A 56453-nucleotide genomic window follows, 5' to 3' on the forward strand; every position below is an offset into this window, starting at 1 on the left:
GGCGCGCTGCGGGAGCTGCGGGCGGCCGGCGCGGGCAGTGAGCACCAGCTGGCGTGGGCGCGCTTCTTCGCCTCGACGGCCACGGCCGAGCCGGACCTCGCGCTGCTGAGGGAGCTGCTGGACGGCACGGCGACGATCGAGGGCCTGGAGGTGGACCAGGAGCTGCGCTGGGCGTTCCTGGAGCCGCTGGCCGCGCACGGGGCGGCCGACGAGTCGGTGCTCGCCGCCGAGCTGGCCCGGGACGACACCGCGTCCGGCAAGCGCCACCAGGTCCGGTGTCTCGCGGCCCGTCCGTCGGCGGCGGTCAAGGCGCAGGCGTGGGCGCAGGTGGTGGAGTCCGACACGCTCTCCAACGCACTGGTCGAGGCCACGATCGCGGGCTTCGACCAGCCCTCCCAGCGGGAGCTGACGGCGCCGTACGCGGAGAAGTACTTCGCGGTCATCGACCGCCTGTGGCAGGAGCGTTCGATCCAGATCGGCATGGACATCGTCAGCGGGCTGTTCCCCGCCCTCCAGGACCGGCCCGAGACGCTGGAGGCGACGGACGCGTGGCTGGCGGCGCACCAGGACGCGGCGCCCGCGCTGCGGCGCCTGGTGCTGGAGGCGCGGGACGACCTCGCGCGGGCGCTCCGGGGGCAGGAGTGCGACGCGCGGGCGCGGTGATCCCCGGCCTGAGCCTGGGCGGTCGGTGACCGTCACGGGGTGCGCGCCCTGACGGCCGTGGCCCCTGGTCCGCACCCGGTGGACCAGGGGTTTCCGGTGTCCTTTCGGCGTCCGAACACCTGGCCTTTAGTACTACCTTGTCCGCATTTCTCGACGACCGTGTAACAGCGGTTAAAGGGGGGACCAAGGGTGGGCATGCGAGGGGCATGACGCACAACACCCCCCTTTCCCCCCGCCCCCTCGGCCACCTCGGCCGCCTGGCCGAGGCCCACCAGCGGGTCCTGACCACGGCCCAGCTGCGTGCCCACGGGGTGACCGCGGCCGAGCTGTCCGCACGGTGCCGCGCGGGCGGGCCGTGGACCCGACTGCTGCCGCACGTCTATCTGCTGCACCCAGGACCCCCGACGGACGAGGAGCGGCTGCACGGCGCCCTGCGGTACGCGGCCCGTGAGCCGGCGTCCGGTGTGCCGGTCCAGCCGACGGGGCGGCACGCGTACCGCCCGCCCTACCCGGGCGCGGTGCTCACCGGCCTCGCGGCGCTCGCCCTGCACGGCTTCGCCTCGACACCGCCGCTGCCGGACCTGGAGCACGTCGACGTCCTGGTGCCCCGGCAGCGCCGGCTGCGCTCCACCGGCTACGTCCGCGTCCTGCGCACCCCCGACCTCCCCACCCCCCGCACGGTGACGGGGTTGCCGGTGGCACCGGTGGCGCGGGCGCTGGCGGACGCGGTGGCGGAGCTGCGGGACGCGGAGGCGGTACGGCGGCTGCTGACCGAGGCGGTGCGCGCGGGACACTGCGAACCGGCATCCGTCGTACGTGAGCTGACCCGGGCGAAGCTGCTCGGCCTGGCGCATGTGGTGGACGCGGTCGACTCGCTGGTGGCGGAGGGCCGCGCCATCGCGGAGCACCGGCTGTACCGGATGGTCCGCGAGTACGGCCTCCCGGACCCGCTGTGGAACGTCGACCTGCGGCTGCCCGGCGGCCCCCACCTCGGCGCCCTGGACGCGTACTGGCCGGACCAGGCGGTCGCGGTCGAGCTGGACACCCGCGCGCTCCACCGGCAGTCGACGGGCGCGGTCGACCCGGCCGACCCGGCCGACGCCTTCGACGCGGACGCCGAGTGGTCGGAGTACGCCCGCAGGCGGGAGCACCTGGAGCGGCTCGGGATCACGGTCGTCCACCTGACCCCGAGGAAGCTGCGGGACGCGATGGAGCAGCAGGCCGCGGTGGTCCGTACGGCCCTGATGGCGGCGGACGAGCGCGAGCCCGCCGCCCCCGTGGTGGTCCTGCCCCGGTAGCGGGTCAGGGGCCCTCCTGGCTTTCCGGGGCCTCGTGGTGGACGTGCAGGTCGCCGTTCATCACGGTGAAGACGGTGCCGTGGCCCTCGGCCGTGTTGTTCTGGGTCGGACCGGCGGCCTCCGGGTCGGCGCCGGGGCCGTCCTGGTGGACCTCGACGCGGTTGCCGTTCCCGGCGACGACCGGGCCGGAGGCGTCGCCTCCGATGCGGATGGAGTGGCGGGACACGGGGCCTCCCTGGGGCGTGGGGTCACTGTTCGCGGGTCAGGAAGAGCGTTCCGCAGCTGAAGCACTGCACGCCCTCCTGGTAGGTCTTGGTCATGGTCGTGCTGACCTTGGCGGAGTCGTTCCCGATGAGGGTGATCGTCGTGGTGGCCTCACCGATGAGGTCGGTGCAGGAGCCGCTGCTCGTGTCGTAGATGGGCCGCTCGGCACTGAAGGTGTCGCCGCTGCCGGTGAACTCGGTGCTCGCGTCCTGGCCGCACGCGTCGCGCCCCCGGGAGACGTATCCGCCGCCCGACGCGTCGAACTGGTACGTGGCACCGTCGCTGCCCCTCCAGCGGCCGGCGAGCCCGGTCTCCGAGGAGCTCGACGAACTGGACGAACTGGACGAGCCGGAACGGCTCTCCGCGAACGAGTGCACCGCCTGACTGATGACGACCCTGCCGACGACGACGGCGACGATCACGGCGACGATCTTGAGGACGACGGAGGCCCCCGCCGCGGAGGCCCCGGCCGCGCCCGCTCCCGCGGCACCCGCGCCCACCGCCCCCGTTCCCGCCGCGCCGGTGGCCGCCGAGGCCCCCGCGTGCGCGGCACCGGCGGACTGCGCGGCGGCCCCGGCCTTGGCGGCGCCCGCCTTGGCGGCGCCCGCCTTGGCCGCACCCGCTTTGGCGGCGCCCGCCTTCGCCGCGCCCGCGGAATGCGCACCGGCGGCGTGGGGAGCGGCCGCATGGGGCGCCGCCGCGTGCGGGGCGGCCGCGGAATGCTGGGCCGCCGCCTGGTGCGCCCCCGCGTGCGGTGCCGCGGTCGTGTGCTGCGCCGCCGTGGTGTGCGCCGCCGTACCGGGATCCACCGAGGTGGCGGGCGTGTGGGCCGCCGTGCCGTGGGCGCCCGCCGCGTGGGCGGACGACGGGTCGGGGCCCGTCGGGCCGGAGGACGCGAGGTTCGAGGCGCCCCCGTCCGGCTGGGGCAGCGTGCCCGGCGCGTTCGCGGCGTGCGGGGGAACGTACTGGTGGGCGCCCGCGGCCGCGTCGGCGCCGTGGAGGTCGCCGAGCTGGCGCCACAGCACGGCCGCCTCGCCGAGCAGGACGGCCGCCATGACCCGGCGGCCGGTGAGCAGGCTGCGGATGCCCTGCTCGTGGGTGAAGTACGCGACGGCCTGCCGGTCGCCGGCCAGCCGGGCGGCGGGCAGTCCGCGCTCCAGCAGCCTGCCCCACACGCCGAACCGCAGCGAGCGGGCCAGCGCCGGGGACGCGGCGCGCACGATCCGTACCGCCAGCTCGGGGCGTCCGTCCCGCTCGGCCAGTTCGGCCACCACCTCCAGGGCACGGGCGTGTTGCTCGACCTGCGCGGCGGTGGTGGCGGAACGGCCGATCCAGCCGGCGAAGTGGTCGCACAGCTGCTCGACGGAGAAGGGCTCGGGGTCGCGCTCGCGCAGCACCGGTACGACGTCGGGCACGGCGCGGTAGCCGCGCTGCGTCTGCTCGGCGAGGCCGAGGTCCACCAGGCGGCCGCAGAGCACGGCGGTGTCGGACGCGCCGCAGAGGGCCTCGATGTGGCCGACGTCCAGGTCGGCGTCGTCGAGCGTGGTCAGCAGCCGCAGGACGCGCAGCGGTTCGGCGTCCAGCCGGGCGAGCAGCAGCGGCAGCAGGTCGCCGACCTCGCCGGGACGGGGCAGCGCGGCGGCGTCGGACGGCTCCAGGCGGGTGAGGGCGGCCGCGCGCAGCAGCAGCAGGGGCCGCCCGGACGACGTCTCCCACAGGTCGCCCGCCGTCTCTCCCTCCGGGCCCGCGGCCACGGGTCGGCCCAGTTCGCGCGCGAGGAGTTCCAGCGCGGGGGCGCGGCCGATGCCGTCCAGGCGCAGGGCGGTGCCGTCGCCGAGCAGCGATCTGTCCCGTCCGGCGACGACGAAGGTGGCGTCGGGGGCCGCGTCCATGAGGGTGCGCAGGCCCTCCGGGGAGAAGTCGGCGTTGTCGACGTAGACGGTGACGCGCACACCGGTCATCAGGCGGCGCAGTTCGGGGCCGGAGGGGGCGTAGCCGCGGGTCTCGTAGCAGGCCTCGAACATGTCCTGGGCGAGGTCCTCGGGTTCGCGCCGGGCCGCGTCGAGGAAGAGCACGCCGTCGCGTTCCGGGGTGAGGGTGCGGGCCGCGTGCCGCAGCAGGGTGCTCTTGCCGACGCCGGGCGCGCCCCACAGCTGGACCGGACCGCCGTCGCGGACGGCGGTCGCGAGTCGTGCCAGGTCGCCGTCCCGGCCGAGCGGGGCCGCCTGCCGCCGGGGCAGCAGGGACACCCGGTCGCGGCGCACCGGCCGGGGCCGCTGTCCCTCCATGAGGAGGGTGACCGTCGAGCCGTGCTGGGCGTCGATGACCACGTTGTGGTCACCGGCGACGACCGGGCCGCCCGCGTCGCCCGCGATGTCGATCCGCCGCGCGGACCCCTCGCCCGCGGACCTCGCGCGTTCCGGCGTTTCGCGTTCCGGCCGTGCCCCGCCGGCCCCCGTGGGCCCGTTCGCGTCCGTGTTCGCCATGACAACCCCCGATGTGCCGTGCACCGTGCCGGCGGCGCCGGAACCCTGTCGCGCCGGCGCCCTGTCGCCACGCTAGCCACCGGCGGGCGCCGGGCTGCCGTCAAAGTACGGGTTTCCCCGATGATTCCGAGCGGCTTCGGAATGCCCGACACCACCTCTGCACAAGCGAGTTCAGGATTCCGGGTAGGCGATCTCGGCGAGCAGCGCGAGGTTCTCGACGCGCACGGTGCGGTAGCCGGTGGTGACGGCGCCCGAACGGCGCAGCCGCCGCAGCGCCTTGTGGACGCTGGGCTCAGCCGCGCCCGCGAGGGTGGCCAGTTCGGTCTGGGTGATCGGCCAGTGGATCACCGCGCCGGCGCCCGCGCGCTCCCCATATGTCATCGCCAGGTGGTGCAGCACCCGGGCCAGCCGGGTGCCGACGTCGCAGCCGGTGAAGTTGATCCGGTGGGCGTTGGCGAGGCGCAGCTTGGCCACGATGGCGCGGTTCACGGCGTCCGCGATCCGCGCGTCCCGGCGCAGGCAGTCCAGGAAGGCCGCCCGGGTCATCATGCGGGCGCCGACGGGTCCGCAGGTGGTGACCGTGGCCGAGCGGGGCTTGCCGTCGACGGCGGCCAGTTCGCCCACCAGGTCGCCGCCCATGCGCACGGCGAGCAGCGCGTCGCGCCCGTCCTGGGTGCGTCCGGTGGCCTTCACCACGCCGTCGAGCAGGACGAGCACGAAGTCGGTGCGGTCCGCCTCCCGCATCAGGATCCGGTCCGCGTCGTAGCGCACCCGCGTCCCCAGCGCCAGCAGCCGGGCGCGCGCGTCCGCGCCGAGGCCGCCGAGCAGGCTGGGCGCCGGCCAGTCCCACTCCTCGCGCGGCCGCCGTCCGGCGCGCGCGACGGACCGTGTGCCGTCCACCATGGCCCCAGTATCCCCGCCCGACCCCGTATTCCTACGAGTTGTGCGCACCCGGTTGCGGGAAGACTGGAGTACGTCCCCTCCCGCCGAGCCGAAGCAGGTCCCATGAACGCCGAGTTGGAGTACCGGGCCGTGCTGGCCGTGGACGTCGAACGGTCCGCCGGGCGCGGGGACCGGGCGCTGTTCGAGATCCGGGCGCGGCTCACGGAGATGGTCGAGGAGGCGTTCGCCGCGAGCGGTGTCGACTGGGCCGCGTGTCTGCGCCACGACCTGGGCGACGGGCTGCGCGTGACGGCCCCGGCGGGCACCCGCAAGGCGGCGCTCGTCCATCCGCTGGTGCCCGAACTCGCGCTGCGGCTGCGGACGTACAACCGCGGGGCCTCGCCGCTGACCCGGATCCGGGTGCGGATCGCCCTGCACGCGGGCGACGTCCGGGTGTCGCCGGACGGGGACGTCGCCGGGAGCCCGCTGGAGGTCCTCGCCCGCCTGCTGGACGCGCCGCCCGCGCGGGCCGCGCTGGCCGGGGCGCCGGAGACGGTGCCCGCCTCGCTGCTGCTGTCCGGGCACTTCTACGACGAGACGGTGCGGCACGGCCATCTCGGTCTGTTCCCCGAGGACTTCCGCAAGGTCGGCTTCACGGTGAAGGAGCACACCGCGGACGCCTGGCTCCAGCTGCCCGGCTGGCGGCTGCCTCCGCAACCGGCGCGACCCGCGGGGCCGGGAGGCGTCCGGGAGGCCCCCGCCGGCCCGATGTCCGATGCCGGGTCGGGCCCCGAGGCCGACCCGGAGACCGACCCGGAGGCAGGTTCGAAGGCCGGTTCGAAGGCCGGTTCGAAGATGGTCAACAAGGCATCCGGCCACGGTGTCGTCTACGCCACCCAGCACGGCACCCAGCACATCCGGATCGAGAACCGGATCGAGAAGAAGCAGTGAGGAAGGCCGCCATGAACGACGAACTGACCGTGCTCGCCGAGGCCGGGGCCGCCGCCGTGGTCACCGCGATGGCCACCGACCTGTGGCAGGAGACCCGCAGCGCCGTCGTCGCCCTGTTCCGCCCGGACCGCCGCCGCCGGGCCGCCCTGGAGACCCAGCTCGACGGCAACGCGACGCTCGTACGGGAGGCGGCGGACCCGGACGCCGTACGCCAGGCGCTGTTCGCCTACTGGACCCTGGAGCTGACCTCACTGCTGCACCGCGACCCGGCGGTCCGCACCGCGCTGGAACGGCTCGCGGCCGCCGTGGGACCGGGCCTCGGGGGCGGGGCGCCGGGGCGGGAGCTGCGGCAGACGAACACGGCACGGGACTCCGGGACCGTGTTCGCCGTACAGCAGGGGAACCAGAACGCCTACGGCGCGAAGGCGGGCCCGGCGGAGCAGTCGCAGCGCTAGTCGCCGCAGTACTCGGCCTCCAGCACCGCGTCCGTCCCGCCCGCCCAGTCCCCGTTGAAGTTCGCGGCCAGCGTGTGGCGGCCGTCGGGTGTCGCCGCCGCGACCGAGGTGGAGCCCTGGATGTCACCGGTGTGCGTCCAGACGTGGACGCCGCAGGACAGCCGCCGGTCCATGAGACCGAGGCCGTAGCGGACGTCCGGGTCCTCCTCGACCTCCACGGTGGTCTCCATCTCGGCCAGCTGCCGTGCGGGCAGCAGCCGTCCGCCGAGCAGGGCGGCGTAGAAGCGGTCCATGTCGGCCGAGTCGGAGATCATCGCGCCCGAGGCGGCGGCGAGGGAGGGGTCGAGTTCCGTGACGTCGTACGGCGCTCCCGCCGGGTCGCCCAGTTTCGAGTAGGCCCGGCTGCTGGGCCGCGGAAGGGTGACCGCCGCCCCGGGCACGGACGTCGCCGTCAGACGCAGCGGATCGATGACCCGCCGGGTGATCTCGGTGGCGTACGAGTGTCCCGTCGCCCTCTCGATGACCAGCCCGGCGAGCACGTAGTTGGTGTTGGAGTAGCGCCAGGAGGTGCCCGGCGCGAAGTCGGGGGCGTGGCGCATGGCGAGGGCGACCAGCCGGCGCGGGGTGAGCCTGTCGTAGCGGTGTTCCCGGAAGCCGTCCTCGGTGAAGTACCGGGCTCGGAAGTCCTGGTCGGCGGTGTAGCTGTGGACACCGCTGGTGTGGCTGAGGAGCTGGCGCAGGGTGATGCGGCGGCCGTCGTTGCCGTGACCGTCGACCAGGCCCGGCAGCCAGGTGTCCACCGTGTCGTCCAGGGACAGCCTGCCCTCCGCCTCCAGCTGGAGCAGGACGGTGGCGACGAACGTCTTGGTCAGACTGCCGATGCGGTAGCGGTCGTCCGCCGACCGGGACCTGCCCGTGCGGAGGTCGCCGGCGCCTGCGGTGGCGGACCAGGTCCCGCGGCGATCACGGACGGTGACGGTCACCCCCGGAACGCCGGACCTCACCGCCGCGTCGACGGCACCGAGGGTCGCGGCGTGGGCGGGGGCGGCCGGGGTCGTGAACGCGGTCGCGAGGGCCGTCGCGAGGAGCAGGGTGGCGCCCGTCAGGACGGTGCGAGCCGGCATGTCTTCCCCCAGCCTGTGTGGTGCGGTGGCCGGAGGAAGATACCCGGTCAGCCCTTCGGGAGCACGAGTTCGGTGTTGCGGTCGGCCGAGGTGCCCGCCAGGTTCGTCTTCGCGCCGGGAGCGTTGAAGGCCAACTCCCGGTAGAGGGAGGCCAGTCCGGTCTGGGAGAGGTCGGTGAAGTCGGTGCGGGCCGGGGCGGCGGACTCGATCAGCGTGGTGAACAGGGAGATCGTGCCGTCCTTGTTGTCGACCAGCTCGATGATGCGCGCGAGGTGCGGGTGGTCGATGTGGGAGGCGGTGGAGATCTCCCAGAAGGGGTGGCCCGCGCCGCTCTTGTGCGGGGTGATCTCGTTCTCGTGCTTGTGCCCGTTGACCCAGGCCAGCACGTTGGCGTGCCGGGACAGCAGGGCGACCAGCTCGGCGCCGGTGTGCCGCATCTCGCCGGGCCGGGCCGGGTCGGGGCGGGTGTTGGTCATCGAGTCGCTGGTGTGGTGGCTGAAGACGACGGCGTAGGAGTCCTTGTTGTCCCGCAACGTCCGGTCCAGCCACCTCAGTTGGGCGGTGCCGACGGAGCCCTGGTAGTGGCCGCCCGCGTCGGTGGTGTCGAGGCTGACGCCGATGACGTCCTCGGAGATCCGGAAGGCGTAGTACTGGGTGCCCGCGTCGAGGTTCGCCGAGGAGTAGCCGTGCCCCGCCGGGCCGTGGCCCTGGTAGGCGGGGTCCAGGTGGGCCTTGAGGTACTCGGCCTGGGTGTACAGGGCACGCGACTCGTCCGGCGTCACCGAGCGGGTGCCGCTCGCATGGGCCTTGAGGAACTCCCGGTAGCCGACGCCCTTGGGGTCCTCGCCGCTCCAGATGGAGTCCTGGAGCTTCCCGGCGTCGGCGGCGCTCACGCTGAACAGCTTCCTGCCGCCGACCGCGGCCTCGGCGAGGTAGGGGTCGCCGTGGGCGCCGTACAGGCCGCGCGGGAGGGCGTCGTGGTTGCCGACCGTGGAGTACCAGGGCAGGTTGAGCCCGGGGCTGCGCACCTCCCGGACGGCGGCGGCGAGGAAGCCCTCCAGGTGCGGGAAGCCGAGCGCCTTGTCGCCGTCGCCCGCGGCGGACTCGGGCTGCCAGTACAGCGACAGCCCGCTGTTCTGCACGCCCTCGTAGTGCCTCGGATCACCGGTGTTGGGGGTGATCCGGCCGCCGCTCATCACCTTCATGAACCACTCCAGCTCGCAGCGGGCGTTGTTGTCGGTGTTGTCGCCGGTGGTCATGACGAAGTGCAGCGGGGCGCCGGTGACGGGCGCGCCGCGCAGCGCGTTCACCCGTTCCACCAGCGAGACGGCGCCGGGCACGGTGAGCGCCTCGTGCGGGCGCCAGACGTCCTGGTGGGCGGCGCGCAGGTACTCCAGGCGCAGCGGGTGCTGCACGTCCTGGAGGTGCAGGTCGGTGAACTGCACGAACGCCGCGAGGGGTGCCCGGCGCCGGTCCCGGCCCACCTTGGGGCCGGCCAGCTCGGTGCGTACCACGCGCTGCCAGCCGGGGCCGTCGGCCAGGCGCCGGTAACCGGAGCCGTGCGGGGTGGAGACGGTGGCCAGGGTGGTGCCCGTGCGGTAGGGGGCGAGCGGGGTGGCGGCGGCCGGCCCCGACTGGGCGGCCGGCGTCTGGTCGGTGGCGGCGCTGGTGGCGGCTTCGCTGTCGGTGGGGCGCAGGGCGTAGCCCACGCCCGCGCAGAGCGAGAGCGCTCCGGCGGCGGCGAGGACGGTACGGCGGTCGACCCCCGCGGTGGCGGCGGCGACAGAGCGTAGGCGCGACATGATGCGATCTCCCCGAGTGCGAACGCGTCGGCAGTGGCCGCGGGCCGTCACGGACGCGAACGCCCCGCTTCCCTAGGACCCTTGGCAACGGGGATGGCATGTATGCGAACGCCACGGCAACACGCGGCGCCGATCACCCGTACGTGGACCTCCGGTACTGGCGCGGTCATGGACTCGTCCGCGTGTCGCCGGAGGACGGTCGCCTTCTGTTCAACTACCGGGGTAGGGAGCCGCCCCGGCCCCCGGACAGGCCGTCCGCCCGGACCCGGGCCGGACCGCCTCGATCCGGGCGCGCTCGGCGGCCACGGCGGCGTCGCCGACGGTCCACCGGGTCGCGTCCCGGCCGCCGCGGCCGATCTCCACCAGCACGTGCTGGCCCGGACGCGGATCCGGTCGCGCGTCCCCGCCGAGCAGGAAGCCGACCCGCGTCGGCCCGTGGGCGGGCCGGTACGACCGCTCGACGGCCACCGTGACCCGGCTCCGGGAGCCCTGCGGCGCGACCTCCACCACGGTCCCCTCCACGATCACCTCGGCACAGGCCGGCGCCTCCCGGGGACCGGTCGGCCGCCCCGCCTTGCCCCCGGGTGCGGCCCCGTCCGACGAGACGCCACCGCCGCCCGGGTGGGCGCCGAGCCAGCCGATCCCGGCGAGCAGGCCGAGGACGGCGGCCGCGGCGAGAGAGGCCGAGACGACGCGGAAGGGGCGGCGCACCCGGTTCCCGACCGGACGCGCGGTGCGGACGGGGCGTGCGGGCACCGGAGGGTCCAGCTCCGCCGCCAGTCTCCCCAGCCCCGCCCTCAGCACCGCGACGTCGGCCTCCGCCGCGCGGTGCTCGGCCAGGAACGCCGGGTCCCGGCGGGCCTCCTCCGGCACCGGTTCCCCCGTGATCGCGGCCATCAGCGCGTCCAGGCCGCCGTACGGGTGCTCTCCGCGCTCCTCCTGCTCCTCGTGCTCATCGTGCTCCTCGCTGACCCCGTGTTCCTCGTGCTCCTCGCTGACCCCGTGCTCCTCGTACTCCTCGCTGTCCCCGTGCTCCTCGTGCTCCTCCTGGTCCTCGCGGTCCCCGTACCGGCCGTGCTCCCCGTGCCGGCCGTGCTCCCCGTTCCCGGCGGTCATGTCACACCACCCCGTCCTCGTGCAGCCGGGCGCGCAGGGCGCGGACCGCCGTGTGCAGCCTGCTCTTGACCGTGCCCTCGGGGATGCCCAGGGCCTCGGCGATGTCCCGTACGGGCAGATCGGCGTAGAAGCGCAGCACGAGCACCTGGCGCTGCGCGGCCGGGAGTTCCTCCAGACCCCGGGCCATGGCGAGGGACAGCACGCTGGACTCCTCGCCAAGGGCGCACGCCGGAGCGCGCAGCGCGGCCAGCCGCTCCCCCAGCCGTTCCTGGCGCCGCCGGGCCCGGTGCCAGTCCATCGCGAGCCGGGAGGCGACCACCGCGGCCCACGCCGACACGTCCCGCGGCGCCTCCTGTCCGCTCGCCGTCCGCTCCAGCAGGCGCAGCCGCACCTGCTGCACCCCGTCCGCCAGGTCCGACTGCGGCACCCCGCCGAGTGCGAGCACCGCCCGGACCCGCCGCTCCTGGGCGGCGTCCAGCGGATCGTCGCCGGTGCCGCCGTGCGCGTGCGCCGCCCGGCCGCCGTCCGCGCCGTGCGCGCCGTCCGACGTACGCGCCGTACCGCCGCCGTCCCGGCGCGCCCCTCCCCAGAGCACGAGCCACCCCCTTCCCCGTCCGCCCCTACGACGCGGCGCCGGGCGGAAACGTTCACGCCGTCTGCGGGGGCGGGCGGAGGCGTACGTCACACCGTCGTATGACCGTGAACCGCACGGGCAGGGGAACGCCGCGGAACCGGAACCGTCCGCGCGGTCGACCGTGTCCCACTCCTCGGGCACATGTCGCAAAGAATTGGACAGGTGGACCGGGGTCGGCCGCATCATGGAAACGCCCCGGTCATCCCGGGACGGGGCAGGAATCGGACAGAGGGAGTCGTCGTGAGGGTCGGAATCGTCGGAGCCACCGGTCAGGTCGGCACGGTCATGCGCAGGATCCTCGCGGAGCGGAACTTCCCGGTCACGCAGCTGCGCCTGTTCGCCTCGGCCCGCTCGGCCGGCACGGTGCTGGACGGTGTGACGGTGGAGGACGCGGCGACCGCCGACTACACCGGCCTCGACATCGTGCTCTTCTCCGCCGGCGGCGCGACCTCCAAGGCGCTGGCCGAAAAGGTCGCCTCGCAGGGCGCCGTCGTGATCGACAACTCCTCGGCGTGGCGCCGGGACCCCGAGGTACCGCTGGTCGTCGCCGAGGTGAACCCGCACGCGATCGCCGACCGCCCCAAGGGCATCATCGCCAACCCGAACTGCACCACCATGGCCGCGATGCCCGTCCTCAAGCCGCTGCACGAGGAGGCCGGCCTGGAGGCCCTGATCGTCGCGACGTACCAGGCGGTGTCCGGTTCCGGCCTCGCGGGCGTGGCCGAGCTGCACGGCCAGGTGCAGAAGGTCGCCGCCGAGGCCGACAAGCTGACCCACGACGGCGCGGCGGTCGACTTCCCCGAGCCGCAGGTCTACCAGCGCACCATCGCCTTCAACGTGCTCCCGCTGGCCGGCTCGATCGTGGACGACGGTCTGAACGAGACCGACGAGGAGCAGAAGCTGCGCAACGAGTCCCGCAAGATCCTGGAGATCCCCGGGCTGAAGGTCTCCGGCACCTGCGTGCGCGTACCGGTCTTCTCCGGCCACTCCCTCCAGATCAACGCCCGGTTCGCCCGCCCGATCTCCCCCGAGCGCGCGACCGAGCTGCTGGCGAAGGCCCCGGGCGTCGCCCTCTCCGACATCCCGACCCCGCTCCAGGCGGCCGGCCAGGACCCCTCGTACGTCGGCCGCATCCGCCGCGACGAGACGACGGACAACGGCCTCGCCCTGTTCGTCTCCAACGACAACCTCCGCAAGGGCGCCGCGCTGAACGCGGTGCAGCTCGCGGAGCTGGTGGCGGCCGAGCTGTCCGCCTGACCAGAGCGTGCGAAGGGGCGCCCGGCGGCTCGCCGGGCGCCCCTTTTCCGTGCCTACGCGGCGGCGCGGTCCGCGGCCTGGGCCTTCAGCGCGCGCTCGACGCCCGCGCGGGACTCGGAGACCAGGCGGCGCAGGGCCGCACCGGGCTCGGCCGACGCCAGCCAGGCGTCCGTCCGTTCGAGGGTCTCGGTGGAGATCTGCAGGGACGGGTACAGGCCGATGGCGATCTGCTGGGCGATCTCGTGCGAACGGGAGTCCCAGGCGTCCTTGACGATCTCGAAGTACCGCTCGGCGTACGGCGCCAGCAGCTCGCGCTGGTCCGTCTGGACGAAGCCGCCGATCACGGCCTCCTGCACCGCGTTGGGCAGCTTGTCGGAGTCGACCACCGAGGACCAGGCCTCCGCCTTCGCCTCCTCGGTCGGGCGGGCCGCGCGGGCGGTGGCCGCGTGCCGCTCACCGGCGGCGGTCCTGTCCCGCTCGTACTCGGCGGCGATCTCCGCCTCGTCGTAGCGGCCGACCGCGGCGAGGCGCTCCACGAACGCCCAGCGCAGCTCGGTGTCCACGACCAGGCCCTCGACCGTCTGCGAGCCGTCCAGGAGGGCCTCCAGCAGGTCCAGCTGCTCGGGCGTGCGCGCGGTCGCCGCGAAGGCCCGCGCCCAGGCCAGCTGGTGGTCGCTGCCCGCCTCGGCCGCCCGCAGGTGCGCGAGCGTGGCGTCGGTCCAGCGGGTGAGCAGGGGCTCACGGGCGGCCGGGTCGGCGTACAGGTCGACGGCCAGCTTCACCTGGCGGTGCAGCGACTGCACGACGCCGATGTCGGACTCCTTGCCGATGCCGGACAGCACCAGGGACAGGTAGTCGCGGGTGGCCAGCTCGGCGTCCCGCGTCATGTCCCAGGCCGAGGCCCAGCACAGGGCGCGCGGCAGGGACGCCTCGAAGTCGCCGAGGTGCTCGGTGACGACCGCGAGGGACTGCTCGTCCAGGCGGACCTTGGCGTACGACAGGTCGTCGTCGTTGAGCAGGACCACGGCCGGGCGGGGCTTGCCGGTCAGCTGCGGTACGGCGGTCAGCTCGCCGTCCACGTCCAGCTCGATCCGCTCGGTGCGCACCAGCTTGCCGACCGCGTCGAGGTCGTACAGGCCGATCGCGATGCGGTGCGGGCGCAGGGTCGGCTCGCCCTTGGCGCCGGCGGGCAGCGCGGGGGCCTCCTGGCGCACGGCGAAGGAGGTGATGACCCCGTCGGCGTCCGTCGCGATCTCGGGCCGCAGGATGTTGATCCCGGCGGTCTCCAGCCACTTCTTCGACCAGGTCCTCAGGTCGCGCCCGGAGGTCTCCTCCAGCGCGCCCAGCAGGTCGGACAGGCGCGTGTTGCCGAACGCGTGCCGCTTGAAGTACGCCTGGACGCCCTTGAAGAACTCGTCCTCGCCGACGTACGCCACCAGCTGCTTGAGGACGGAGGCGCCCTTGGCGTAGGTGATGCCGTCGAAGTTGACGAGGACGTCGTCCAGGTCGCTGATGTCCGCCATGATCGGGTGCGTCGAGGGCAGCTGGTCCTGCCGGTACGCCCAGGTCTTCATGGAGTTGGCGAACGTGGTCCACGAGTGCGGCCAGCGGGAGCCGGGGGCGGCGGCCTGGCAGGCGATGGAGGTGTAGGTGGCGAACGACTCGTTCAGCCACAGGTCGTTCCACCACTCCATGGTGACCAGGTCGCCGAACCACATGTGGGCCAGCTCGTGCAGCAGCGTCTCCGCGCGCAGCTCGTACGCCGCGTCCGTCACCTTCGACCGGAAGACGTACTGGTCGCGGACGGTGACCGCGCCGGCGTTCTCCATGGCGCCCGCGTTGAACTCGGGCACGAACAGCTGGTCGTACTTCTCGAAGGGGTACGCGTAGTCGAACTTCTCCTGGAACCAGTCGAAGCCCTGCCGGGTGACCTCGAAGATCGCGTCCGAGTCGAGGAACTCGGCGAGCGAGGGCCGGCAGTAGATGCCGAGCGGGACGCTCTGGCCGTCCTTCTCGTAGGAGCTGTGCACGGAGTGGTACGGGCCGACGATGAGCGCGGTGATGTACGACGAGATACGCGGGGTCGGCGCGAACGTCCAGACGTTGTCCCGCGGCTCGGGGGTCGGCGAGTTCGACACCACCGTCCAGCCCTCGGGCGCCTTCACGGTGAACTGGAAGGTGGCCTTCAGGTCGGGCTGCTCGAAGGAGGCGAAGACGCGGCGGGCGTCCGGAACCTCGAACTGGGTGTACAGGTACGCCTGCTCGTCGACCGGGTCGACGAACCGGTGCAGGCCCTCGCCCGTGTTGGTGTACGCGCAGTCGGCCACGACCCGCAGGACGTTGCGGCCCTCCAGCAGGCCCCGCAGCGCGATCCGGGAATCGGCGAACACCTCGGCCGGGTCCAGCCGGTCGCCGTTGAGCACCACCTCGTGGACGGCCGGGGCCACCAGGTCGATGAAGGACTCCGCCCCGGTACGGGCGACGTCGAAGCGCACCGTGGTCACGGACCGGTAGGTACCGCCCTCCTGCGCGCCGGAGAGGTCGAGATCGATCTCGTACGAGTCAACGTTGAGCAGCTCAGCCCGCTGCTGCGCCTCTTCGCGAGTCAGGTTTGTGCCAGGCACGCGGTCATCTCCTCGTTATGTGTGGGTTGCGCCATCCTTCCATGCCGTCCGGCGGAAACGCGATGTCCGCATCCCGCCGGTGCCCTCGGCACGGAAGTCGGAGCCTGGACCTATGACCACGACAACGACCTACAGCGTCCTCCCCATCCCCGCCGAGGCCCTCCGTTCCCTGCGCCTGACGGACGACGCGGGCCGTCCCGCCGTTCCGTACGCCGACCCGGAGGGTGACGAGATGTTGCGCTGCTGTCTGCGCCGCAGCGTGCCCGGGGAGCGGATCGCGCTGGTGGCGTACGCGCCGCTGCGCCGGTGGGCGGCCGAGACGGGGGCGGAGCCCGGGGCGTACGACGAGCAGGGGCCGGTCCTCATCCATGCGGAGGAGTGCCCCGGCTGGTCCGGCCCCGGTCTGCCCTTCACCCATGCCCAGCGGGTGCTGCGGCGGTACTCGGCGCAGGGGCACATCATCGGCGGGCAGCTGGTGGGCGAGGACTTCTCGGCGGCGCTCGACGAGGCGTTCAGCGAACCGGAGGTGGCGTCGGTGCACGTCCGGGCGGTGAAGTACGGGTGCTTCCTGTACGAGGTGAGGCGGGCATGACCGGTCGGCGCCGGTAGGCGGTGGCGAGGGCGGAGACGGTGACCCGCCCGGCGATCCCGGCCGGCTCCAGATGGCGCGCGCTCGGGGTCATCGCCACCAGGTCGAGGGCCGCCGCCGCGTCGAGGGACAGGCCGTACTCGACGCGTTCGGTGGCGGTGGCCTCGAAGAAGGGGGCCAGCGCGCGGCGCAGTCGCCGTTCCTTGTCCGGGTCGACGGCGAGTGTCCCGGGCAGCCGGCCGCGCAGTTCGGCCAGGTGCCGCGGGGTGGGCCGTACGACGATCAGGCGCCCGTGCGGGCGCAGCACGCGGTGGAACTCGGCCGGATTGCGCGGCGCGAACACGTCCAGTACGACATCGGCGGCGCCGTCGGTCAGTGGGAAGGGCCGGAAGACGTCCCAGCTCGCGGCGGCGGCCCGGTCGTGGGCCCGCGCCGCCGCATGCAGGGCGCGCGCGGAGGAGTCCAGGCCGAGGCGGCGGGCGCCGGGCAGCCGGTCGAGGACGCCGGCGAGGTAGTAGCCCGTACCGCATCCGGCGTCCAGGACCGTCGTCCGCTCGGCCGGCCGGGCGGTGGCCAGCCGGGCCGCCGCCTGGCGGAGGGGCTCGTACGCGCCGGTGGCCAGGAAGCGTGCCCTGGCGCGGACCATGGGCGCGTCGTCGCCGCTGGTGGCACGGGCGCCGGTGAGGAGGCCGACGTGGCCGTGGCGGGCGATGTCGAAGGAGTGGCCCGCCGCGCAGCGCAGGGCGCCGCGGGCGGGGTGGAGACCGGGTGCGCGGCACGTGGGGCAGCGGAGCAGGTCGAGGAAGGGTGCGAGGGCGGGCGGACAGGACACGGGCATGAGGCAGGCACTCCTGGGGGGCCGACGGGAAGGGGGCGGTGCCTGCGGTTCACCGCGGCAGGCACGCCGAGGAGGGCGACGCCGTACGGCATCGCCCTCGCGACCTTCCGGTCAGAGGAAGCAGTGGTGCGGGGTGCTCGTGAATGCCACGCGGGGAGTTTAGTCGCGGACTCCCGGATGCCTCAGGCGGGTCGGAGGGACGGGGCGGGGCCCAGGTGGGCGGTCAGGACGGCTTCGAGGGCCCCGGGGGCGGGGGCGGCGTCGGTGGCCCAGGCCGCGTAGCCGTCGGGGCGGACGAGGAGGGTGGTGCCGCGGGCGCTCGCCCAGTGGGCCACGGTGAGGCGGCCGGGGCGGGTCGCGGGCGGCGGCCGGTGGTCCGGGGTGACGAGGACGAACCGGCCGTCGCGCAGGGCCTCGTGGAGGCGGGTGCCGCCGGCGAGGCGGAGGTCGGGGACGCGGGTGCCGGTGAGGGGGTGGGCGCCGCGGGGGGCCGGGTAGCGGTGCCCGATGCCGGTGATCTGGGCGGTGATCCCGCGGCGGGCGGGGCCGACGGTGTTCAGGAACCCGGTGAGCAGGGCGCGGGCGGCCCGGGTCCAGGGGTGCTTGACCATGGCCAGCCGCACCAGCCCGCCGCTGCTGCGCAGGACCGCCCTGCCGACGGGATGCCGTTCGGCCTGGTAGGTGTCGAGCAGGGCGGGGTCGGCGTGACCGGCGAGGACCGAGACCAGCTTCCAGCCGAGGTTGGCCGCGTCCTGGAGGCCGGTGTTCATGCCCTGGCCGCCGGCCGGTGTGTGCACGTGCGCGGCGTCCCCGGCGAGGAAGACCCGCCCGACCCGGTACGCCGGCGCCTGCCGCTCGTCGCTGTGGAAGCGGGACATCCAGCGGGCGTCGTGCATCCCGTAGTCCCGGCCCAGTGCGAGCCGGGTGATCTCCTTGACCTCGGCCAGGTCCAGCGGCTCGGTGTCGGGGACGTCGCGGCCGCGGTGCCAGCAGATCACGCGGTGGTACCCGTCCCCGAACGGGGCGAGGAACGCGAACGCGTCGCCCACCGCGTCGACGGTGAGCAGCCCCTGCGGCTGTTCGGCCAGTCTGACGTCGGCGAGCACGACGGACCGGATCACCGACCTGCCCGGGAACGGCAGCCCGATCGCGTTCCGCACGGCGCTGCGCATGCCGTCGGCCCCCACGACGTACGCCGCCCGGAGGCTTTCCGTACGGCCCCGCGGTCCGCGGGTCTCGACCGTCACCCCGTCCGCGTCCTGGGCGAGCCCGGTCATCTCGGTGTCGTACCGGAAGCCGGCGCCCGCCTCGACGGCCCGCCTCAGCAGCGCCTTCTCGACCTCGTACTGCGGGAGGACGAGGAGGTGGGCGAAGCGGGAGGGGAGGTCGTCGAGGCCGATGGTGAGGCGGCCGAAGAGCCGGAGCCGGTCGAGGGTGCGGCCGGTGGCCTCCAGCTCGTCGGCGAGCCCGCGGGCGTCGAGCTGTTCGAGGGTACGGGCGTGCAGGACGAAGGCGCGGGAGAGGTTGCTGGTCTTCCGGGGGCGCTTCTCGAGCACGGTGACCGGGATTCCGGCGGCGGCGAGGTCACCGGCGAGGAGCAGCCCGGTGGGGCCGGAGCCGACGACGATGACCGGTGCGGGGGTGGTGGAGGGGGCTCCGCTGGTGCGCGTGGTGTCGGTGTTGCCGGTCATGGTGGCCTCCTGAAAGTGCCAACATCTGTGGGCCAACGTCCGTTGGTCAACACTTGTTGGCAACACTAGGAGGGCGACGGTGCGTCGTCAACAGTTGTTGGCCTACGAGTGTTGGCCTACGCTCGTGGGCATGACCGAGAAGCCCCCGGCCCCGCCCCGCCGCTCCGACGCCACCCGCACCGCCATCCTCACCGCCGCCCGCGAGCGCTTCGGCGCCGACGGCTACGACCGGGCCACCATCCGCGCCATCGCCAAGGACGCGGGGATCGACCCGTCGATGGTGATGCGCTATTTCGGCAACAAGGACGGACTGTTCGCCGCGGCCGTCGAGGTCGATCTGCGCTTTCCCGACCTCGCGCCCGTGCCCCGGGAGGAGGTGGGCCGGGCCCTGGTCGGCCACTTCCTGGACCTGTGGGAGGGGAACGAGCAGCTGCGGGCCGTGCTGCGCGTCGGCGTCACCAACCAGGCCGGGGCCGAGCGGATGCAGGGCATCTTCCGGGAGCAGCTGCTGCCCGTGGCCCGGCAGGTGTGTCCCGACCCCGAGCAGGTCCCGGCCCGCGCCGCCCTCTGCGCCGCCCAGCTCCTCGGTCTCGCACTCACCCGCTACGTCCTCCAGGTGCCCGCCGCACAGGCGCTGACGAGGGAGGAACTGGTGGTGTGGATGGGCCCGACGGTGCAGCGCTATCTGACCGCGCCGCACCCGTGACCCGCGCCCGCGATCCGCGTCCGCACCCGGCTCGCCCCGGGAAGAAGGTGCGGCACGGCGCCCGGTGGGAAAGACTCACTGGCCGTGGACACCACTGACGACGATCTCGCGCTCGTGGCGGCCGCCCGCCGCGTCGCCGAGGAGTACGCGCGCCCCGACATCCACACCGTGGCGGCGGCCGCGCGCACCGGCGACGGCAGGATCGTCACGGCCGTGAACGTCTACCACTTCACCGGCGGCCCGTGCGCCGAGCTGGTCGTGATCGGGGCCGCCGCGGGCCAGGGGGCGTACGAGCTGACCACGATGGTCGCGGTCCGCTCGCGCGACATGGCGGTGGTGCCGCCCTGCGGGCGGTGCCGGCAGGTCCTGATCGACTACTTCCCCGGTATCGCCGTCCTGGTCCAGCCGGGCGGACAACTGGAGCGGCGGTCCATCGCCGAGCTGCTCCCCGGTGCCTTCAGCCGGTCGGCGTCGTAGCGGCGGGAGCGGGAAACGCCGGGGGCGCCGACCTCGCCCGGGTACGCGTCACGCGCGTACCGACGGCGGGACAGGCGCCCCCGGCGTAGGAACCGATGTTCCGGCGATCAGGCCTTGGCCTGGGCGTCGGGCTTCACGTTGATGTTGGACGAGGTGGTCTTCGCCTTGCCGCGGGACTTGTCCAGCATCATCACCAGACCGGCGATGACCAGGAACAGGACGAGCGGGAGCAGCACGTAGAGGCCCAGCGTCTGAACGACGCTGAGGCCCTGACCGGGGTCGTCGCCGTCGTCGCGGGTCAGCGCGAGCGCGGGGGACGACATGAGCAGCATCATCAGCGTCGTACCGGCGGCCAGGGCGCCGGCGCGCAGGGCGTTCTTCTTGTCCACGACCTCAAGTTAGCGAATCACCCACAAGGCCGCGCGCCCGGGGTACCGTAGCGACCGCTCAACCGTCCCTGAGCTGGGCGAACACCTCCAGGAGTGCGCGCAGGCGCGGAGCGGCCGTCAGTTCCTCCAGCGGGACGGGCCTGCCCGCGCCGTCCGCGAGGGGCAACCGCCAGTTGGGGTACTCGGCGCAGGTGCCCGGCAGATTCTGCGGGCGGCGGTCGCCCACGCCGTCCGGGAGCCAGACGCCGATCAGCCGGGCCGGGGTGCGCAGCAGGAACCGGTGCACGGCGCGGACCTCCGCCTCCTCGGCGCTGCCGGGCGGTCCGGCCGCCGTGCGGTCCACCAGTCCGAGGCTGCCGAGCAGGGCGAGCCATTCGGCGGCGTCGGCGACGGCCTCGGCGCGCTCCTCGGCGGCGGGGCGGGTGAGCAGGCCGAGCCGGTCGCGCAGTTCGACGTGGTCGCCGGTGAGGCGGGCGGCGGTGGGCGGCAGGTCGTGGGTGGTGGCGGTGGCGAGGCAGTCGGCGCGCCAGCGTTCGGGGGGCAGGGGGCGGCCGTCGCCGGTCCAGTCGCGTTCGAACCAGAGCACGGAGGTGCCGAGCACCCCGCGCCGTTGCAGCGTCTCGCGGACACCGGGTTCGACGGTGCCGAGGTCCTCGCCGATGACGACGGCCCCGGCGCGCCCGGCCTCCAGGGCGAGGAGGGCGAGCATGGCCTCGGCGTCGTAATGGACGTACGTGCCCTCGGTGGGCGCGCTGCCCCGGGGGACCCACCAGAGCCGGAACAGGCCCATGACGTGGTCGATGCGCAGAGCGCCGGCGTAGCGGAAGAGGGCGCGCAGGAGGTCGCGGTAGGGGGCGTACCCGGTCGCGGCGAGGCGGTCGGGGCGCCAGGGCGGCAGGCCCCAGTCCTGGCCGCGCGCGTTGAAGGCGTCCGGCGGCGCGCCGACCGACATGCCCGCGGCGAAGACGTCCTGCTGCGCCCAGGCGTCGGCGCCGCCGGGATGCACGCCCACGGCGAGGTCGTGCACGACGCCGACCGGCATCCCGGCCTCCCGCGCGACGCGCTGCGCGGCCCGCAGCTGCCCGTCGGTGAGCCAGGCGAGGCGGGTGTGGAAGGCGACGCGGCCGGCGAGTTCGGTACGGGCGCGGGCGGTCGCCTCGGAGCGGGGGTCGTGCAGGCCGTCCGGCCACGTGGTCCAGTCGGGGCCGTGCGTCTCGGCGAGGGCGCAGTACGTGGCGTGGTCGTCGAGGGCCTGTCCGTGGGCGGCGCGGAAGGCGTCGTAGGCGGCCCGGCGGCCGGGCGCGAGGGGGACGGCGAGAACCGTCTCCAGCGCCTCGCGCTTCAGTTCCCACACCGCGTCGCGGTCGATGAGGGCGCCCTTGTCGAGCACGGCCGCGCGCAGCCGCGCGGCCCGCTCCAGGAGCGCGTCGAGCCGTTCGCGGTCCCCGGCGTACGCGTACTCGGGGACGTCCTCGACCCGCAGGTGCACGGGGTCGGGGAACCGGCGGGAGGAGGGCCGGTACGGCGACGGGTCCGTGGGCACGCCCGGCACCGCCGAGTGCAGCGGATTGACCTGGACGAACCCGGCCCCCGCGACGCGCCCGGCCCACCCCGCCAGCTCCGCGAGGTCCCCGAGGTCGCCCATCCCCCAGGACCGGCGCGAGAGCAGCGAGTACAGCTGGACGAGGAGTCCGTACGACCGTCCGCGCGGCGCGGGCAGCCGGTCGGGGGCGACGACGAGGTGGGCGCGGCCGGTGCGTCCGTCGGGGGCGAGGGCGGTGACCCGGTGGACACCGAAGGGCAGACCGGCGACGAGGGGGGCGGCTCCGCGGTGCGACCGAGGGTCCGTTCCCGCGTCGTACGACTCCTGTCCGCGCCCCCCGCTTCCGTACGGCTCGGGCTCGCGCCCCGTGCTCCCGTACGCCCCCTCCCCCGGTGCTCCCGGCACCGTCGCCTCCCGCGCCTCCCCCTGCTCCGTCTCGACGCGCACGCGCGTGCCGGGCGGCAGGGCGGCGAGGGCGCCGGGGTCCCGGGGGTCGCCGGCCCAGTGCACCACCGTCGGCGGCAGCAGGCGTTCGCGCAGTTCGCGCTCCCGGGCGGTGAGCGCGGCGCGGACCGCCCGGGGGGTCGAGGCGTCGACGCCCAGGGCGCTCAGGGCGGCGACGACGGCCGGGGCGGGGACGGTGACCGTACGGTCCGGGGCGGGGCTGTAGGAGACGGCGACCCCGTGCAGCTCGGCGAGCCGGGACAGCTCGTCCGCGCGCGCCCCGGTCATCTACGACCCCGCCGCGTAGGCGTCCGACTCGCTGGTCAGGGTGCTGGTGTCGGCGAGCGGGGGCTCGCTGGTCAGCGGCTCGGCGGCGGGCAGCGGGGGCTCGCTGGTCAGCGGCGCCGTGGTGGCGGCGGCCTCCGCGTTGAACGCGTACAGCCGGATCTCGCCGGTCTCGGTGGACTCGATGGACTCGATGGTCTCGGCGGACGGCTCCGCCAGGGGTTTGGGCTCGGGCGCGCCCCGGCCGTGTTCCCACTGGGCCGGGATCGGGGTTCGGGCCGGTGCGGCCACGGGGGCCTCCTTGTCCTGTACGGCGTCGAGGGTTATCGCAGCCCTACCCCGTGAAGGCCACCGCACTCACTATTCACTCAGTACATGTATCTAGTGCATACTGATCTCCATGAGCACCCGGCACATCCTCCTGGGCCTGCTGGAGGCGGGGCCGAGCCATGGCTACGACCTCAAGCGCCGCCACGACGAACGCTTCCCGCAAGCCCGCCCCTTGGCCTACGGGCAGGTCTACACGACCCTGCAACGCCTGGTCAGGGACGGTCTCGCCGAGGTCGAGGGGACCGACGCGGACGGCGGTCCGGAGCGCACGCTCTACCGGTCGACGGCCGCCGGGGCGCGCGAGCTGGCCCGGTGGGCCGGTGAGATCGCCCCGCCGGCGCCCTTCGTGGCGAACGAGATCTTCGCCAAGGTCGTCGTCTCCATCCTGTCCGGCGGCGATCCGGCCGCCTACCTCCGCGCCCAGCAGGACGCGCACAAGGCGCGGATGCGGGAGCTGACGGCGGTGAAGACGGACCCGGGCGCCGACCTGGCGACCGTGCTTTCGGCGGACTACGCCCTGAACCACCTCGACGCCGACCTCCGCTGGATGCACACCACGGCGGCCCGGCTGGCCACTTTGACCGCGGAGGTCGACACCACATGAACCACAGGGGGGACGCGATGAGCGACAAGGAAGAGGGACCGGTGCCGCTGCTGGCGGCCCGGAGCCTCGTCAAGGCGTACGGCAGGACACCGGCGCTGCGCGGCGCCTCGGTCGCGCTGGGCGCGGGCGAGATCCTCGCCGTGACCGGGGCCAGCGGCAGCGGGAAGTCCACGCTGCTGCACCTGCTGTCGGGGATCGCACGGCCGGACGAGGGCGCGGTGACGTACGACGGGCAGCGGCTCGACCGGCTGCCGGAGCGGCGGCTGACCGAGCTGCGCCGCACCGACTTCGGGGTGGTCTTCCAGTTCGGGCAGCTGATCCCGGAGTTGACGGCCGTGGACAACGTGGGGCTGCCGCTGCTGCTGGCCGGGGCCTCCCGCGCCACGGCCCGGGAGCGGGCGGGCGAGTGGCTGGAGCGGTTCGGGGTGCGGGGCCAGGAGGGACTGCGGCCGGGCGAGCTCAGCGGCGGCCAGGCGCAGCGGGTGGCGCTGGCACGGGCGCTGGTGACCGGCCCGAGGGTGGTCTTCGCGGACGAGCCGACGGGGGCCCTGGACTCGCTGGCGGGCGAGCAGGTGATGACGGCCCTGGTGCACACCGCCCGCGAGGCGGGCACGGCGGTGCTGCTCATCACGCACGACGCGCAGGTCGCGGCGTACGCGGACCGCGAGGTGCGGCTCGGCGACGGCCTCGTGCTCCCGGCGGGGGTGGCGGCGTGACGGGCGGTCCGGTGGGCGGCGGGACGGCCGGGGCGCGACCGCGGGACGGTGGCGCCGCGAGCGGGGGACGGCCGGCGCGGGACGAGGTGTCCGGCGCCGGTGTGCCGGCCGAGGCGCGGCTGGCCTGGCAGCTCGCCCGGGGCGCGGACCGGCGGGAGTGGTGGCGGGCAGGGCTGACCGCGGCCGGGGCCGCGCTGGCGACGGGGTTCGCGCAGGCCGCCGTGGTGCTGGGCTCCTTGCGGGGGCAGTACCACGTGTCCGTCGGCGACGGTCTGCTGAACGAGCCGGGCGAGCGTTCGGGGGTCGTCCTCGCCCTGGTGCTGCTGCTGGTGCCGGTGCTGGGGTTCCTCGGGCAGTGCGCCCGGATCGGTGCCGTGCACCGCGACCGGCGGCTGGCCGGGCTGCGGCTGGCCGGTGCCACCCCGGCCCAGGTGCGCCGGATCGCCGCGCTGGAGACCGGCCCGGCCTGTCTGCTGGGCTCGCTGCTCGCCACCGCCGCGGCCGTGGCGGTCGTACTGCGGCTGTGGAGCAGCCCGGCGCCGGCCGCCTGGGCGGGCCTCGCGCTGATCGCGCTCGCGGTGCCGGTGCTGGGCACGGCGGTGGCCGTACTGGCGCTGCGCCGGCTGGTGGCCTCGCCGCTCGGCTGGGTGCGCCGGGCCCGGCCGCGCGGCGGACGGGGGCCGGCGCTGCTGTTCGCGGGCGGGCTGCTGGTCGTCCTGCCGTCGGCGCTCTGGACCTTCGGCGGCGCGCGGAAGGGGCTGCCGTTGACGGTGTTCGCGCTGGTCGCCGCGGTCGGCGCGGGGACGGTGTGGCTGGCGGGCGGCACGGCGCGGCTGGCCGGGCGGCTGGTGGCGCGGCGGGCCCGGTCGGCGGCGACGCTGATCGCGGCGGAACGGCTGCGCGACGACCCGTGGGCCGCGGCCCGCACCCACGCGGCGGTGCTGCTGGTCACGGTGGTCGGCACCGGTTTCGTGGGCGTACGGCAGGCGCTCCTCGCCGAGCTGGACCGGATGCGCCGCGATCACCAGCTCGGCATGCCGACGGCCTTCTACACCACGGGCATCGGCCTGACGGGCGCCGCGATCCTCGTGGCCCTCGCGATCACCGTGTGCGGCCTCGCCGTCGGCACCGCGGAGTCGCTGGCGGACCGCCGCCGGGGGCTGGCCGCGCAGGTCGCCGCCGGGGTGCCGCGCGCGGTGCTCGGGCGGGCGCTGCTGCTGGAGACCGCGCTGCCGCTGGCGCCCGCGCTCGCGCTGGCGGGCGCCGGGGGCATGGCGATCGGCACCTGGTACGCCACGCTCGCCGACGGCACCGTCACCGTGCCCTACGCCGCCCTGCTGGTACCGGTCCTCGTCTACGGCTGCTGCCTGGCGGCGGCGGCCACCGCGCTCCCGCTGCTGCGCCGCTCGGCGCGTCCGGGGGAGCTGCGGTACGCGTGAGGGCGTACCGGCCCGTGCCCGCGGCCGGGGAGCCAGGCGGCGGGGCACGCCGCCGGGCCCCGCGTCCCGGCCGGGGAGCCGGGGCGTGGGGCGGATGCGCGGAGGCCCGGATCGTCAGGCGGAGATGCCGTCGATCCGGGCCATGGCGTCGTCCGCGCCGTACGGCTGCAGATAGGGCAGCCAGCGCGGGTCCCTGTGGCCGGTGCCGATGATGCGCCAGGCCAGGCCGGTGGGCGGGGCGGGTTTGTGGCGCAGGCGCCAGCCCAGTTCGACGAGGTGGCGGTCGGCCTTCACGTGGTTGCAGCGGCGGCAGGAGGCCACCACGTTGTCCCAGACGTGTTTGCCCCCGCGGCTGCGCGGGATGACGTGGTCGACGCTGGTTGCGACGCCACCGCAGTACATGCACCGGCCCCCGTCCCGCGCGAAGAGCGCACGACGGGTGAGCGGAACGGGCCCCCGATAGGGAACCCGCACGAATCGCTTGAGCCGGACCACGCTGGGCGCGGGGACTGTGACGGTCGCGCTGTGCATGAAGGCGCCGGATTCCTCGAGGGAGACGGCTTTGTTCTCCAGGACGAGGACGAGCGCGCGGCGGAGCGGTACGACGCCGAGCGGCTCGTACGACGCGTTGAGGACCAGGACATGCGGCACGGGTGCCTCCTTGGGCGTCGGCGGCGCGTGGCTCGCGCCGGGACGATCTGCAGTCAGTCTCCCCTCATGCCTGGTGGCGGCGCCACCATGTCCCGGTAACGGGCTGGGAGTGTTTTCGACCACAGGTGATACATCCCCCGGATCATGGCCTGTTCAAGCCAGGGTGAGCCCTGTCTCTCCCGCGCCCCTCCTTGGCGGATCCGCGCGGGGCACACACAATGCCCCGTTAGTGTGGTGGTGCTGGCCGTCCGGTGATCCTTTCGTGACCTCGCAGACCCTGCCCGCCCCACCGGTACGGACCGTGCAGCACCTGGAGGTACCTGCCGTGTCGTCCTTGCCCGTGGTCCTGAAGGCCGCCGGTGCGTCGCCGTCCCCCGCGCCGTCGGGAACCGCGCCGGCGGTGCCGACGCTCCAGGACGCCCAGGAGAGCGCGACGAACGCGGCGAGCTGGGTCGAGCAGAACTGGTCGACGTGGCTGGCCATGGGACTCCAGATCCTGCTGATCATCGTGGTGGCGGTCGCGCTGCGATCGGTGGTGCGGCGGGCGATCACCAAGCTGATCGAGCGGATGGCCCGTACCGCGCAGGCGGTGGACGGCACCGCGCTCGGCGGGCTGCTGGTGAACGCGGAGCGGCGGCGGCAGCGGTCGGCGGCGATCGGTTCCGTGCTGCGCTCGGTGGCGAGCTTCCTGATCCTCGGTACGGCGGCGCTGATGGTGCTGTCCACCTTCAAGATCAACCTGGCGCCGCTGCTGGCGTCCGCCGGTGTCGCCGGTGTGGCGATCGGTTTCGGCGCGCGGAACCTGGTCACGGACTTCCTGTCCGGCGTGTTCATGATCCTGGAGGACCAGTACGGCGTCGGTGACGTGATCGACGCGGGTGTGGCCACCGGTGAGGTGATCGAGGTCGGCCTGCGCGTGACGAAGCTGCGCGGTGCCGAGGGCGAGATCTGGTACGTCCGCAACGGCGAGGTCAAGCGGATCGGCAACCTGTCCCAGGGCTGGGCGACGGCCGGGGTCGACGTGACCGTGCGCTCGGGCGAGGACCTGGACCGGGTCAAGGCGACGCTGGACGAGGTCGCCGAGAAGATGAGCAAGGAAGAGCCCTGGAACGAGCTGCTGTGGGGCCCGATCGAGGTCCTCGGCCTGGACTCCGTCCTCCTCGACTCCATGGTGGTCCGCGTCTCCGCCAAGACCATGCCCGGCAAGAGCGTCTCCGTCGAACGCGAACTGCGCTGGCGCGTCAAGCGCGCCTTCGACGCGGCGAGCATCCGCATCGTGGGCGGCGCGACGGCCGTCGAGGACGTGGCGGACCTCCCCGACCCCACCGCCGCGGTCGCCGCCCCCTCCGTCTTCTCCGACGCCGACTCCCCGCAGTCGGTGACGGCGACGCCGATCACGACGCAGCGGACGGTGCCGCCGAAGAAGTAGGAGAAGCCGGAGGACGGTCCGGTGTGGAGGGGACGGTCATCGTGCCGTCGCGGCCGGATGACGAGCACGATCACGGGGCCTTCGAGCCGAGGGGGCGACGACCCCGCGGACGCGTGCCATGCCGCCGGTTACCGAGGTCGGCCACGGCGACCCCCTCCCCCCTCCCCGCGCCGTACCCCACCCGCGACGGCGGCGCCTTCCTCGCCGGCCGGCACGCCCCTCGCGACACCCCGGGATAACGACTCCGTTCCTCACGGCTCCCCCGTATTGACGCCTCCTCCGTGCCGGGCTTACGTTCACCCGCAATAGGAAAGTTTCCTAACAGTGAGGCAGGTGTCGGGAGCCATGGCAGGAACGGCCGGTACGCCGGGTACCCCGCGCGTGCTGCGCGCCATGAACGATCGCGCCGCCCTGGATCTGCTGCTGGAGCACGGGCCGCTGTCCCGGACCCGGATCGGGAACCTGACCGGGCTGTCCAAGCCCACCGCGTCGCAGCTGCTGGCCCGGCTGGAGGCGGCGGGGCTGGTCAGGGTGACCGGGACCAGTGAGGGACGGCCGGGGCCGAGCGCCCAGCTGTACGCCGTCGACCCCGGTGCCGCGTACGCCGCCGGCCTCGACGTCGCCCCGGGCCGCATCCGCGCCGCCGTCGCCGACATCACCGGCCGCACGGTCGGCGAGTACGAGCTGCCCACCCCCGGCAGACGCCCCGCGCAGCCCGTCGTACGGCAGGTCACCGACGCCCTCGACGGCGCGGTCGAGGCCGCCGGGCTCGCGCGCGGCGAGGTGCACCGGCTCGTCATCGGCACGCCCGGCGCGTTCGATCCGAACACCGGCCGGCTGCGCTACGCCTCGCACCTGCCCGGCTGGCACTCCCCCGCGCTGCTCGACGAACTCGCCGCCGCTTTGCCCATGCCGGTCGAGTACGAGAACGACGTCAACCTCGTCGCCCTCGCCGAACAGCGCCTCGGCGCCGCCCGCGGCCACGGCGACTTCGTGCTGCTGTGGAACGAGGAGGGCCTCGGCGCCGCCCTCGTCCTGGGCGGCCGGCTGCACCGCGGCTGGACCGGCGGCGCGGGCGAGGTCGGCTTCCTGCCGGTGCCCGGCACGCCGCTGGTCCGCCAGGTGACCAAGGCCAACAGCGGCGGCTACCAGGAGCTGGCCGGCGCCCAGGAGCTGCCGAAGCTGGCCCGTGAACTCGGCGTCCCGGACGTGCCGTCGGGCCCCTACACCGAGGCCGCGGAGGAACTGCTGGCGCGCGCCGCCGATCACGCGGCCGGCCCGCACCGGGAACTGCTCCGGGCGTACGCCACCCGCCTCGCCACCGGCCTCGCCGCGCTCGTCTCGGTCCTCGACCCCGAACTCGTCGTCCTCAGCGGCTCCGCCCTGACCGCCGGCGGCGAGGTACTGCGCGCCCTGATCCAGGCCGAGCTGGAGGAGCTGGCGGCGGCCAGGCCCCGGCTCGTCCTCGGCGACATCCGCGAACACCCCGTCCTGCGCGGCGCCCTGGAGGCCGCGCTCGCCACCACCCGCGACGAGGTCTTCGACACCTCGCGCCGGCCGCACCGCCCCGAATGACCGCAGCACCCCCGCAGCACCGCGTCCTCCCCTTCCCTACCCGCCACTGGGAGACCTCGCCATGCCCACAGCACTACCCGGAGTCACCCGAAAAGCCGCCTTCGCCCTGACCGCCTCCGCCGTGCTGCTCACCGCCGCGTGCACCGGACAGTCCGACGCGGGCGCCACGGACGACCCCACCAAGGACACGACGATCACCTTCTGGCACGCCTGGAGCGCGCCGAACGAGGTGAAGGCGGTCACGGCGCTGGTCGCCGGGTTCGAGAAGGCGCACCCCAACATCCATGTGCGCGTCGTCGGCAACATGACCGACGACAAGATCAACCAGGCGCTGCGCGCGGGCGGCACCGACGCCCCCGACGTGATCTCCTCCTTCACCACCAACAACGTGGGCAAGTTCTGCTCCTCGGGCGCGCTGGTCGACCTCGACCCCTTCCTGGGGAAGGCGGGCATCGATCCCGCGACGACCTTCCCGAAGGCCATGAACGAGTACACCCGGTTCGACGGCGACCGGTGCACCGTGCCGCTGCTCGGCGACGCGTACGGGCTGTACTACAACAAGACGGCGTTCGAGAAGGCCGGCATCGCCCGTCCCCCCGAGACCTGGAGCGAGTTCGAGGCCGACGCCAGGAAACTGACCGTCCCCGACGGCGACTCGTACAAGCAGCTCGGGTTCATGCCGGACTACCACGGCTGGGAGTCCACCACCGAGCACTACCTCGGCCAGTTCTCGCCGACGTACTTCACGAGGGACGGGAAGTCGAACATCGCCAAGGACCCCGCGTTCCGGGAGGGGTTCGCGCTCCAGAAGCGGCTCGTGGACGAACTCGGCGGATTCCGGCGGCTGGAGCGGTTCCGCGCCACCCTCGGCGACGAGTGGGGCCCCAGGCACCCCTTCCACACCGGCCAGGTCGCCATGCAGCTGGACGGCGAGTGGCGGCTCGGGATGGCCGAGCAGGCCGAGCCGAAGTTCGAGATAGGGGTCGCCCCGCTGCCCGTACCGGACGACCAGAGGAACCAGTACGGCAAGGGGTACATCACCGGCACCGTCGCGGGCATCGCCGCCACCAGCCACAAGCAGAACGCGGCCTGGGAGTTCGTCAAGTACGTCACCACGGACACGGACGCCGTGGTCGGCTTCGCCAACGGCATCCACAACGTGCCCTCCACCTTCGCGGCCCTCAGGTCCCCGGAACTGAGGTACGACCCGCGCTTCAAGACCTTCCTGGACATCGCCGCGAACCGCTACTCCACCACCACGCCCGCCTCCGTCAACGGCGGCCAGTACCTCGTGACCATCCAGCAGTTGGGCTACGACTACGAGAGCGGCAGGGTCAAGGATCTGACGGCCGGACTGGAGAAGGCGGCCGCGCAGATCGACACGGACATCGCGCAGGCGGAGTAGCCGATGAGCACGCTCACCTCGGCCTCCAGGCGCCGCCGGGCGGCACTGCGGACCCTCGCCTTCCTGTCGCCCTGGCTGATCGGCTTCGCGGTGTTCTTCGCGTACCCGCTGATCTCGACGGTCTACTTCTCCTTCATGCACTACGACGGCTTCCGGCCGCCCACCTGGAGCGGCGGGAAGAACTGGGCCTACGTCTTCGAGCACTACCCGCTCTTCTGGCCCGCCCTGCGCAACACCCTGTGGCTGGTCGTGGTGACGGTGACCCTGCGCGTGCTCTTCGGGCTCGGCGTCGGGATGCTCATCACGAGGATCAGGACGGGCACGGGGATCTTCCGCACCCTCTTCTACCTGCCGTACCTCGCCCCGCCGGTCGCCGCCACCATGGCCTTCGCGTTCCTCCTCAACCCGGGCACGGGCCCGGTGAACTCGCTGCTGGGCAGGACCGGGCTCCCGGCGCCGGGCTGGTTCGGCGACCCCGACTGGTCCAAGCCGGCGCTCACCCTGCTCGCGCTGTGGGGCATCGGCGACCTGATGGTGATCTTCATGGCGGCGCTGCTCGACGTGCCGGCGGAGCAGTACGAGGCGGCCGAACTGGACGGCGCCTCGGCGTGGCAGCGGTTCCGGTACGTGACGCTGCCGAACATCTCGCCGATCGTGATGTTCGCGGTCGTCACCGGGGTGATCCAGACCATGCAGTACTACACGGAGCCGCTGATCGCGGGAAAGGTCGCCTCCGGGGTGATCCAGGGCGCGGGCGCCCAGTTCGAACCCGGCTACCCGGACAGGTCCACGCTCACCCTCCCCCAACTCGTCTACAACCTCGGCTTCCAGCGCTTCGACTACGGCTCCGCCTGTGTCGTCGCCCTCGTCCTCTTCGCCCTGTCGATGGCGTTCACCGCGACGCTGATGCGGCGCCGGGGCGGCCTTGTCCAGGCAGGTGAACGATCATGACCCAGGTTCTCGCCCGGCCGGCCGAGGTGTCCGCGCCCGAGCGGCGCACCGCCCGCCGCAAGGAGCTGCTCCAGTGGATCGCGGTGCACTGCCTCGGTGTCGCCGCCGCGCTCTTCTTCGTGCTGCCCTTCGTGTTCGTCGTCCTGACCTCGCTGATGAGCGACAGCCAGGCGCTGAGCCGGGACCTCGTCCCGCACACCTGGGAATGGGGCAACTACCGCAAGGTCTTCGACACCCCCGGCTTCCTCACCTGGTGGAGGAACACGCTGGTCTACGCCGGCCTGGGCACCGTACTGACCGTGGTGTCCTCGGTCCCCGTGGCGTACGCCCTCGCCAAGTTCCGCTTCCGGGGCCGCAACCTCGCCCTGATGCTGGTGATCTCGACGATGATGCTGCCCCCGCAGGTCGTCGTCATCCCGATGTACCTCTTCTGGGCGAAACAGCTGGACCTGTCCGGGACGCTGTGGCCGCTGATCGTCCCGATGGCGTTCGGCGACGCGTTCTCCATCTTCCTGCTGCGCCAGTTCCTGATGACGATCCCGGACGAGTACGTCGACGCCGCCAAGGTCGACGGCTGCGGCGACCTGCGCACCCTGGTCCGGGTCATCCTGCCGATGGCGAAGCCCGGCATCGCCGCCGTGGCCCTCTTCCAGTTCTTCAACGCCTGGAACGACTACTTCGGCCCCCAGATCTACGCCTCCGAGAACCCCGGCGCCTGGACGCTGAGTTACGGCCTGGAGTCCTTCAAGGGCGCGCACCACACCGACTGGAACCTCACCATGGCCGCGACGGTGCTGGTCATGGCCCCCGTGATCCTCGTGTTCTTCTTCGCCCAGAAGGCATTCGTCGAAGGCGTCACGCTCACCGGAGTGAAGGGTTGATCTCTGTATGAAACTCACCGTGGTCGGCGGCGGCTCGACCTACACCCCCGAACTCGTCGACGGCTTCGCCCGGCTCAGGGACACCCTGCCCGTCGAGGAACTGGTCCTGGTGGACCCGGCCGCCGAACGCCTGGAACCGGTGGGCGGGCTGGCCCGGCGGATCTTCGCCCGCCAGGGGCACGGCGGGAGGATCGTGACCACCTCCGACCTGGACGCGGGCATCGACGGCGCCGACGCCGTGCTGCTCCAGCTGCGCGTCGGCGGACAGGCGGCCCGGCAGCGGGACGAGACCTGGCCGCTGGAGTGCGGCTGCGTCGGCCAGGAGACCACCGGCGCGGGCGGCCTCGCCAAGGCGTTGCGCACCGTGCCCGTCGTGCTGGACATCGCCGAGCGGGTGCGCCGCGGCAACCCGCGCGCCTGGATCATCGACTTCACCAACCCGGTGGGCATCGTCACCCGCGCCCTGCTGCACGCCGGGCACCGCGCCGTCGGCCTGTGCAACGTGGCGATCGGCCTCCAGCGGAAGTTCGCCGCCCACCTCGGCGTGACCCCGGCGGACGTGCACCTGGCGCACGTGGGGCTCAACCACCTCACCTGGGAGACCGCTGTACACCTCGGCGGCCCCGAGGGCGAGAACGTGCTGCCCGAGCTGCTCGCCGAGCACGGCGACGCCATCGCCGACGACCTGCGCCTGCCCCGTCGGCTCCTCGACCGTCTCGGCATCGTCCCCTCCTACTACCTGCGCTACTACTACGCGCACGACGAGGTGGTGCGCGAACTGCGCACGAAGCCGTCACGGGCCGAGGAAGTGGCGCGCATGGAGCGGGAGTTGCTGGCGATGTACGGCGACCCGGCCCTGGACGAGAAGCCGGCACTGCTCGCCAGGCGGGGCGGGGCGTACTACTCGGAGGCCGCGGTGGACCTCGCGGCGGCGCTGCTCAGCGGGGGTGGCAGCCCGTACCAGGTGGTGAACACGCTCAACAAGGGCACGCTGCCCTTCCTCGCCGACGACGCGGTGATCGAGGTGCAGGCGGCGGTCGGCCCGACCGGTCCCGCGCCGCTGCCCGTGCCGGAGGTGGACCCGCTGTGCGCGGGCCTGATCGCGAACGTGGCGGCGTACGAGGAGCTGGCCCTGGAGGCGGCGCTGCGCGGCGGCCGGGACCGGGTCTTCCGCGCCCTGCTCGCGCATCCGCTGATCGGCCAGTACGACTACGCCGAGGCCCTGACCGACAGACTGATCGCACACAACCGGGAGCATCTCGCGTGGGCCTGACCTCGACCGACACCACGAGCGTGCTCGCCATCGACGCGGGCAACAGCAAGACCGACGTGGCCGTGGTCAGCGCCGCCGGAGAGGTGCTGGCCACGGCGCGCGGCGGCGGCTTCCGGCCGCCCGCGGTGGGCGTGCCGGCGGCCCTGGAGGCGCTCGCCGAGCCGGTGGGGCGGGCGCTGGCGGACGCGGGGCTCGGCTCCGTCACCCATGTCTCCGCCTGTCTGGCCAACGCCGATCTGCCCGTGGAGGAGGAGCGGCTGGCGAGCGCCCTGCGCGCGCGGGGCTGGGGCGCCTCGGTGGAGGTGCGCAACGACACCTTCGCGGTCCTGCGCGCGGGCGTCGCCGAGCCCCGGGGCGTGGCGGTGGTGTGCGGCGCGGGCATCAACTGCGTGGGGATGCGGCCCGACGGCCGTACCGCCCGCTTCCCGGCGATCGGCCGGATCTCCGGCGACTGGGGCGGCGGCTGGGGGCTCGCGGAGGAGGCCCTGTGGTTCGCGGCGCGGGCGGAGGACGGCCGCGGGGAGGCCACGGCGCTCGCGCGGACCCTGCCCGCCCACTTCGGGCTGTCCTCCATGTACGCGCTGATCGAGGCCCTGCATCTGGAGCACCTCGCGCCCGGCCGGCGGGGCGAGCTGGCCCCGGTGCTGTTCGCGACGGCGGCCGACGGCGACCCGGTGGCGCGGGCGATCGTGGACCGGCTCGCGCAGGAGGTGACGGTGCTGGCCACGGTCGCGCTGACCCGCCTGGACCTGCTGGACGAGGAGACGCCGGTGCTGCTCGGCGGCAGTGTGCTGACCGCCGGGCACGCCCAGCTGAACGACGGGGTGCGGGCCCTGCTGGCGGCCCGCGCCCCCAAGGCAGCCGTGCACGTCGTCGACGCGCGCCCGGTCCTCGGCGCAGTACTCCTCGGCCTGGACCGGCTGGAGGTGCCGGCAGGGGCGCGGGAGCGGGCGCGACGGTACTGGGAAGCGCCCTGAACTCCCCTGTGGAGAAACGGTTTCCTCTGGCCGTGCACGGACCGGCCCGAGGAACCGAACACCTGCTCCCGGCGTGTATACGGACAGCACATACTGGGACCACACAAGATCCAGTGAAGGCCGATGCGGAATGTCACTCCGTGCGGCGATACTTGGCTGCGTACGGATGACCATGGGGGAGGTCGAGTGACACACCCGCCGCAGAGCGCAGCACCACCGGCCGCGGGCTCCGCCGTGCCCGGCGTACCCGGCATCCCCGCGCAACCCGGCCCGCCGGTCCGGGCGCCGCGCCCACCGCGCCCACCGCAGTCCCGGCGGACCGCCTTCACCGAGGGCGCCGAGAGGCTGCGCGCCGCCGCGACCACCGAGCCGGGCCGGCTGCGCCTCATCGGCGCCGTACTCGCCCTGCTGGTCGTGGCGTTCGGCGCGGTCACCGCCTGGCAGAGCAGCGAGCGCGCGGCCGCCGCCGACGACGTGCTGCACCGCAGCCAGCCCCTCAGCTCCGGCGCCGCCGACATCTACCGCGCCCTCGCGGACGCCAACACCGCCGCCTCCAGCGGCTTCCTGGCGGGCGGCCAGGAGCCGGCCGCCACGCGCGACCGGTACGAGAAGGACATCAGCACCGCCGCCTCCGGCCTGGTCACGGCCGCCGCCAACGCCGAGCCCGGCTCCGCCTCCGAGGCCACCATCGCCCGCCTGAACCGGCTGCTGCCCGAGTACAAGGGCCTCATAGAGCGCGCCCGCACCTACAACCGGCAGGGCTACCCGGTCGGCGGCGCCTACCTGCGGTACGCCAACGAGAAGATGCAGGCGGAGATGCTCCCGGCCGCGGAGGACCTCTACACCAAGGAGAACGCGCGCCTGGACGCCGACTACGGGGACGCGACGCCGTACCCCTGGGCGGCCATCGCGCTCGGCGTGCTCGCCCTCGCGGCCCTCGGCTGGGCCCAGCGACGCGACTACCGGCACACGAACCGCGTCCTCAACCACGGCCTGGTCGCGGCCGGTTCCGCCACGCTGATCGCCCTGCTGTGGCTCACCGTCGGGCACACCGTCGCCCGCTCCGAGCTGAACGGCTCGTACGACCACGGCGTCCGCTCCCTGACCGTCCTGCACGACGCCCGCATCGCCTCCCTGAAGGCGCGGGGCAACGAGAACCTGAGCCTGGTGGCGCGCGGCGCCGAGACCGTCACGGTCGGCGGCAAGCAGTACGACACGTACTACTACGACTTCGACAAGGACATGACGGTGCTCGCCCGGGAACTCGGCCGGGCCGAGCGGCTCGCCGACGACTCCGGCGGCACGGCGCCCGTCAAGGCCGCCGAAGGCAGCACCGCACTGTGGAAGCAGCGGCACGCCGCGGCCCGCGCCGAGGACGAGAACGGCAACTACCAGCAGGCGCTGGACAAGGTGATCGGCGCCAAGGGCACCACCGGCGAATGCTTCGACGGTGTCGACAGCGACCTCGCCCGCGCGATAGGCCATGAGCAGGCCGAGTTCCACCGGGCCGCCACGGACGGGCGGGACGCCATGACCGGGCTGCCCGCCGGCGCCGGCGCCCTCGCGGTGCTCGGCGCGGCGGGCGCGCTCGCCGGGATCGGCCGCAGGCTTTCGGAGTACCGGTGAGAAGGGGCATGGCGATGGGCGTGAGCCGGCTGCGCGGCTGGGGCGGTGTCGGCACGATGGCGGTCCTGTGCGCCCTGGCGCTGGCGTTCGTCCTGCTGCTGCCGTGCACCCAGACCCCGCACCACCGGCCCGCGCCCGACCGGGCCGGGCAGCAGCTCGCCGAGGGCAGCCAGGTGCGCGCCGACGCCTGCCAGGACTCCGAGGCGCAGAAGCAGACCCTCGCCCCGTCCGGCGCGGACGGCCCGACCATCGACGCCATCAAGGCCCGCCAGGGCGTCCGGCGCAAGCTGGTCGTCGGCGTCGACCAGAACAGCTACCGCTGGGGCTACCGCAACCCCAACACCGAGGGCGCCCAGCTGGAGGGCTTCGACATCGACCTGGTCCACCGCATCGCCCAGGACATCCTCGGCGACCCGGACGCGGTCCAGTTCAAGGCGATACCGACCAGCCAGCGCATCTCGGCGATCCAGGACGGCCGCGTCGACATGGTCGTACGGACGATGACGATCACCTGCGAGCGGCTCGGGCAAGTGGCCTTCTCGGCGCCGTACTTCAAGACCGGGCAGCAGGTGCTCGCGCCCAAGGCGTCCCCGATCACCGGGTACAACGGCACGCTGGCGCACAAGAAGGTGTGCACGGCGGCCGGTTCGACGGCGTACGCGAAGCTGGACGCGGACAGGAAGGCCGGGACCCTGCCCGCCTCCACCGACATCTCCACCACCGTGCCCAGCCAGCTCGACTGCCTGGTGCGGCTCCAGCTCGGCGAGGTCGACGCGGTGGTCACCGACGGCGCCCTCGCCGCGAGCCAGGCCGCGCAGGATCCCACGGTGGAACTCAAGGGAGCGCCGTTCACGACCGAGTACTACGGAGTGGCGATGCGGAAGGACGCCTCCGATCTGGTACGCCGGGTCAACCGGGTCCTGGTCGCCTACCGCGCGAGCGGCTGGCAGGCGTCGTACGACACATGGCTGTCGGCCACACTGGGCAAGGACTCCTCGGCGTCCAAGCCGCCCGCACCGCAGTACCTGCGCACCAGTTGATGCACAGCCGACCGGAACACACAGCAAGCGAGAGGTGATCGATGGGCGTCACGGACCCCGCCGGGCCGGTGATGGACCGGGACGAGGTGGACCGTGCGCTGGCGCGGCTCGGCCAGGAGCACGAGGCGATCGAGACCTCGCTGCTGGCCTTGCAGGACCACGCGGGCCGCAGACTCCTGGAGGGCGCCGAGCTGACCGGCGTCACCCAGGAGCGCTGGCAGGCCACGGAGGCGCGGATCACCCTGCTGTGGTCGTACTTCGACGCCTACACGGCCACGCTGCGCGGCGCCCGAGACATCCGCGCCCGGCGCCGCTGGTCCAGCCGCGAGGACCTGGCCGAGCTGACCGAACTGCTGCGGGGCACCTCCGTCGCGATCGCGGACGCCGGCAGCGGCGTGCTGAGCGAGAGCCTCTCGCTGGCCGAGCTGGTCGACCGGATGAACGAGCTGTACGCGACCAGCCTGGACCTGGTCGTCGCCGCCGACGCGGTCTGGTCGGCGCTGCCCGCGCGGATCGACCTCCTGTCCGCCGAACTCCAGCGCACCCGGCAGCTCGCGCACTCCGTCGGCGTGCGCCCCGGCGAACACCCGGCCGGGGACGACCTGGAACGGATCACCCGCACCCTGACCCGGCTGCGCGAGGACGTGATCCGTGACCCGCTCGCCTTCTGGGTGCCGGCCAAGGGCAGCTCCGCGCCCGGCGGCGGCCGTCCGGACACGACGGTGTACGACCGTGAGGCGCGCGCCCTGGAGGACGTGCGGCGGGAGATCGAAGCGGTGCTCACCGTGCGCCAGGACGCCGAGGCCCGGCTGATCCGCCTCCGGGACGTCCTCTCGCGCGCCGACCGCACCCTCGCCGAGGCCCGCACCGCGCGCGGCGAGGTGCTGGCGAAGATCGCCGCCACCGAGGTGCCCGTGGTCAGCGGCCCGCCGACCGTGCTCCAGGAGCAGCTGGCGACCGCGGCCGAGTACCGGCGGGGCGCCCAGTGGCACCGGCTGTCCCCGCTGCTGGAGTCGCTGGAGCAGAAGGCGGAGGACGAACTGCTGCGCGCCCGCGAGCAGCTGACCGCCGTCACCGCGCCGCTCGCGGTCCGCGCCGAACTGCGCGGCAGGCTCGACGCCTACAAGGCGAAGGTCGCCCGGCACGGCCTGGCCGAGGACCCGTTCCTGGTGGAGCGGTACGACGCGGCCCGGCGGATGCTGTGGAGCGCGCCCTGCGATCTGCGGGTGGCCGAGCAGGCGGTGCTGCGCTACCAGCGGGCGGCGGCCGAACTGCTGGGCGCGGCGCCCGAGGACCGTAAGGGGGACCAGTGATGAGCGGGGCCGGGCGGGCCTGTCAGCGGCCGGGCTGCGAGGGGGCGTACGAGGACGTCGGCGGCGGCGAGCTGTACTGCGACACCTGCGGCCTCGCGCCGGTGGTGTCGGCCGGGGGACCCCCCTCCGGGGGAGGGATGGTCGGCTCGCCGCCCACCGGGCTCACCCGGGGCGCGGCGGACAGCCGCGGCTCCGGCAGCGCCCGCAGCGCGCGTACCTCCTCGCAGTCGTCCAGGTCGCGGCGCTCGGTGTCGGGGCGGTTGTCGCGTTCGCTGTCGGGCGGGTCCACCGCGCGCTCGGTGTCGGTGCGCAGCTCCGGCTCCGCGTCCGGGTCCTCGGGGCGCGGACGGCTGGGCGCGGGGCTGGTGCACGTGCCGCAGGTGCCGCGGCCCGACCCGAACACGATGGTCCTGGAGAACCCCGAGGTACCCGAACGCAAACGGTTCTGCTCCCGCTCGGACTGCGGTGCCCCGGTCGGCCGGGCCCGGGGCGAACGGCCGGGCCGCACCGAGGGGTTCTGCACCAAGTGCGGCCACCCGTACTCCTTCGTGCCCAAGCTGAAGGCCGGGGACATCGTGCACGGCCAGTACGAGGTCGCCGGCTGCCTCGCGCACGGCGGCCTGGGCTGGGTCTACCTCGCCGTGGACCGGGCCGTCTCCGACCGCTGGGTGGTGCTCAAGGGCCTGCTGGACACCGGCGACCAGGACGCCATGGCCGCCGCGATCTCCGAGCGGCGCTTCCTCGCGGAGATCGAGCACGCCAACATCGTGCGGATCTACAACTTCGTGGAGCACCTGGACCAGCGCACCGGCTCCCTCGACGGCTACATCGTCATGGAGTACGTCGGCGGCAAGTCCCTCAAGGAGATCGCCAACGGCCGCCGCACACCGGAGGGCAGACGCGATCCGCTGCCCGTGGAGCAGGCGTGCGCGTACGGCATCGAGGCGCTGGAGGCGCTCGGCCACCTGCACAGCCGCAACCTGCTGTACTGCGACTTCAAGGTCGACAACGCCATCCAGACCGAGGACCAGCTCAAGCTGATCGACATGGGCGCGGTGCGCCGCATGGACGACGACGAGTCCGCGATCTACGGCACGGTGGGCTACCAGGCGCCCGAGGTCGCCGAGATCGGCCCCTCGGTGGCGAGCGACCTGTACACCGTGGGCCGCACCCTCGCCGTGCTCACCTTCGACTTCCAGGGCTACACGAACGTCTACACCGACTCGCTGCCCGATCCCGAGAGCATCGAGGTCCTCCGGCGCTACGAGTCCTTCTACCGCTTCCTGGTCCGCGCCACCGACCCCGACCCCGCCCGCCGCTTCGGCTCCGCCCAGGAGATGGCCGAACAGCTGACGGGCGTGCTGCGGGAGGTCGTGGCGCTCCAGACGGGGGAGGCGCGGCCGGCCCTTTCGACGCTGTTCGGACCCGAGGTGCGGGTCACGGACACGGAGTTGTTCCCCCGGCTGGCGGAGGGTGTGTCGCGGTGGGGGGCGCGGGAGGTCGCGGCGCGGAGGAAGCGCGCACCCGCGCCGGACCCCGTGGTACCGGCTCCTCTCGCCCCCGCCCTCGTCAGGCCGCTCGACCTCCCCGCCGCCGCCCTCGCGCTGCCCGTGCCCCTGGTCGACGCGGGCGACCCCAACGCCGGGTTCCTCGCGGGGCTGGTGGCGTCCGCGCCCGGGGAGCTGATCGGGGCGCTGGCGGCGGCACCCGTGCAGAGTGTGGAGACGCGCCTGAGGCAAGTGCGGGCGCGGCTGGAGACCGGGGACCACTACGGCGCCTCGACCGGGCTCGCCTCGCTGGACGAGGAGCGGCCCGAGGACTGGCGGGTGGTGTGGTACCGGGGCGTGGCCGCCCTGGTCACCGGCGACTTCGCGGGCGCCGCGCTCGCCTTCGACGCGGTCTACGACGCCTTCCCCGGCGAGGCCGCGCCCAAGCTGGCGCTCGCCCTGTGCGCCGAGGTACTGGGCCAGTTGGACAACGCGGCCGATTACTACCACCTGGTGTGGGCGACCGACCCCAGCTATGTGAGCGCCGCCTTCGGGCTCGCCCGGGTCCGGCTCGCCGCGGGCGACCGGCAGGGCGCGGTGCGCGCGCTGGAGTCGGTGCCGGAGTCGTCCATCCACTACACGGCCGCCCGGGTCGCCGCCGTCCGGGCCCGGCTCAGACAGCGCACCGCGGGCGCGGGTGACGTACCGTTCCTGGACGACCTGACCGCCGCCGCCGGGCAGGTCGAGGCGCTCGACGCGTACGGGCTCGACCCGGCGCGGCGCGAGGTACTGTCGGCGGAAGTGCTCGGTTGCGCGCTGGACTGGATACTCTCCGGGGGCCAGGACACAGCCCGGCCGGTCGCCGCCGGACGGGTGCTGCTGGGCAGCGGGCTGGACGAGCGGGGCCTGCGCTTCGGCCTGGAGCGCGCCTACCGCACGCTGGCCCGGCTGGCGCCCGGCGGCGAGGAGAGGATCGAACTGGTGGAACGGGCCAACCGTTACCGCCCCCGGACGTGGGTGTAGTTGATGTCGCAGATGCCCCAGCAGGCCGCACCGGCCACGTGCCCGAGCTGCGCGGAACCCGTCGAGCCGGACGACCTCTTCTGTGGTGCGTGCGGTCACGACCTCTCGGTGGTGCCCGCCCCGCCCCAGGACCACCCGACGCTGACGATGACCGGGCCACCGGCGCCGGGCGGCTTGGACGCCGGTTCCCCGGAGCCCGGGTCCGGGGACGGCGTCGACTGGCCCGCCCCCGAGCCATCTGGTTCCGGCTCCACCTCGCCCAAGACCCACCTGCCGACCGACCTGCCCGGCACCGACTCGGGCGGCCACCCGCTGCACCCCGGCGTACCGCGGCCGCCCGCCGAACCGCCCTCGTCCGGCGTACGCTTCGACCGGCCGGCGGAACCCGAGGAGTACCCCTTGCAGGCTCCCGATCCCCGCGCGGCGGGCGAGACCCCCGTTCCCGAGCGGGCCGAGGAGCACGCGCAGCCCGCCACCACCTGTGTCGCCTGCCGCGCCGGCCGCGTGGACAGCGACGGCTACTGCGAGAACTGCGGGCACGCCCAGCCCCGCGAACGCGACCACATGGAGCGGGAGTCCGGCCCGGTGGCCGCCGTCAGCGACCGCGGGCTGCGCCACCACCGCAACGAGGACTCCTTCGCCCTCGGCCACACCGCGCTGCCCGACGGCAGCCCCGCCACGCTCGCCGTCGTCTGCGACGGCGTCTCCTCGGCGACCCGCCCCGACGAGGCCTCCGCCGCCGCCGCGCGCGCGGCCGGTGACAGCCTGCTCGCCGCCCTGCCGCGCGGCACCCATCCGCAGGCGGCCATGCACGAGGCGATCGTCGCCGCCGCCCAGGCCGTCAACGCGCTGGCCGGGGAGCCGGACGCGGCCCGCGAGCACGACCCGCACCAGAACGCGCCGGCCTGCACCATCGTCTCCTCCGTGGTCGCCGCCGGGCTCCTGGTGGTCGGCTGGGTCGGCGACAGCCGCGCCTACTGGGTGCCGGACGACCGCACCGCGCCGCCCGCCCGGCTCACCGAGGACGACTCCTGGGCCGCGCAGATGGTCGCCGCCGGACTGATGAACGAGGCCGAGGCGTACGCCGACGAGCGCGCCCACGCGATCACCGGCTGGCTCGGCGCGGACGCCTACGAACTGGACCCGCACACCGCCTCGTTCAAACCGGACCGGCCCGGCGTCGTGGTGGTGTGCACCGACGGGCTGTGGAACTACGCCGAGACGGCCCGGGAGATGGCCGAGACGATCCCGGCGGACGCCGCCGTCCGGCCGCTGCACAGCGCCCGCGTCCTGGTCGGCCACGCCCTGGACGGCGGGGGCCACGACAACGTAACAGTGGCGGTCCTGCCGTTCCCGGCACCGTCGCAGGGGGCAGGATCGGCCTGAGGCCACGGGCCGGAGGGGACCGGCCCGTACACGGCACCGCCGCGCGTAGGCACGGTGGTGGAGGGGGATTTGAGTTCGTATGGCCAATTTCGCGAAACCGAGCGTGCCACGGTTCTCGGTGGACGTGTACCAGAACGAGTACCTGCCCGAGGGCGGCCGCGAGGTCAACGCCATCGTCACGGTGACGGCGACGGGCGGCGGCACGCTGGGCGGGGGCCTGGGCGCGGTCGCCTCCGGCGGGCGGCCGTCCGCCGCCGTGGCGCTCATGGTCGACTGCTCGGGCTCCATGGACTACCCGCCGACCAAGATGCGCAACGCCCGGGAGGCCACGGCCGCCGCCGTCGACACCCTGCGTGACGGCACCCACTTCGCGGTGATCGGCGGCACCCATGTGGCCACCGAGGTCTATCCCGGTGGCGGCCACCTCGCCGTCGCCGGCCCGGCCACCCGGGAAGAGGCCAAGCAGGCGCTACGGCGACTCACCGCGGGCGGCGGTACGGCCATCGGCGCCTGGCTGCGCCTCGCCGACCGGCTGCTGTCCTCGGCGGACGTCACCCTGCGTCACGGCATCCTGCTCACCGACGGGCGCAACGAGCACGAGTCGCCGCAGGACCTGCGCGCCGCCCTCGACGCCTGCGCCGGCCGGTTCACCTGTGACGCGCGGGGCGTGGGCACCGACTGGGAAGTGAAAGAAGTCACAGGGATCGCCTCCGCGCTCCTCGGCACCGCCGACATCGTGGCCGACCCCTCGGGCCTCGCCGCCGACTTCACCCGGATGATGGAGGCGGCGATGGGCAAGGAGGTCGCCGACGTCGCCCTGCGGGTGTGGACGCCGGTCGGCACCGACATCCGCTTCGTCAAGCAAGTCGCCCCCGCCGTCGAGGACTTGACCGCCCGCCGCACCGAGGCGGGTCCGCGCGCCGGGGACTATCCCACCGGCTCCTGGGGCGACGAGTCCCGCGACTACCACCTGTGCGTGGAGGTACCGCCGGCCGGTCTGGGCCGCGAGATGCTGGCCGCGCGGGTGTCGCTGGTGGTCCCACAGGCGGACGGCACGGCACAGGGTCTGGGAGCGCAGGGCCTCGTACGGGCCGTATGGACCGACGACATGACGGCGTCCACCGCGATCAGCCCCCAGGTCGCCCACTACACCGGCCAGGCCGAACTGGCACAAGCCATCAAGCAGGGCCTCGATCTGCGCAAAGTGGGCGATTTCGACGGAGCAACTGCCAAACTGGGACGGGCCGTTCAGCTGGCGAGTGCCTCCGGGAACGCGGATACTGCGAAACTGCTTTCGAAGGTGGTGGACGTGGTCGACGCCGCGACAGGTACTGTGCGGTTGAAGACGAGGGTCGCGGAGGCCGACGAGATGACTCTGGAGACCCGGTCCACCAAGACTGTTCGTGTAAAGAAGTGACCCTGCAAGCGACCCGGGCCATCCGGCCGGACCCTTAGGAAGAAGGGGAAGCACCGACATGCCGACCTGCCCGAACGGACACCAGTCGGGTTCCGACGACTGGTGCGAGGTCTGCGGTCACCGCATGGCCGGTGCCGTACCTCCGCCCCCGCCTCCCCCGCCGCCCGGCGGCTACGGCTTCCCGCCCCCGCAGGGGGCCCAGGGCGGCGCCCGCCCGCCGGCCGGCGCCGCGGAGGCCGAGCTGTGCCCGCAGTGCCGCACGCCCCGCGAGGGCGGCGCGCCCTTCTGCGAGGAGTGCCGGTGGAACTTCCTGACCAACACCGCGACCTCGTACACCCCGGCGGCCCCGCGCTCCTCGGGGCCCCGCTTCCAGTCGCCGAACGCGCCGTTCGGCGGCGGTGACGGCGGGTTCGAGTACCAGGGCTCGCGTCCCTCGCAGGTGAACCGCCCGGCCGAGCCGATCCCGCCGTTCGGCGGCGAGCCGTCCGGGCCGACCCCGTTCGACCGCACACCGCCGAGCCCGCCGACCTCGCCCGGCCCGCCGGCCCCGCCCGCCTTCGGGCGGGTCCCGGGACAGGGCGCGCCCGGCGCGCCGTCCGGCCCCGGCCAGGGTCCCGGCGGCCAGGGCGGCGGCTACGGCTACCCCCAGCCCGGCAACCCGCAGACCCCGCCGCCCCCCTTCGGCGGCGACCGGGGCCCCGGCGCGGCCCCCGGCGGTCCGGCCGGCGGCCCTCCGGGTCCCGGTCAGGGCGGCGGCTACGGCTACCCGCAGCCCGGCAACCCCCAGACCCCGCCGCCCGCCTTCGGGGGCGACCGGGGCCCCGGCGGCCGTCCCTCCCCCTTCGGCAACGCTCCCGGCCAGGGTCAGGGCCCCGGCGGTCCGGCCGGTGGCCCGTCCGGCCCCGGCCAGGGTCCCGGCGGCCAGGGCGGCGGCTACGGCTACCCCCAGCCCGGCAACCCCCAGACCCCGCAGCCCCCCTTCGGCGGCGACCGGGGCCCCGGCGCGGCCCCCGGCGGTCCGGCCGGCGGCCCCGGCGGCCCCTCGCCCTTCGGCAGCGCTCCCGGCCAGAACCCCTTCGGTGGCGACCCCTCCCGCCCCGTCCCGCCGCCGCCCGGCCCGACCCCGCCCGCCGCTCCCGGCGGTCCGGGCGGCCCTGCCGGTCCCGGTGGTCCCGGTGGCGCCCCGCAGGCGTTCCCGGGGGCCGGTGGCCCGCCCGCGCCCCCCGCCTTCCCGCAGGAGACCGGCCGGCCCCCGGTCGGCGGCCCGCCCGGCGGTCCCGCCTCCGGTGGCCCCTCCTTCGGCGGCGGTGACGACGACTGGGTGATCTCCCCGCCGTCGTCCGCGCACCCCTCGGGCCCGGGGCAGGGCGGCGGTTACGGCTACCCCCAGCCCGGTGGCACCCAGGCCCCCTCGGGACCCGGCTTCCAGAAGGCCCCCGCGGGTCCCGGCTTCCCGGACGCGCCCGGACAGTCCACGTGGACCGTGACCATCGGCCCCGACCGCGAGTACTTCATGGCGATGATGCAGCGCTCGGGCCCCGAGGCCACGGGCCTGAACCTGCCCGCGTACTCCCCCGAGCAGCAGCGCGCCCTCACCGGCGACCAGGTGACGATCGGCCGCCGCCGGCACTCCACCGGCGACACCCCGGACATCGACCTGGCGGTGCCGCCGGAGGACCCGGGCGTCTCGCACCAGCACGCGATGCTGGTGCAGCAGCCGGACGGCGGCTGGGCGGTGGTCGACCAGAACTCGACCAACGGCACCACGGTCAACATGTCCGAGGAGCCGATCCAGCCGTTCGTGCCGGTACCGCTCCAGGACGGCGACCGGGTGCACGTGGGCGCCTGGACGACGATCACCGTCCGCCGGGGCTGAGCACCGGGCGCGGGACGGTCACGGGAGGGGCCAGGCGTGCGGCCCCTCCGGGTCGTCCAGCCAGGCCCGGCCCTGCGCGCCGGCGAGCGTGACACCGTACCGTTCACGCTCCGGCTCCTCCTCGCGTTCCCACAGCGCGTACGCCTCCCGCGGATCGAGGCCGCCCCGGGTCAGTTCCAGCAGGAAGCGGAAGGTGTCCTGCTCACGGGCCCGGCGCGGCAGCCCGGCGAAGGAGACGCCCTCCGGCTCGGCCCGGCCCTGCCCGCGCAACGGCACGAAGTAGGCGGCCGTGTGCAGGAAGCGGCCCTCGGCGTGCTCGGCGTCCCGCACCGTGAGCGCGAGGAGCCCGGTGGCCAGCGGGATCAGGATGCGGGCGCCGGGGCGGCACTGGGCGAGCCAGGCGCGCGGCACCGTGGACAGCGCGCAGGTCGCGATGATCCGGTCGAAGGGGGCGCGTTCGGGCACCCCGCGCGCCCCGTCGCCCGTGACGACCACCGGACGACGGCCCGCCGCGGCCAGGTGCAGACGCGCCGACTCGGTGATCTCCGGCTCCAGATCCACCGTGGTGACGAGGTCGTCGTCGCCGAGCCGATGGGCGAGCAGGGCCGCGTTGTACCCCGTGCCCGCGCCCACCTCCAGGACCCGGTCGCCGTCCTCAACGCGCAGCGCGGCCAGCATCCGCGCCATCAGGGAGGGCTGGCTGCTGGAGGACAGCAGTTCGCCGTCGCGCAGCCGGGTGGCCAGCGGCTCGTCCGCGTAGGCGCCGCGCACCCAGCGCTCACGGGCCCGGGGATCGGGGCTCTCGCCCCAGCGCCGCTCGTAGCCGCGCGGCCCGGCGACGAAGTAGTACGGCACGAACAGGTGCCGGGGCACCTCGGCGAACGCCTCCCGCCACCTCGGGTCCGCAGCGAAGGCGCCCTCCGCCGCGATCTCCCGCACCAGTTCGGCCCGCGCGGCGGCGGCGAGTTCCTCGGTCCGTGCGTCGTAGGCGACCATACGACCACGGTAGGCACCCGAGCCCCGAACCCCGTGGTCCTAAGGCTTGAGTCCTCGGCCGTCCCGTCTGAGACCATGGACGGGTGAATGAGATTCGGCGCGGCACGCTTCAGGAGCAGACCTTCTACGAGCAGGTCGGCGGGGAGGACACCTTCCGCCGGCTCGTCCACCGTTTCTACGAGGGGGTCGCCGAGGACCCGGAGCTGCGGGCGATGTACCCGGAGGAGGACCTGGGCCCGGCCGAGGAGCGCCTCGCCCTGTTCCTGATGCAGTACTGGGGCGGCCCGACCACCTACAGCGAGCGCCGGGGCCATCCCCGGCTGCGGATGCGGCACGCCCCGTTCACGGTGGACCGGGCGGCGCACGACGCCTGGCTGCGGCACATGCGCACGGCCGTGGACGAGCTGGGGCTGTCCGAGGAGCACGAGCGGACGCTGTGGAACTACCTGACGTACGCCGCCGCCTCGATGATCAACACGGCGGACTGACGCCGCGCTCGGGGATCGGATTCCGGCCGACGTCGCCGGGATCCGGTCCCGGTGGGAGCCGGTGGCTCAGCCGCTCACGCTGACGCCCAGCGAGCCGAGCGATCCGGGGGCCCCGACCCGGCGTACCGCGACCGATCCGTACGGCGTACGCAGCCGCAGCCACGCCCCCGAGGACAGCAGCCCGGTGTCGGCCGCCCCCGTCCCCGGGCGCAGGAAGCCGAGGGAGTGCGCCGCGTGCACGGCGCGCACGGGCAGCCCGGTGCGCCCGATCTCGCGGGACCAGATGTCCCGCCCGATCCGGTCCAGCTCCGCACGGGTGCGCCGCTCGGGCGCCAACCCCTCGGTGCGGGCCCGGAACTCACCGACCGCCGCGGCCACGGTCGCCCGCAGCGCGTCCGGCGCCGGCAGCCCCGGCTCGGCCCGCCAGCCGCCGCGCGGCGGCAGCACACCGGCCCAGGGCGGCCCGGTGACCGCGCCCGGCACGGCCGCGGTGGCCGCCCGCTCGGCCACGGACTCCAGCAACTCGCCCGCGGAGACGGTGACGTCGAGGGTGACGTCGAGACCGTTCTCGTAGGGCTTGGCGAGCCGTACCGCGCGTACCGCGAGCACCTCGAAGGACGGCGGCCGCCCGAAGACGGCGAGCGCGGTGCCGGCCGCCTGGAGACGGACCGCGGCACCGCGGTCGTAGTGGAGCAGCCGGGAGAGGAAGGCGGCGAGGTCCGCCGCCTCCGTCTCGTCCGCGAGGTGCAGCACCGTCATGCGGCGACGGCCTCGCCCTCTTCGGCCCCGGCCTTCTCCATGTACTGCTGGAGGAACTCGCGCTCCTCCGCGGTGATCCGGCGCGGCCGCTGGGCCTCGAAGTCGAACGGTACGACGACCGTCGAGGCCCGCACGTACACCACGTCCTCGTCCTTCACCTCGTAGGCGATGGTGAAGGACGCGGCCCGGATCTCGGTGATCCACAGCTCGATGTCCACCGGATGGTGCCGGTGGACGAGCTGCCGCTTGTAGTCGATCTCATGGCGCGCCACCACGGAACCCTGCTGGAACTCCTTGTCCGGACGGAACAGGAAGTTGATCCGGGCCTCTTCCAGGTAGCGCATGAACACCACGTTGTTGACATGGCCGTAGGCGTCCATGTCGGACCAGCGCAGCGGGCACGGGTAGGTGTGGCGCAAGACCGATCAGCCCCGGGTCAGCTTCTTGTACGTCGCCCGGTGCGGCCGCGCGGCGTCCGCGCCGAGGCGCTCGACCTTGTTCTTCTCGTACGACTCGAAGTTGCCCTCGAACCAGAACCACTTGGAGTCACCCTCGTAAGCGAGGATGTGGGTGGCGACGCGGTCGAGGAACCAGCGGTCGTGGGAGACGACGACGGCGCAGCCGGGGAACTCCAGCAGGGCGTTCTCCAGGCTGGAGAGGGTCTCGACGTCGAGGTCGTTGGTGGGCTCGTCGAGGAGCAGCAGGTTGCCGCCCTGCTTGAGGGTGAGCGCGAGGTTGAGGCGGTTGCGCTCACCGCCGGACAGCACGCCGGCCGGCTTCTGCTGGTCCGGGCCCTTGAAGCCGAAGGCGGACACATAGGCGCGGCTGGGCATCTCGACCTGGCCGACGTTGATGTAGTCCAGACCGTCGGAGACGACCTCCCACAAGGTCTTCTTCGGGTCGATGTTGGCGCGGCCCTGGTCGACGTAGGAGACCTTGACGGTCTCGCCGACCTTGATGGTGCCGGAGTCGGGGGTCTCCAGACCCTGGATCATCTTGAAGAGCGTGGTCTTGCCGGCGCCGTTCGGGCCGATGACGCCGACGATGCCGTTACGCGGCAGCGTGAAGGAGAGGTCGTCCACCAGGACCTTCTCACCGAAGGCCTTGTTGAGCTTGTCGACCTCGACCACGACGCTGCCCAGGCGCGGGCCCGGCGGGATCTGGATCTCCTCGAAGTCCAGCTTCCGCATCTTGTCCGCCTCGGCGGCCATCTCCTCGTACCGGGCGAGGCGGGCCTTCGACTTGGCCTGGCGCCCCTTGGCGTTGGAGCGGACCCACTCCAGCTCCTCCTTGAGGCGCTTCTGCCGCTTGGCGTCCTTCTGGCCCTCGACCTTGAGGCGGGCGGCCTTGGTCTCCAGGTACTTGGAGTAGTTGCCCTCGTAGCCGTGCAGGCGACCGCGGTCCACCTCGCAGATCCAGCCGGCGACGTTGTCCAGGAAGTACCGGTCGTGGGTGACGGCCACGACGGTGCCCGGGTACTTGGCCAGGTGCTGCTCCAGCCAGTTCACCGACTCGGCGTCGAGGTGGTTGGTGGGCTCGTCGAGGAGCAGCAGGTCGGGCTGCTCCAGGAGCAGCTTGCAGAGCGCGACGCGGCGCTTCTCACCACCGGAGAGGTTGACCACCGGCCAGTCGCCCGGGGGGCACCCGAGCGCGTCCATGGCCTGCTCCAGCTGGGCGTCGAGGTCCCAGGCGTTGGCGTGGTCCAGCTCCTCCTGGAGCTTGCCCATCTCGTCGAGCAGCGCGTCCGAGTAGTCGGTCGCCATCTGCTCGGCGATCTCGTTGAACCGGTCGAGCTTGCCCTTGATCTCGGCGACGCCGTCCTGGACGTTCTCCAGGACCGTCTTGTCCTCGTCGAGCGGGGGCTCCTGCAACAGGATGCCGACGGTGTAGCCGGGTGACAGGAACGCGTCACCGTTGGACGGCTGCTCCAGCCCCGCCATGATCTTCAGCACGGTCGACTTACCGGCACCGTTCGGACCGACGACGCCGATCTTGGCACCCGGCAGGAAGTTCAGGGTGACGTCGTCGAGGATCACCTTGTCGCCGTGCGCTTTGCGCGCCTTGCGCATGGTGTAAATGAACTCAGCCAAGAGAAACCGTCCGGCAGCTTGAAATCTGGCAGTGGGCAGATACACCCCATCTTGCCGTATCGCCACCCCTGCGCGGAAACCCGTTGGGTTGGGGGGCTGTGACCTGGAGTTTCACCGATGGCGGCCGTGGCGCGTCTGTCGCTGTCGGTCGCCATCGAGTGCCCTTGGGCGCCCTCGCACGGCCCAGAGACGGCCCGGGAATGATCACTCAGGCAACCGGATCTTCACCTGGTGGTTGTGGTGGGCATGGTCAATCACCGTGCCTTCCACATGGGCACCCAACGGGGGCAGCTCCATCCCTCGCGGCATGGCCGTGATCTCGGCGAGGGCCACGGCGTTCGGGATGCCCTCTACACGGATGAAGACTCCGAAGCGCTGGCGCCCGATGACCTCACCACCGACATGAGTCCCGACAGGCAGAGCGACGACGGTCTCCGCCCAGCTCCGCCGAACCACCTCGGGCTCCGGCACCTCCGGGCCCGCGGGCCACGCGTATTCGTCCATAGAGAGATCATGGCCGCCAGGACCAACCCTCCTTGGCCTCCGCCCCGGAAGTGCGAGCCATCGCGGCCCCTGGCGCCGTCATCGGCGGCCTGACGCTCACCCATGGATGCCGCCGCAACGCCGCCGCGCCCCGCTAACCAGCTTCGGATGTCACCGAAACAGCTCCGGGGCCGGGCAGACCTGTAGCGGCTCTTCCGGCCGCTCTACCTGCCTCCACCAGGTGTGCCGATCGGCGCACTGCCACAGCGAGCGGCAGGCCCGCTGACCGTCGTCGCCTCGGGCGAGTACGAAACCGCCCCGCTTCAGGGGTTGGCCGCACTCGGGGCAAGCGGGAGCGTCCTCGGCCATACGGCAATCCCAACGGGGCTATCGGCTGATCGGGATCTCGTAGACGATCTCGCAGTGTGCGGCGGGCACGACGATGTCCGCGGTCTCCACGGGCCGCCCTTGGTCGCTGTAGTACGTCCGCCGGATGTGCGTGACGAGTGCGGCCTTCTGGATGCCGAGTATCGACGCTTCCTCGGCGGTCGCCTGCCTGGGTTCGGGCTGCTCGACGGCGTGGCTGACGGTGATCCCGATCGCGGCCATGCGGTTCACGACACCTTCCCCGGCGTGCGGCCCTCCCTCGGGTAGGACGACGAGGGTGCCGGCGGTGAGGTCGTACGGCTCCCAGCTCGTGGACAACTGCACCGGCCTGCCGTCGCCCAGGAACTCGTACGTCGTCCGGACGCAGAGATCACCTTCGGCGATACCGAGGCGTGCAGCGATGTCCGCGGGAGCCGGCACCTTGGCGTCGGTACGACTCTCCCAATCTCCTTGCCTGCCCACGGCCTTCATGTCTGCCCGGAACGGCGATCCGTCGGGCCGCTCCCGCGCGGACGAGCGGACCATGCGCACCCGCTGCCGCGGCTCGGCGACATAGGTGCCGGAACCGGCGCGCCCCTCCAGCACACCCTGGGAGATCAGCAGCTCCTGAGCCCGGCGGACGACGTTCTCGCCGACCTCGCACTCCTGGCCGATCTGGGCGCGGGACGGCAGGCGGTCTCCGGGCTCCCACACGTGCTCCGCGATCCGCCGCCGGAGTTCGTCGGCGATACGGAGATAGGGCGGCTGCTCAGGCATATGGAAAATCTAGTCCACTAGCTCTAATCTAGTTAACTAGCTTCACTGAAAGTGATCACCGGTGACGGAGGCTGCCCTGTGCCCGCTTCGGGAGTTAGCGCGGCGGCCATCGCTGCCCGGCTGTCGGCCCTCGGGCTCCCCACACGCCTGGAGGAGCACGACCGGTCCTGGTCGGTCGAGGCAGAGGTGCCGGAATCACTCCCGGCCGAGACCTGGCGAGAGGTCTTGGAAGCCGTGGCGGAGGCCGACCGGTTCGGACTCCTCGCCACCAGCCTGAACGGCCGCACCCTCTGGGCGGCCGTACGCAAAACGGTCCCCACGACGGGCGATGTCGGGGGACCGAGCCATCAGCGATAGGAGCTGAACAGCGTGCTCAACCGTATCCGCCGCGCTGCCGCGCTCGCCAGAGCGCGGTACACCGCCAAGGGCAGGCATCGCCGCCCTTTAACGCCCTCCCGGCCGCTGGCCGCCCTTGTCCCGCCCGTCCCTGCCGACGCCCCGACGGCGGTCCTGGGCCGGGCCACCGAAACCGCGAAGCACCGCCTCCCGCTCGTGGGGGAGGAAAACGCGCTCGTCCGCCCGTACGTGCTGGCCTGGGAGAAACGAGTACGGCGGCGCGCGGTGGTGGTCACCTCTCACATGCCGGCTGAGGCATAGTCGTCTCTCGCGGGAGGTTGCTGATGCTTCCTCCCAAGCGGCCCCACATCACCGAGACGTCGACCATTCCCTACCAGTCGGCCGTGTGCTGCATCGGCATACACCTTGCTTGCGTCGAGTCCTCGCCGGTCTCCGCACCGATCGACCTGCCGCTTGTGTACGAGACATGCGCCTGCCCGTGCCACACGGTGTCTCCCCGCTCCATGAAGGCGGAGGCGGAGCGGTGAGCGGCCGAGCACTCGGCGGCGCGCTGGTCTCCAACGTCGAGGTCACCGCGGCCACCGTGCAACGAGGCGACGTCATCCAACTCGGGGGATTGCACTGTCGGGTGGCCGACCTCTTCCAACTCCCTCAAGGCGCCAAGCAACTTTTCTTCGAGTCCGGCGAACTGCTGACCATGCACGCGCGACCCGACTCGTCGCCGCTCGCATGCTGAGAAGGCGGTGAACCGGCCCGTGCGTGCACGCCATCACGAGATCGCCGACGATCTCCGGCAGCAGATCACAACCGGCCGCATCAAGCCCGGCGAACGCCTCCCGTCCGAGGCTGGCCTCGCCGTCCGCTACAAGGTCAGCACGGTGACACTGCGGAACGCCCTCGCGGTCCTCCAGGCCGAGGGCCTGGTCGAGAAGATCCACGGCAAGGGCAACTTCGTCCGCCGTCGCCCTCGCAAGACCGTGTACGTCGGCGGCTGGGGAACGTTGGACCCGTGGACCGCCGGAGAAGCGGCCCCGAACATCACTGTCAGCGCCACCACGGTCGCGGCACACGGACATCTGACGACCTTGCTCAAGGTGCCGGCGGGCAGCCCGCTCACCGAGTTCTTCTGCATCAGCCGTCAGGGAGGGACCCCGCGCGGACTGGCCCGTATTTACATCCCGCCCGACCTGACCCCGGCCGGAGTCGAGGACGACAACGCCTCTTGGTGGGGGACAGCCACGCGCTTCGCCGTCCTGAGCACGCCACAGGCAACTGTCCTGGAGACGGTCTGCGCCCGCCCACCGACCCCGGAAGAAGCGTCCGCCCTCCGGCTCTGCTCGTTGGCGCCGGTCCTCGCGATCACACGGGTCGCAGCCGACATGTCCGGGCGGGTCATCGAGGCCGCACTTCTGGCGTTCCCGGGCGACCACGTCGACGCCGTCTTCACCACCCACCACCCGACTGATGAGAGGCAGACCCAAGAATGACGGCACCGAATGAACTACGACTCCTGCCGTGGTCGGGCTCGGACGGCAAACCCTGCTACCTGAGCACCGACGACAAGACCGGCTACATGTCCCGCCTGGCGGACAACATCGAAGCGATCCAACTGGGAACGGCAACCGAACTGCTGGAACACGCCACGGACACCCTCAACGACCCTGACACGGACCCGGAGGACCTGCGCCTCCTGGCGAAGGAGCTGACCGGAGCCCTCCGGGACGTACTCCGCGTCGCGACCAGCCGCGGCCACCTCCTGGCCGTGAGCGAACCGCACCAAACCTGAGACGGTGACCGCAAACAGCGCCCACCCATGATGTCCCTCACCTCACGCGGGGAGGGGAGCCCGAACACCAACCGGCTCCCCTCCCCGCTGCTTTACTTCGGCCGCTGGAACGCTGGGCAACGGGGGAGGAAGAGGCTCTGAGCCCTCAGCTTAGGAAGCTGCGGCCCTTTGGGGCCGGGTCGGCCGCTGACCTGGGTGAACGGCTGGGACGCCGTCCCGTCGGGCTGGCTGCTTTCACCGTGGCCCCCGCTGTTCCCCGTCCGATCTGGTGCGCTTGTGGTGCGCGCATGCGTCATCTCCGCTTCGGCGGCACCTATCGCTTCTGCGCCCTGTAGCGCTTCATCAGCACGGTGATTCGTACGTGGTCCGCCTGGCCGTTGAGCTCGGCCACAAGATCGTCAGGACACAACTCGTAGAGATCACCCCACCATCGACGTCCTCGGTTGTCCCAGATCCGGTATCCACCTGGCACACCCCGGGCTACGTAGCGTCTCCTACTCACAGTCCCCCGGTTCCCGGCACCGTTTCTGCCGTGCTTCCATATTCGCTCGCTGGCACGATGGCCTTGTGGCTGATCTAGATGTACTCAGTCATGAGGTTGGTGACAGTCGGCTGATCGGTGGTTGGCCGCCGAGCGCGGTGTGTCGGCGGCCAGTGTTGTAGAAGACGAGCCAGGGCGCGAGTGCTCGGGTTCGTTGGGTGTTGCTGGTGAAGACCTTCCGGTAGGCCCATTCGGTCTGCAGCGTGCGGTTGAAGCGTTCGACCTTTCCGTTGGTCCACGGGCAGTGCGGGCGGGTGAACTTCTGCCGTGCACCGAGCGCTTGGCACGCTGACTGGAAGTCGTGTGAGAGCCGGTAGTTCTTGGCATTGTCGGTCATCACGCGCTCGATGCGGGTGATGCCGTGGGCGTGGAAGAACGCGGCTGCGCGGGTGAGGAAGCCTGCGCAGGTGGTGCCCTTCTCGTCGGGGAGGATCTCGGCGTAGGCAAGGCGGGAGTGGTCGTCGACGGCGGCGTGCACGTAGTCGTAGCCGATGCCTCGTCCGCGGGCGCTCTCACTGTGGCCGTGGGCCCGCCAGCCGCCGTCGGCAGGGATCTTGCCGAGCTTCTTGACGTCGACATGGATCAGGTCGCCGGGGCGGGGGTGTTCGTAGCGTCGGCTGCCGGCCTTGGTGGCGCGGATGACCTGGCCGGTCAGCGGGTCGCAGGCGGCCAGTGGTGGCATCTGGTGGCGGTTGAGGATGCGGCTGATGGTCCGGGCCGGGACGCCGGTGTGCTCGGCCAGGACGTCCGGTCCGGTCCGCAGGGTGCGGCGGGCCTTGAGGACGCGGCGTTCGACGGCCGCGGTGTGCGGCTGGGACGGCGGTGCGGGCTGCTGCTGCGGTCATGCAGCCCCGGCCAGCCCTCGGCGCGGTAGCGGTTCACCCAGCGGTGGGCGCACCTACTTCCTCGGGGCAGGCATCGTCAGAGCTCCTCTCGTGAGCCCAATCTGACCTGCTGTCACCTCTTACCGCATCTCGGGGGAACCTCAGCGGGAGAGGGCGGCGGTGTAGTGGGCGTAGAGCTGCCTGCGCACATCGAAGCTTTGGCCGGCGCGCTCCCTTCGCCAACTGAGCCGATCGGCGATCAACGTCGAACCGACACCGATGACCGCGCCAAGTGCCGTGCTGGCCAGTGATAACCATTCCATGGCGGGTGAGCCTAGGGCGCCCGTTCCCAGGAGCTCTACAGGACAGGGAGGAGCTGAGGGAAGCGGTGCTCCGCGCCCGCCTGGTGGGTGGCGTGCCGGCTGCCCAGTGTTCCCCATAGTTCCTCCCGCCACCTGGCACGCGTCTGGCCCGGGCGCGGCCGTCGCCGTCAGGGGTGTGCGCCCGCCACGCCAGCGACCACCGCTTTAGGAGTTCGATCTGGGGGGCCGAAACTCCTTCGGCAGGACCACCCGGCTTGGGGGCGCTGGCCGTCCAGGTGTGTCTACCTCTGCCGCTGTCCGCCGCCGTTGATGTCGGCGGTGGATGTCAACTCCTGGGTATGGGCACGTCCACGCGGGATCTCAGTGGGGCGAGATGCTCAGTGAGGCTCCGTCCAGGCAGTTGTCGTATGCGGCTTTCATGGAGGGGTACGACGCCCTCAGAGCTATCCGACTGCCCGGAGCATCGTCTTCGCAGACGTATCCCCCTGGGCCTGAAGCTGTCTTGACGTGCAGCATTACTTCGTAGGAGGAGATGTGCACGGCGCGATGTGCCCCCGCTGGGATGACTCCTAGGTTGTGCTCCTCCGCGCATTCGTTGTCCCCGTCGCCGGCACACCAGAAGACGCGCACTGGGTTCGATGTGTTGTTCACCAGAGCGATCAAATCGACGTTCTCGGGGTCGGTCGGATCAGGGTTGCAACCGGCGATAGGTGCAGCCAAGCCCAGCAGGATCATGGTCGCAATGC

General features: G+C 73.3%; 52 protein-coding genes and 2 pseudogenes (2 of these 54 cut by a window edge). 30 read left to right on the plus strand and 24 right to left on the minus strand.

Translation table 11 applies throughout. The features are described from left to right. Positions 1–663, plus strand: partial view of an aminopeptidase N gene (gene pepN, locus QSK45_RS26470; RefSeq protein ID WP_285561157.1) — the 3' portion only. It extends 1908 nt beyond the left edge of the window; the window shows 663 of its 2571 coding nt (coding positions 1909–2571); the start codon falls outside the window, past its left edge; it ends in the stop codon at positions 661–663. 206 nt (positions 664–869) lie between these two features. Then, on the plus strand, positions 870–1961 hold the full coding sequence (locus QSK45_RS26475; protein ID WP_285561159.1) for a hypothetical protein: 1092 nt from the start codon (positions 870–872) through the stop codon (positions 1959–1961). Positions 1962–1965: 4 nt separating this feature from the next. Here the strand turns inward: QSK45_RS26475 and QSK45_RS26480 are convergent, their stop codons facing one another. The 3 genes from QSK45_RS26480 to QSK45_RS26490 all read right to left on the minus strand — a co-directional run bounded on the left by QSK45_RS26480 (position 1966) and on the right by QSK45_RS26490 (position 5614). Continuing rightward, positions 1966–2187, minus strand: coding sequence for a hypothetical protein (locus tag QSK45_RS26480; RefSeq protein WP_285561161.1), 222 nt, complete (start codon positions 2185–2187; stop codon positions 1966–1968). 22 nt (positions 2188–2209) lie between these two features. After that, a complete protein-coding gene (locus QSK45_RS26485; RefSeq protein WP_285561164.1) occupies positions 2210–4711 on the minus strand; it encodes an ATP-binding protein in 2502 nt (833 codons plus the stop codon). Positions 4712–4882: 171 nt separating this feature from the next. Then, complete coding sequence (locus tag QSK45_RS26490) at positions 4883–5614, minus strand: Crp/Fnr family transcriptional regulator (protein ID WP_285561167.1); 732 nt, start codon at positions 5612–5614, stop codon at positions 4883–4885. Positions 5615–5716: 102 nt separating this feature from the next. Between QSK45_RS26490 and QSK45_RS26495 the strand changes: the two genes are divergently transcribed. Further along, positions 5717–6544 carry a hypothetical protein gene (locus tag QSK45_RS26495; RefSeq protein WP_285561168.1) on the plus strand — a complete coding sequence of 276 codons (828 nt, stop codon included), beginning with the start codon at positions 5717–5719 and terminating at the stop codon, positions 6542–6544. An 11-nt stretch (positions 6545–6555) separates the two neighbouring features. Next, a complete protein-coding gene (locus tag QSK45_RS26500; protein WP_285561169.1) occupies positions 6556–6999 on the plus strand; it encodes a hypothetical protein in 444 nt (147 codons plus the stop codon). Here the strand turns inward: QSK45_RS26500 and QSK45_RS26505 are convergent. The 4 genes from QSK45_RS26505 to QSK45_RS26520 all read right to left on the minus strand — a co-directional run bounded on the left by QSK45_RS26505 (position 6996) and on the right by QSK45_RS26520 (position 11519). Further along, entirely contained in the window at positions 6996–8123 is a 1128-nt protein-coding gene (locus QSK45_RS26505) for a serine hydrolase domain-containing protein (protein ID WP_285561171.1), read from the minus strand. The genes QSK45_RS26500 and QSK45_RS26505 overlap by 4 nt on opposite strands. Before the next feature lie 47 nt (positions 8124–8170). Continuing rightward, positions 8171–9925, minus strand: coding sequence for a TIGR03767 family metallophosphoesterase (locus QSK45_RS26510; RefSeq protein ID WP_285561174.1), 1755 nt, complete (start codon positions 9923–9925; stop codon positions 8171–8173). Positions 9926–10135: 210 nt separating this feature from the next. Further along, a complete protein-coding gene (locus tag QSK45_RS26515) occupies positions 10136–11041 on the minus strand; it encodes a hypothetical protein (protein ID WP_285561176.1) in 906 nt (301 codons plus the stop codon). 1 nt (position 11042) lies between these two features. Next, positions 11043–11519, minus strand: a complete 477-nt coding sequence (locus tag QSK45_RS26520) for an RNA polymerase sigma factor (protein ID WP_285561482.1) — start codon at positions 11517–11519, stop codon at positions 11043–11045. A gap of 396 nt (positions 11520–11915) precedes the next feature. Here QSK45_RS26520 and QSK45_RS26525 point away from each other — a divergent pair, with 396 nt between their 5' ends. After that, positions 11916–12932 (plus strand): aspartate-semialdehyde dehydrogenase, encoded by a 1017-nt coding sequence (locus QSK45_RS26525; RefSeq protein ID WP_285561178.1) that lies wholly within the window; start codon positions 11916–11918, stop codon positions 12930–12932. 53 nt (positions 12933–12985) lie between these two features. Here QSK45_RS26525 and pepN (QSK45_RS26530) read toward each other — a convergent pair whose 3' ends face one another. Beyond that, positions 12986–15556 (minus strand): aminopeptidase N, encoded by a 2571-nt coding sequence (pepN, locus tag QSK45_RS26530; protein ID WP_285561180.1) that lies wholly within the window; start codon positions 15554–15556, stop codon positions 12986–12988. A gap of 112 nt (positions 15557–15668) precedes the next feature. Between pepN (QSK45_RS26530) and QSK45_RS26535 the strand changes: the two genes are divergently transcribed. Next, positions 15669–16148 (plus strand): DUF1203 domain-containing protein, encoded by a 480-nt coding sequence (locus QSK45_RS26535; protein ID WP_285561182.1) that lies wholly within the window; start codon positions 15669–15671, stop codon positions 16146–16148. Here the strand turns inward: QSK45_RS26535 and QSK45_RS26540 are convergent. Both QSK45_RS26540 and QSK45_RS26545 read right to left on the minus strand, forming a co-directional pair. Next, positions 16069–16983, minus strand: a complete 915-nt coding sequence (locus QSK45_RS26540; RefSeq protein WP_285561184.1) for a putative RNA methyltransferase — start codon at positions 16981–16983, stop codon at positions 16069–16071. The genes QSK45_RS26535 and QSK45_RS26540 overlap by 80 nt on opposite strands. A gap of 182 nt (positions 16984–17165) precedes the next feature. After that, positions 17166–18674 carry an FAD-dependent monooxygenase gene (locus QSK45_RS26545; RefSeq protein WP_285561185.1) on the minus strand — a complete coding sequence of 503 codons (1509 nt, stop codon included), beginning with the start codon at positions 18672–18674 and terminating at the stop codon, positions 17166–17168. A 130-nt stretch (positions 18675–18804) separates the two neighbouring features. Between QSK45_RS26545 and QSK45_RS26550 the strand changes: the two genes are divergently transcribed. Continuing rightward, the gene (locus tag QSK45_RS26550; RefSeq protein ID WP_285561188.1) at positions 18805–19380 is read left to right on the plus strand and encodes a TetR/AcrR family transcriptional regulator; all 576 of its coding nucleotides are present in this window, start codon (positions 18805–18807) and stop codon (positions 19378–19380) included. Between the two features lie 78 nt (positions 19381–19458). Further along, a complete protein-coding gene (locus QSK45_RS26555; RefSeq protein WP_395484871.1) occupies positions 19459–19857 on the plus strand; it encodes a cytidine deaminase family protein in 399 nt (132 codons plus the stop codon). 107 nt (positions 19858–19964) lie between these two features. Here QSK45_RS26555 and QSK45_RS26560 read toward each other — a convergent pair whose 3' ends face one another. Genes QSK45_RS26560 through QSK45_RS26570 form a run of 3 tightly spaced genes read right to left on the minus strand, consistent with a single transcriptional unit; the run spans position 19965 to position 22809 of the window. Next, positions 19965–20246 carry a hypothetical protein gene (locus tag QSK45_RS26560; protein WP_285561190.1) on the minus strand — a complete coding sequence of 94 codons (282 nt, stop codon included), beginning with the start codon at positions 20244–20246 and terminating at the stop codon, positions 19965–19967. Between the two features lie 58 nt (positions 20247–20304). Further along, complete coding sequence (gene malQ, locus QSK45_RS26565) at positions 20305–22521, minus strand: 4-alpha-glucanotransferase (RefSeq protein ID WP_285561192.1); 2217 nt, start codon at positions 22519–22521, stop codon at positions 20305–20307. Beyond that, the gene (locus QSK45_RS26570) at positions 22522–22809 is read right to left on the minus strand and encodes a hypothetical protein (RefSeq protein ID WP_285561194.1); all 288 of its coding nucleotides are present in this window, start codon (positions 22807–22809) and stop codon (positions 22522–22524) included. It lies immediately after the preceding gene. A 109-nt stretch (positions 22810–22918) separates the two neighbouring features. Here QSK45_RS26570 and QSK45_RS26575 point away from each other — a divergent pair, with 109 nt between their 5' ends. The 3 genes from QSK45_RS26575 (at position 22919) to QSK45_RS26585 (ending at position 25607) form a co-directional block, all read left to right on the plus strand. Then, positions 22919–23452: a PadR family transcriptional regulator gene (locus QSK45_RS26575; protein WP_285561196.1), complete on the plus strand. Its 534-nt coding sequence runs from the start codon at positions 22919–22921 to the stop codon at positions 23450–23452. Between the two features lie 17 nt (positions 23453–23469). Then, positions 23470–24168, plus strand: a complete 699-nt coding sequence (locus QSK45_RS26580; RefSeq protein ID WP_285561198.1) for an ABC transporter ATP-binding protein — start codon at positions 23470–23472, stop codon at positions 24166–24168. Positions 24169–24269: 101 nt separating this feature from the next. Beyond that, entirely contained in the window at positions 24270–25607 is a 1338-nt protein-coding gene (locus tag QSK45_RS26585; protein WP_285561487.1) for an FtsX-like permease family protein, read from the plus strand. Between the two features lie 114 nt (positions 25608–25721). Here the strand turns inward: QSK45_RS26585 and QSK45_RS26590 are convergent, their stop codons facing one another. Continuing rightward, a complete protein-coding gene (locus QSK45_RS26590) occupies positions 25722–26258 on the minus strand; it encodes an HNH endonuclease (RefSeq protein ID WP_020940112.1) in 537 nt (178 codons plus the stop codon). 325 nt (positions 26259–26583) lie between these two features. Between QSK45_RS26590 and QSK45_RS26595 the strand changes: the two genes are divergently transcribed. From QSK45_RS26595 to QSK45_RS26660, 14 genes are all read left to right on the plus strand, one after another. After that, positions 26584–27687 (plus strand): mechanosensitive ion channel family protein, encoded by a 1104-nt coding sequence (locus QSK45_RS26595; RefSeq protein ID WP_285561489.1) that lies wholly within the window; start codon positions 26584–26586, stop codon positions 27685–27687. A 345-nt stretch (positions 27688–28032) separates the two neighbouring features. After that, the gene (locus QSK45_RS26600; RefSeq protein ID WP_285561204.1) at positions 28033–29262 is read left to right on the plus strand and encodes an ROK family transcriptional regulator; all 1230 of its coding nucleotides are present in this window, start codon (positions 28033–28035) and stop codon (positions 29260–29262) included. 61 nt (positions 29263–29323) lie between these two features. Continuing rightward, positions 29324–30667 carry an ABC transporter substrate-binding protein gene (locus QSK45_RS26605; RefSeq protein WP_285561206.1) on the plus strand — a complete coding sequence of 448 codons (1344 nt, stop codon included), beginning with the start codon at positions 29324–29326 and terminating at the stop codon, positions 30665–30667. A gap of 3 nt (positions 30668–30670) precedes the next feature. Further along, the gene (locus QSK45_RS26610; protein ID WP_285561208.1) at positions 30671–31618 is read left to right on the plus strand and encodes a carbohydrate ABC transporter permease; all 948 of its coding nucleotides are present in this window, start codon (positions 30671–30673) and stop codon (positions 31616–31618) included. Continuing rightward, entirely contained in the window at positions 31615–32499 is an 885-nt protein-coding gene (locus QSK45_RS26615) for a carbohydrate ABC transporter permease (protein ID WP_285561210.1), read from the plus strand. Before QSK45_RS26610 ends, QSK45_RS26615 begins: the two co-directional genes overlap by 4 nt. A 7-nt stretch (positions 32500–32506) precedes the next feature. Then, on the plus strand, positions 32507–33772 hold the full coding sequence (locus tag QSK45_RS26620; protein WP_285561212.1) for a 6-phospho-beta-glucosidase: 1266 nt from the start codon (positions 32507–32509) through the stop codon (positions 33770–33772). Continuing rightward, a complete protein-coding gene (locus tag QSK45_RS26625) occupies positions 33763–34749 on the plus strand; it encodes an N-acetylglucosamine kinase (RefSeq protein ID WP_285561214.1) in 987 nt (328 codons plus the stop codon). The genes QSK45_RS26620 and QSK45_RS26625 overlap by 10 nt, the downstream gene beginning before the upstream one ends. Before the next feature lie 186 nt (positions 34750–34935). Continuing rightward, entirely contained in the window at positions 34936–36375 is a 1440-nt protein-coding gene (locus tag QSK45_RS26630) for a GlnX family signal transduction membrane protein (RefSeq protein WP_285561216.1), read from the plus strand. 8 nt (positions 36376–36383) lie between these two features. Continuing rightward, entirely contained in the window at positions 36384–37415 is a 1032-nt protein-coding gene (locus QSK45_RS26635) for a glutamate ABC transporter substrate-binding protein (protein WP_395482902.1), read from the plus strand. Positions 37416–37456: 41 nt separating this feature from the next. Continuing rightward, positions 37457–38728: a coiled-coil domain-containing protein gene (locus QSK45_RS26640; protein WP_285561218.1), complete on the plus strand. Its 1272-nt coding sequence runs from the start codon at positions 37457–37459 to the stop codon at positions 38726–38728. Beyond that, entirely contained in the window at positions 38728–41238 is a 2511-nt protein-coding gene (locus QSK45_RS26645; RefSeq protein ID WP_285561220.1) for a serine/threonine-protein kinase, read from the plus strand. Before QSK45_RS26640 ends, QSK45_RS26645 begins: the two co-directional genes overlap by 1 nt. A gap of 3 nt (positions 41239–41241) precedes the next feature. Next, the gene (locus tag QSK45_RS26650) at positions 41242–42624 is read left to right on the plus strand and encodes a protein phosphatase 2C domain-containing protein (RefSeq protein ID WP_285561222.1); all 1383 of its coding nucleotides are present in this window, start codon (positions 41242–41244) and stop codon (positions 42622–42624) included. Between the two features lie 79 nt (positions 42625–42703). Next, positions 42704–44041, plus strand: a complete 1338-nt coding sequence (locus QSK45_RS26655; protein WP_285561223.1) for a vWA domain-containing protein — start codon at positions 42704–42706, stop codon at positions 44039–44041. A gap of 58 nt (positions 44042–44099) precedes the next feature. Continuing rightward, entirely contained in the window at positions 44100–45917 is a 1818-nt protein-coding gene (locus QSK45_RS26660) for an FHA domain-containing protein (RefSeq protein WP_285561226.1), read from the plus strand. Between the two features lie 18 nt (positions 45918–45935). On the opposite strand, the gene QSK45_RS26665 is transcribed toward QSK45_RS26660, so the two are convergent. After that, positions 45936–46913 (minus strand): methyltransferase domain-containing protein, encoded by a 978-nt coding sequence (locus tag QSK45_RS26665; RefSeq protein WP_285561228.1) that lies wholly within the window; start codon positions 46911–46913, stop codon positions 45936–45938. A gap of 83 nt (positions 46914–46996) precedes the next feature. On the opposite strand from QSK45_RS26665, the gene QSK45_RS26670 reads away from it, so the two are divergent. Then, entirely contained in the window at positions 46997–47401 is a 405-nt protein-coding gene (locus tag QSK45_RS26670) for a globin (RefSeq protein ID WP_285561230.1), read from the plus strand. 66 nt (positions 47402–47467) lie between these two features. Here QSK45_RS26670 and QSK45_RS26675 read toward each other — a convergent pair whose 3' ends face one another. The 5 genes from QSK45_RS26675 to QSK45_RS26695 all read right to left on the minus strand — a co-directional run bounded on the left by QSK45_RS26675 (position 47468) and on the right by QSK45_RS26695 (position 51876). Continuing rightward, positions 47468–48160, minus strand: coding sequence for a DUF8010 domain-containing protein (locus QSK45_RS26675; RefSeq protein ID WP_285561232.1), 693 nt, complete (start codon positions 48158–48160; stop codon positions 47468–47470). After that, entirely contained in the window at positions 48157–48579 is a 423-nt protein-coding gene (locus QSK45_RS26680; protein WP_285561234.1) for an acyl-CoA thioesterase, read from the minus strand. The genes QSK45_RS26675 and QSK45_RS26680 overlap by 4 nt, the downstream gene beginning before the upstream one ends. Before the next feature lie 6 nt (positions 48580–48585). Further along, entirely contained in the window at positions 48586–50250 is a 1665-nt protein-coding gene (gene ettA, locus QSK45_RS26685) for an energy-dependent translational throttle protein EttA (RefSeq protein ID WP_285561236.1), read from the minus strand. Between the two features lie 204 nt (positions 50251–50454). Beyond that, positions 50455–50754 (minus strand): hypothetical protein, encoded by a 300-nt coding sequence (locus QSK45_RS26690; RefSeq protein WP_285561237.1) that lies wholly within the window; start codon positions 50752–50754, stop codon positions 50455–50457. Positions 50755–51120: 366 nt separating this feature from the next. Further along, positions 51121–51876, minus strand: coding sequence for a GntR family transcriptional regulator (locus tag QSK45_RS26695; RefSeq protein WP_285561239.1), 756 nt, complete (start codon positions 51874–51876; stop codon positions 51121–51123). A 78-nt stretch (positions 51877–51954) separates the two neighbouring features. Between QSK45_RS26695 and QSK45_RS26700 the strand changes: the two genes are divergently transcribed. The 4 genes and pseudogenes from QSK45_RS26700 to QSK45_RS26715 all read left to right on the plus strand — a co-directional run bounded on the left by QSK45_RS26700 (position 51955) and on the right by QSK45_RS26715 (position 54019). Then, positions 51955–52233 carry a hypothetical protein gene (locus QSK45_RS26700; protein WP_285561493.1) on the plus strand — a complete coding sequence of 93 codons (279 nt, stop codon included), beginning with the start codon at positions 51955–51957 and terminating at the stop codon, positions 52231–52233. Between the two features lie 523 nt (positions 52234–52756). Then, a pseudogene (locus QSK45_RS26705) lies at positions 52757–52980 on the plus strand (hypothetical protein). Between the two features lie 8 nt (positions 52981–52988). Further along, positions 52989–53720, plus strand: coding sequence for a GntR family transcriptional regulator (locus QSK45_RS26710; RefSeq protein WP_285561241.1), 732 nt, complete (start codon positions 52989–52991; stop codon positions 53718–53720). Then, the gene (locus QSK45_RS26715; protein WP_285561243.1) at positions 53717–54019 is read left to right on the plus strand and encodes a hypothetical protein; all 303 of its coding nucleotides are present in this window, start codon (positions 53717–53719) and stop codon (positions 54017–54019) included. Before QSK45_RS26710 ends, QSK45_RS26715 begins: the two co-directional genes overlap by 4 nt. Positions 54020–54332: 313 nt before the next feature. On the opposite strand, the gene QSK45_RS26720 is transcribed toward QSK45_RS26715, so the two are convergent. From QSK45_RS26720 to QSK45_RS26735, 4 genes and pseudogenes are all read right to left on the minus strand, one after another. Next, on the minus strand, positions 54333–54521 hold the full coding sequence (locus QSK45_RS26720; protein ID WP_285561245.1) for a hypothetical protein: 189 nt from the start codon (positions 54519–54521) through the stop codon (positions 54333–54335). A gap of 88 nt (positions 54522–54609) precedes the next feature. After that, a pseudogene (locus QSK45_RS26725) lies at positions 54610–55460 on the minus strand (IS481 family transposase); the annotation flags it as partial. Between the two features lie 85 nt (positions 55461–55545). Beyond that, entirely contained in the window at positions 55546–55707 is a 162-nt protein-coding gene (locus QSK45_RS26730) for a hypothetical protein (RefSeq protein WP_285561247.1), read from the minus strand. Positions 55708–56067: 360 nt separating this feature from the next. Next, positions 56068–56453: the 3' portion of a hypothetical protein gene (locus QSK45_RS26735; RefSeq protein ID WP_285561249.1), read on the minus strand. It continues 28 nt past the right edge of the window; the window shows 386 of its 414 coding nt (coding positions 29–414); the start codon falls outside the window, past its right edge; its stop codon occupies positions 56068–56070.

Source organism: Streptomyces hygroscopicus subsp. hygroscopicus, assembly GCF_030269125.1.
In the GTDB taxonomy this organism is placed as follows: Bacteria; Actinomycetota; Actinomycetes; order Streptomycetales; family Streptomycetaceae; genus Streptomyces; species Streptomyces hygroscopicus_C.

Bases quoted from the DNA above. Each gene is read 5' to 3' on its own strand.
- QSK45_RS26475 (WP_285561159.1), top strand. From the start codon at position 870: ATGACGCACAACACCCCCCTTTCCCCCCGCCCCCTCGGCCACCTCGGC.
- QSK45_RS26485 (WP_285561164.1), bottom strand. From the start codon at position 4,711: ATGGCGAACACGGACGCGAACGGGCCCACGGGGGCCGGCGGGGCACGG.
- QSK45_RS26490 (WP_285561167.1), bottom strand. From the start codon at position 5,614: ATGGTGGACGGCACACGGTCCGTCGCGCGCGCCGGACGGCGGCCGCGC.
- QSK45_RS26495 (WP_285561168.1), top strand. From the start codon at position 5,717: ATGAACGCCGAGTTGGAGTACCGGGCCGTGCTGGCCGTGGACGTCGAA.
- QSK45_RS26500 (WP_285561169.1), top strand. From the start codon at position 6,556: ATGAACGACGAACTGACCGTGCTCGCCGAGGCCGGGGCCGCCGCCGTG.
- QSK45_RS26505 (WP_285561171.1), bottom strand. From the start codon at position 8,123: ATGCCGGCTCGCACCGTCCTGACGGGCGCCACCCTGCTCCTCGCGACG.
- QSK45_RS26510 (WP_285561174.1), bottom strand. From the start codon at position 9,925: ATGTCGCGCCTACGCTCTGTCGCCGCCGCCACCGCGGGGGTCGACCGC.
- QSK45_RS26515 (WP_285561176.1), bottom strand. From the start codon at position 11,041: ATGACCGCCGGGAACGGGGAGCACGGCCGGCACGGGGAGCACGGCCGG.
- QSK45_RS26535 (WP_285561182.1), top strand. From the start codon at position 15,669: ATGACCACGACAACGACCTACAGCGTCCTCCCCATCCCCGCCGAGGCC.
- QSK45_RS26540 (WP_285561184.1), bottom strand. From the start codon at position 16,983: ATGCCCGTGTCCTGTCCGCCCGCCCTCGCACCCTTCCTCGACCTGCTC.
- QSK45_RS26545 (WP_285561185.1), bottom strand. From the start codon at position 18,674: ATGACCGGCAACACCGACACCACGCGCACCAGCGGAGCCCCCTCCACC.
- QSK45_RS26550 (WP_285561188.1), top strand. From the start codon at position 18,805: ATGACCGAGAAGCCCCCGGCCCCGCCCCGCCGCTCCGACGCCACCCGC.
- malQ (WP_285561192.1), bottom strand. From the start codon at position 22,521: ATGACCGGGGCGCGCGCGGACGAGCTGTCCCGGCTCGCCGAGCTGCAC.
- QSK45_RS26575 (WP_285561196.1), top strand. From the start codon at position 22,919: ATGAGCACCCGGCACATCCTCCTGGGCCTGCTGGAGGCGGGGCCGAGC.
- QSK45_RS26580 (WP_285561198.1), top strand. From the start codon at position 23,470: ATGAGCGACAAGGAAGAGGGACCGGTGCCGCTGCTGGCGGCCCGGAGC.
- QSK45_RS26600 (WP_285561204.1), top strand. From the start codon at position 28,033: ATGGCAGGAACGGCCGGTACGCCGGGTACCCCGCGCGTGCTGCGCGCC.
- QSK45_RS26605 (WP_285561206.1), top strand. From the start codon at position 29,324: ATGCCCACAGCACTACCCGGAGTCACCCGAAAAGCCGCCTTCGCCCTG.
- QSK45_RS26610 (WP_285561208.1), top strand. From the start codon at position 30,671: ATGAGCACGCTCACCTCGGCCTCCAGGCGCCGCCGGGCGGCACTGCGG.
- QSK45_RS26615 (WP_285561210.1), top strand. From the start codon at position 31,615: ATGACCCAGGTTCTCGCCCGGCCGGCCGAGGTGTCCGCGCCCGAGCGG.
- QSK45_RS26620 (WP_285561212.1), top strand. From the start codon at position 32,507: ATGAAACTCACCGTGGTCGGCGGCGGCTCGACCTACACCCCCGAACTC.
- QSK45_RS26635 (WP_395482902.1), top strand. From the start codon at position 36,384: ATGGCGATGGGCGTGAGCCGGCTGCGCGGCTGGGGCGGTGTCGGCACG.
- QSK45_RS26640 (WP_285561218.1), top strand. From the start codon at position 37,457: ATGGGCGTCACGGACCCCGCCGGGCCGGTGATGGACCGGGACGAGGTG.
- QSK45_RS26645 (WP_285561220.1), top strand. From the start codon at position 38,728: ATGAGCGGGGCCGGGCGGGCCTGTCAGCGGCCGGGCTGCGAGGGGGCG.
- QSK45_RS26650 (WP_285561222.1), top strand. From the start codon at position 41,242: ATGTCGCAGATGCCCCAGCAGGCCGCACCGGCCACGTGCCCGAGCTGC.
- QSK45_RS26655 (WP_285561223.1), top strand. From the start codon at position 42,704: ATGGCCAATTTCGCGAAACCGAGCGTGCCACGGTTCTCGGTGGACGTG.
- QSK45_RS26660 (WP_285561226.1), top strand. From the start codon at position 44,100: ATGCCGACCTGCCCGAACGGACACCAGTCGGGTTCCGACGACTGGTGC.
- QSK45_RS26665 (WP_285561228.1), bottom strand. From the start codon at position 46,913: ATGGTCGCCTACGACGCACGGACCGAGGAACTCGCCGCCGCCGCGCGG.
- QSK45_RS26675 (WP_285561232.1), bottom strand. From the start codon at position 48,160: ATGACGGTGCTGCACCTCGCGGACGAGACGGAGGCGGCGGACCTCGCC.
- QSK45_RS26690 (WP_285561237.1), bottom strand. From the start codon at position 50,754: ATGGACGAATACGCGTGGCCCGCGGGCCCGGAGGTGCCGGAGCCCGAG.
- QSK45_RS26695 (WP_285561239.1), bottom strand. From the start codon at position 51,876: ATGCCTGAGCAGCCGCCCTATCTCCGTATCGCCGACGAACTCCGGCGG.
- QSK45_RS26715 (WP_285561243.1), top strand. From the start codon at position 53,717: ATGACGGCACCGAATGAACTACGACTCCTGCCGTGGTCGGGCTCGGAC.
- QSK45_RS26730 (WP_285561247.1), bottom strand. From the start codon at position 55,707: ATGGAATGGTTATCACTGGCCAGCACGGCACTTGGCGCGGTCATCGGT.